At 73.0% G+C, this 56,108-nt stretch carries 50 protein-coding genes and 1 pseudogene (1 of these 51 running past the window's edge); 33 read left to right on the plus strand and 18 right to left on the minus strand.

Annotated features, from left to right (window positions below; genetic code table 11):
* Together ACFY0D_RS31715 and ACFY0D_RS31720 are read right to left on the minus strand one after the other, a co-directional pair.
* The coding region (locus ACFY0D_RS31715; protein WP_390801408.1) for a carboxyl transferase domain-containing protein at nucleotides 1–199 on the minus strand (199 nt) is incomplete at its 3' end.
* Between the two features lie 61 nt (nucleotides 200–260).
* Complete coding sequence (locus tag ACFY0D_RS31720) at nucleotides 261–1,253, minus strand: aldo/keto reductase (RefSeq protein WP_390801508.1); 993 nt, start codon at nucleotides 1,251–1,253, stop codon at nucleotides 261–263.
* Nucleotides 1,254–1,624: 371 nt separating this feature from the next.
* Here ACFY0D_RS31720 and ACFY0D_RS31725 point away from each other — a divergent pair, with 371 nt between their 5' ends.
* The 11 genes from ACFY0D_RS31725 (at nucleotide 1,625) to ACFY0D_RS31775 (ending at nucleotide 14,796) form a co-directional block, all read left to right on the plus strand.
* Complete coding sequence (locus tag ACFY0D_RS31725) at nucleotides 1,625–2,608, plus strand: ScbA/BarX family gamma-butyrolactone biosynthesis protein (protein WP_390801409.1); 984 nt, start codon at nucleotides 1,625–1,627, stop codon at nucleotides 2,606–2,608.
* Nucleotides 2,609–2,747: 139 nt separating this feature from the next.
* Nucleotides 2,748–3,779: a 3-oxoacyl-ACP synthase gene (locus ACFY0D_RS31730; RefSeq protein WP_390801410.1), complete on the plus strand. Its 1,032-nt coding sequence runs from the start codon at nucleotides 2,748–2,750 to the stop codon at nucleotides 3,777–3,779.
* 115 nt (nucleotides 3,780–3,894) lie between these two features.
* Entirely contained in the window at nucleotides 3,895–5,577 is a 1,683-nt protein-coding gene (locus ACFY0D_RS31735; protein WP_390801411.1) for an FAD-dependent monooxygenase, read from the plus strand.
* Complete coding sequence (locus ACFY0D_RS31740; RefSeq protein WP_390801412.1) at nucleotides 5,574–6,587, plus strand: beta-ketoacyl-ACP synthase III; 1,014 nt, start codon at nucleotides 5,574–5,576, stop codon at nucleotides 6,585–6,587. The genes ACFY0D_RS31735 and ACFY0D_RS31740 overlap by 4 nt, the downstream gene beginning before the upstream one ends.
* A 61-nt stretch (nucleotides 6,588–6,648) precedes the next feature.
* Nucleotides 6,649–6,921 carry an acyl carrier protein gene (locus ACFY0D_RS31745; protein WP_390801413.1) on the plus strand — a complete coding sequence of 91 codons (273 nt, stop codon included), beginning with the start codon at nucleotides 6,649–6,651 and terminating at the stop codon, nucleotides 6,919–6,921.
* 2 nt (nucleotides 6,922–6,923) lie between these two features.
* Nucleotides 6,924–8,156 carry a beta-ketoacyl-[acyl-carrier-protein] synthase family protein gene (locus ACFY0D_RS31750; RefSeq protein WP_390801414.1) on the plus strand — a complete coding sequence of 411 codons (1,233 nt, stop codon included), beginning with the start codon at nucleotides 6,924–6,926 and terminating at the stop codon, nucleotides 8,154–8,156.
* Between the two features lie 126 nt (nucleotides 8,157–8,282).
* On the plus strand, nucleotides 8,283–9,245 hold the full coding sequence (locus tag ACFY0D_RS31755) for an aldo/keto reductase (protein ID WP_390801415.1): 963 nt from the start codon (nucleotides 8,283–8,285) through the stop codon (nucleotides 9,243–9,245).
* Between the two features lie 174 nt (nucleotides 9,246–9,419).
* Entirely contained in the window at nucleotides 9,420–11,018 is a 1,599-nt protein-coding gene (locus ACFY0D_RS31760; protein WP_390801416.1) for an MFS transporter, read from the plus strand.
* Nucleotides 11,019–11,128: 110 nt separating this feature from the next.
* Complete coding sequence (locus ACFY0D_RS31765; RefSeq protein WP_390801417.1) at nucleotides 11,129–13,066, plus strand: HAD-IB family hydrolase; 1,938 nt, start codon at nucleotides 11,129–11,131, stop codon at nucleotides 13,064–13,066.
* A gap of 95 nt (nucleotides 13,067–13,161) precedes the next feature.
* A complete protein-coding gene (locus ACFY0D_RS31770; RefSeq protein ID WP_390801418.1) occupies nucleotides 13,162–14,148 on the plus strand; it encodes a zinc-binding alcohol dehydrogenase family protein in 987 nt (328 codons plus the stop codon).
* A 6-nt stretch (nucleotides 14,149–14,154) separates the two neighbouring features.
* A complete protein-coding gene (locus tag ACFY0D_RS31775) occupies nucleotides 14,155–14,796 on the plus strand; it encodes an MBL fold metallo-hydrolase (RefSeq protein ID WP_390801419.1) in 642 nt (213 codons plus the stop codon).
* 204 nt (nucleotides 14,797–15,000) lie between these two features.
* Here the strand turns inward: ACFY0D_RS31775 and ACFY0D_RS31780 are convergent, their stop codons facing one another.
* On the minus strand, nucleotides 15,001–15,468 hold the full coding sequence (locus tag ACFY0D_RS31780) for a MarR family winged helix-turn-helix transcriptional regulator (RefSeq protein WP_301370282.1): 468 nt from the start codon (nucleotides 15,466–15,468) through the stop codon (nucleotides 15,001–15,003).
* Between the two features lie 448 nt (nucleotides 15,469–15,916).
* Between ACFY0D_RS31780 and ACFY0D_RS31785 the strand changes: the two genes are divergently transcribed.
* From ACFY0D_RS31785 to ACFY0D_RS31795, 3 genes are all read left to right on the plus strand, one after another.
* Nucleotides 15,917–16,804, plus strand: coding sequence for a hypothetical protein (locus ACFY0D_RS31785; protein ID WP_390801420.1), 888 nt, complete (start codon nucleotides 15,917–15,919; stop codon nucleotides 16,802–16,804).
* Nucleotides 16,805–16,924: 120 nt separating this feature from the next.
* On the plus strand, nucleotides 16,925–17,653 hold the full coding sequence (locus ACFY0D_RS31790; RefSeq protein ID WP_390801421.1) for a 4'-phosphopantetheinyl transferase family protein: 729 nt from the start codon (nucleotides 16,925–16,927) through the stop codon (nucleotides 17,651–17,653).
* 121 nt (nucleotides 17,654–17,774) lie between these two features.
* On the plus strand, nucleotides 17,775–21,236 hold the full coding sequence (locus tag ACFY0D_RS31795; protein WP_390801422.1) for a HelD family protein: 3,462 nt from the start codon (nucleotides 17,775–17,777) through the stop codon (nucleotides 21,234–21,236).
* Nucleotides 21,237–21,334: 98 nt separating this feature from the next.
* Here ACFY0D_RS31795 and ACFY0D_RS31800 read toward each other — a convergent pair whose 3' ends face one another.
* From ACFY0D_RS31800 to cseB, 4 genes are all read right to left on the minus strand, one after another.
* Entirely contained in the window at nucleotides 21,335–23,938 is a 2,604-nt protein-coding gene (locus ACFY0D_RS31800) for an ABC transporter permease (RefSeq protein ID WP_390801423.1), read from the minus strand.
* 58 nt (nucleotides 23,939–23,996) lie between these two features.
* Nucleotides 23,997–24,770, minus strand: a complete 774-nt coding sequence (locus ACFY0D_RS31805; RefSeq protein WP_390801424.1) for an ABC transporter ATP-binding protein — start codon at nucleotides 24,768–24,770, stop codon at nucleotides 23,997–23,999.
* 132 nt (nucleotides 24,771–24,902) lie between these two features.
* A complete protein-coding gene (locus ACFY0D_RS31810; protein WP_390801425.1) occupies nucleotides 24,903–26,147 on the minus strand; it encodes a sensor histidine kinase in 1,245 nt (414 codons plus the stop codon).
* A gap of 41 nt (nucleotides 26,148–26,188) precedes the next feature.
* Entirely contained in the window at nucleotides 26,189–26,845 is a 657-nt protein-coding gene (gene cseB / locus ACFY0D_RS31815) for a two-component system response regulator CseB (protein WP_390801509.1), read from the minus strand.
* Nucleotides 26,846–27,280: 435 nt separating this feature from the next.
* Between cseB and ACFY0D_RS31820 the strand changes: the two genes are divergently transcribed.
* Nucleotides 27,281–28,219: a beta-ketoacyl-ACP synthase III gene (locus tag ACFY0D_RS31820; RefSeq protein WP_390801426.1), complete on the plus strand. Its 939-nt coding sequence runs from the start codon at nucleotides 27,281–27,283 to the stop codon at nucleotides 28,217–28,219.
* 23 nt (nucleotides 28,220–28,242) lie between these two features.
* Entirely contained in the window at nucleotides 28,243–28,992 is a 750-nt protein-coding gene (locus ACFY0D_RS31825; RefSeq protein ID WP_390801427.1) for a thioesterase II family protein, read from the plus strand.
* Between the two features lie 91 nt (nucleotides 28,993–29,083).
* Here the strand turns inward: ACFY0D_RS31825 and ACFY0D_RS31830 are convergent, their stop codons facing one another.
* Entirely contained in the window at nucleotides 29,084–30,361 is a 1,278-nt protein-coding gene (locus ACFY0D_RS31830) for a M6 family metalloprotease domain-containing protein (RefSeq protein ID WP_390801428.1), read from the minus strand.
* A gap of 269 nt (nucleotides 30,362–30,630) precedes the next feature.
* Here ACFY0D_RS31830 and ACFY0D_RS31835 point away from each other — a divergent pair, with 269 nt between their 5' ends.
* The 3 genes from ACFY0D_RS31835 (at nucleotide 30,631) to ACFY0D_RS31845 (ending at nucleotide 33,840) form a co-directional block, all read left to right on the plus strand.
* Nucleotides 30,631–31,365 carry a TetR/AcrR family transcriptional regulator gene (locus ACFY0D_RS31835; protein ID WP_390801429.1) on the plus strand — a complete coding sequence of 245 codons (735 nt, stop codon included), beginning with the start codon at nucleotides 30,631–30,633 and terminating at the stop codon, nucleotides 31,363–31,365.
* Between the two features lie 62 nt (nucleotides 31,366–31,427).
* Nucleotides 31,428–32,960 carry an MFS transporter gene (locus ACFY0D_RS31840; protein ID WP_390801430.1) on the plus strand — a complete coding sequence of 511 codons (1,533 nt, stop codon included), beginning with the start codon at nucleotides 31,428–31,430 and terminating at the stop codon, nucleotides 32,958–32,960.
* 118 nt (nucleotides 32,961–33,078) lie between these two features.
* Nucleotides 33,079–33,840: a dioxygenase gene (locus tag ACFY0D_RS31845; protein WP_390801510.1), complete on the plus strand. Its 762-nt coding sequence runs from the start codon at nucleotides 33,079–33,081 to the stop codon at nucleotides 33,838–33,840.
* Here the strand turns inward: ACFY0D_RS31845 and ACFY0D_RS31850 are convergent.
* Nucleotides 33,837–34,052: a hypothetical protein gene (locus ACFY0D_RS31850; RefSeq protein ID WP_390801431.1), complete on the minus strand. Its 216-nt coding sequence runs from the start codon at nucleotides 34,050–34,052 to the stop codon at nucleotides 33,837–33,839. The two genes, ACFY0D_RS31845 and ACFY0D_RS31850, sit on opposite strands and share 4 nt — an antisense overlap.
* A gap of 22 nt (nucleotides 34,053–34,074) precedes the next feature.
* Nucleotides 34,075–34,605, minus strand: a complete 531-nt coding sequence (locus tag ACFY0D_RS31855; protein ID WP_390801432.1) for a GNAT family N-acetyltransferase — start codon at nucleotides 34,603–34,605, stop codon at nucleotides 34,075–34,077.
* A gap of 205 nt (nucleotides 34,606–34,810) precedes the next feature.
* Between ACFY0D_RS31855 and ACFY0D_RS31860 the strand changes: the two genes are divergently transcribed.
* Nucleotides 34,811–35,788, plus strand: a complete 978-nt coding sequence (locus ACFY0D_RS31860; protein ID WP_373042045.1) for an RNA polymerase sigma factor RpoD/SigA — start codon at nucleotides 34,811–34,813, stop codon at nucleotides 35,786–35,788.
* A 132-nt stretch (nucleotides 35,789–35,920) separates the two neighbouring features.
* Here the strand turns inward: ACFY0D_RS31860 and ACFY0D_RS31865 are convergent, their stop codons facing one another.
* Nucleotides 35,921–36,877 carry a helix-turn-helix transcriptional regulator gene (locus ACFY0D_RS31865; protein WP_390801433.1) on the minus strand — a complete coding sequence of 319 codons (957 nt, stop codon included), beginning with the start codon at nucleotides 36,875–36,877 and terminating at the stop codon, nucleotides 35,921–35,923.
* Nucleotides 36,878–36,939: 62 nt separating this feature from the next.
* Between ACFY0D_RS31865 and ACFY0D_RS31870 the strand changes: the two genes are divergently transcribed.
* Together ACFY0D_RS31870 and ACFY0D_RS31875 are read left to right on the plus strand one after the other, a co-directional pair.
* Nucleotides 36,940–38,502 carry an MFS transporter gene (locus ACFY0D_RS31870; RefSeq protein WP_390801434.1) on the plus strand — a complete coding sequence of 521 codons (1,563 nt, stop codon included), beginning with the start codon at nucleotides 36,940–36,942 and terminating at the stop codon, nucleotides 38,500–38,502.
* 94 nt (nucleotides 38,503–38,596) lie between these two features.
* Nucleotides 38,597–38,704: pseudogene (locus ACFY0D_RS31875) on the plus strand (1-phosphofructokinase); the annotation flags it as partial.
* A gap of 62 nt (nucleotides 38,705–38,766) precedes the next feature.
* Here the strand turns inward: ACFY0D_RS31875 and ACFY0D_RS31880 are convergent.
* Nucleotides 38,767–39,537, minus strand: coding sequence for a DUF6227 family protein (locus ACFY0D_RS31880; RefSeq protein ID WP_390801435.1), 771 nt, complete (start codon nucleotides 39,535–39,537; stop codon nucleotides 38,767–38,769).
* Nucleotides 39,538–39,729: 192 nt separating this feature from the next.
* On the opposite strand from ACFY0D_RS31880, the gene ACFY0D_RS31885 reads away from it, so the two are divergent.
* The gene (locus ACFY0D_RS31885; RefSeq protein ID WP_390801436.1) at nucleotides 39,730–40,371 is read left to right on the plus strand and encodes a vitamin K epoxide reductase family protein; all 642 of its coding nucleotides are present in this window, start codon (nucleotides 39,730–39,732) and stop codon (nucleotides 40,369–40,371) included.
* 115 nt (nucleotides 40,372–40,486) lie between these two features.
* Here the strand turns inward: ACFY0D_RS31885 and ACFY0D_RS31890 are convergent, their stop codons facing one another.
* Nucleotides 40,487–40,897, minus strand: a complete 411-nt coding sequence (locus ACFY0D_RS31890; RefSeq protein WP_301370314.1) for a rodlin — start codon at nucleotides 40,895–40,897, stop codon at nucleotides 40,487–40,489.
* Nucleotides 40,898–41,168: 271 nt separating this feature from the next.
* Between ACFY0D_RS31890 and ACFY0D_RS31895 the strand changes: the two genes are divergently transcribed.
* Together ACFY0D_RS31895 and ACFY0D_RS31900 are read left to right on the plus strand one after the other, a co-directional pair.
* Nucleotides 41,169–41,672: a hypothetical protein gene (locus ACFY0D_RS31895; protein ID WP_390801437.1), complete on the plus strand. Its 504-nt coding sequence runs from the start codon at nucleotides 41,169–41,171 to the stop codon at nucleotides 41,670–41,672.
* Nucleotides 41,673–41,826: 154 nt separating this feature from the next.
* A complete protein-coding gene (locus ACFY0D_RS31900; RefSeq protein WP_351150174.1) occupies nucleotides 41,827–42,066 on the plus strand; it encodes a chaplin in 240 nt (79 codons plus the stop codon).
* 81 nt (nucleotides 42,067–42,147) lie between these two features.
* Here the strand turns inward: ACFY0D_RS31900 and ACFY0D_RS31905 are convergent, their stop codons facing one another.
* The 5 genes from ACFY0D_RS31905 to ACFY0D_RS31925 all read right to left on the minus strand — a co-directional run bounded on the left by ACFY0D_RS31905 (nucleotide 42,148) and on the right by ACFY0D_RS31925 (nucleotide 45,249).
* Nucleotides 42,148–42,495, minus strand: a complete 348-nt coding sequence (locus tag ACFY0D_RS31905; RefSeq protein ID WP_373042054.1) for a hypothetical protein — start codon at nucleotides 42,493–42,495, stop codon at nucleotides 42,148–42,150.
* Between the two features lie 193 nt (nucleotides 42,496–42,688).
* Entirely contained in the window at nucleotides 42,689–43,858 is a 1,170-nt protein-coding gene (locus tag ACFY0D_RS31910; protein ID WP_390801438.1) for a chaplin, read from the minus strand.
* A 121-nt stretch (nucleotides 43,859–43,979) separates the two neighbouring features.
* Entirely contained in the window at nucleotides 43,980–44,213 is a 234-nt protein-coding gene (locus ACFY0D_RS31915) for a chaplin (RefSeq protein WP_314250595.1), read from the minus strand.
* 252 nt (nucleotides 44,214–44,465) lie between these two features.
* Entirely contained in the window at nucleotides 44,466–44,876 is a 411-nt protein-coding gene (locus ACFY0D_RS31920) for a rodlin (RefSeq protein WP_030761735.1), read from the minus strand.
* A gap of 118 nt (nucleotides 44,877–44,994) precedes the next feature.
* Entirely contained in the window at nucleotides 44,995–45,249 is a 255-nt protein-coding gene (locus ACFY0D_RS31925; protein ID WP_351150182.1) for a chaplin, read from the minus strand.
* A gap of 174 nt (nucleotides 45,250–45,423) precedes the next feature.
* Between ACFY0D_RS31925 and ACFY0D_RS31930 the strand changes: the two genes are divergently transcribed.
* The 8 genes from ACFY0D_RS31930 to ACFY0D_RS31965 all read left to right on the plus strand — a co-directional run.
* Nucleotides 45,424–46,515 (plus strand): DUF3344 domain-containing protein, encoded by a 1,092-nt coding sequence (locus ACFY0D_RS31930; RefSeq protein WP_390801439.1) that lies wholly within the window; start codon nucleotides 45,424–45,426, stop codon nucleotides 46,513–46,515.
* A 19-nt stretch (nucleotides 46,516–46,534) separates the two neighbouring features.
* The gene (locus tag ACFY0D_RS31935; RefSeq protein WP_390801440.1) at nucleotides 46,535–47,731 is read left to right on the plus strand and encodes a glycosyltransferase; all 1,197 of its coding nucleotides are present in this window, start codon (nucleotides 46,535–46,537) and stop codon (nucleotides 47,729–47,731) included.
* On the plus strand, nucleotides 47,728–49,257 hold the full coding sequence (locus ACFY0D_RS31940; protein ID WP_390801441.1) for an exopolysaccharide biosynthesis polyprenyl glycosylphosphotransferase: 1,530 nt from the start codon (nucleotides 47,728–47,730) through the stop codon (nucleotides 49,255–49,257). The genes ACFY0D_RS31935 and ACFY0D_RS31940 overlap by 4 nt, the downstream gene beginning before the upstream one ends.
* Nucleotides 49,257–50,687: an O-antigen ligase family protein gene (locus ACFY0D_RS31945; protein WP_390801442.1), complete on the plus strand. Its 1,431-nt coding sequence runs from the start codon at nucleotides 49,257–49,259 to the stop codon at nucleotides 50,685–50,687. Before ACFY0D_RS31940 ends, ACFY0D_RS31945 begins: the two co-directional genes overlap by 1 nt.
* Before the next feature lie 863 nt (nucleotides 50,688–51,550).
* A complete protein-coding gene (gene murJ, locus ACFY0D_RS31950; protein ID WP_390801443.1) occupies nucleotides 51,551–53,401 on the plus strand; it encodes a murein biosynthesis integral membrane protein MurJ in 1,851 nt (616 codons plus the stop codon).
* On the plus strand, nucleotides 53,391–54,167 hold the full coding sequence (locus ACFY0D_RS31955; protein ID WP_301370335.1) for a polysaccharide deacetylase family protein: 777 nt from the start codon (nucleotides 53,391–53,393) through the stop codon (nucleotides 54,165–54,167). The genes murJ and ACFY0D_RS31955 overlap by 11 nt, the downstream gene beginning before the upstream one ends.
* Nucleotides 54,164–55,411 carry a glycosyltransferase gene (locus ACFY0D_RS31960; RefSeq protein ID WP_390801444.1) on the plus strand — a complete coding sequence of 416 codons (1,248 nt, stop codon included), beginning with the start codon at nucleotides 54,164–54,166 and terminating at the stop codon, nucleotides 55,409–55,411. Before ACFY0D_RS31955 ends, ACFY0D_RS31960 begins: the two co-directional genes overlap by 4 nt.
* 71 nt (nucleotides 55,412–55,482) lie before the next feature.
* A protein-coding gene (locus tag ACFY0D_RS31965) for a lipopolysaccharide biosynthesis protein (protein WP_390801445.1) crosses the window boundary here: on the plus strand, nucleotides 55,483–56,108 show its 5' portion. The gene runs 217 nt beyond the window's last position; only the first 626 of its 843 coding nucleotides appear in the window; it begins with the start codon at nucleotides 55,483–55,485; its stop codon lies beyond the right edge, outside the window.

Raw genomic sequence — 56,108 nt, forward strand, 5'->3', positions numbered from 1 at the left:
TCGCCCGGTGCCGGCGCAGCTGCTCGACCTCCCGGAAGGAACCCTCGTCCAGCAGCAGCGCGATGCGCTCACGCGCGGTCAGCTTGCCCTTCGCGCGCTGCGCTTCGGTCGCGCGCTCGCTGGGGCCGCTCCGCGCCTGCTCCTTGATCTGCCGCAGCTCCGCCAGCCGGTTGAATGCTGCATGCTCGCTCGTGGTCACGTCGGTTCCTTGGTGGGGTGTCGGTGGGGGAGGAGGCCGGTCAGCGGACGGCGGCGCCCGGTCAGCGGCTGCCGACAGCCGCGGGCAGGTCGGCCAGTTCCGCCAGGACCTCGGCCGCGAGGGTGACCGCGCCGGCCGTGACGTTCTCCTCCAGGTACTTCGGGGTCTTGGTGCCGGGCAGTGCCATCACCCCGGGGCCCTGGGCCAGCACCCAGGCGATGGCCAGCTGGGGCACGGTGATCCCCAGGCGGGCCGCGATCCTGCCGGTGGTCTCGGTGATCGCCTGGTTGGCGGCGATGGCGTCCGGCTGGAACCGGGGGATCCCGCGGCGGGCGTCGACGCGCGGCAGGTCCTCGACCGTGGTGATCCGGCCGGAGAGGAAGCCGCGGCCCAGCGGGGCGAAGGCGATGAAGGTGATGCCCTGCTCCGCGCAGTACGGGACGACGTCCCTGGTGGCGTCCGGGCTCCACAGGGAGAGTTCGGACTGGACCGACGCGACGGGGTGGATCGCGTGGGCGCGGGAGATCTCGTCGACGGAGGCCTCGGAGAGGCCGATGGCCTTGGTCAGGCCGGCCTCGACGAGTTCGGCCATGGCGCCCCAGCTCTCCTCCACGGGGACGGCCGGGTCGACGCGGTGGAGCTGGTACAGGTCCACGTGGTCGGTCCCGAGCCGCAGCAGGCTCGCCTCGCACGCGGCGCGCAGGTGCTCCGGGCGGCCGTTGCGGTGGGTGCGGCGGGCTCCGTCGACGATCAGACCGCCCTTGGTGGCGAGCACGACCTCGTCGCGGCGGTCGCGCAGCGCCTTCCCGACGAGCCGCTCGTTCGTGAACGGGCCGTACTGGTCGGCGGTGTCGAAGAAGCGGACTCCCATGTCGATGGCCTGGTGGATGACCCGCACCGACGTCGCGTCGTCCCATCCCTCCTGGTCATAGCCCCAGGACATGCCCATGCAGCCCAGTCCGACCCGACCTGTGGAAGGGCCTTCGGTTCCCAAGTTGAGGATGTTCACAGGGGCCTCCAAGGGGCTTTTAGTCAGTGGTAGATGCCGATTCACATCGGATCGAAGGTTATCGCAGATGTCTGACACTACTGTGAGTCCTACCATGCGTCGCATCCGATGTGACCTGTGATGATGCCCTCAGCCGGTTAACAGGGCGTGTCGTTCAAATGATTGATCAAATCCCTTGACGGTGGGGTTGTTGGCGCATAGCGTCCTGCCTCGTGCCAGGGCCCTGACACTCGTCCGGGGTCGAATTTGCATCGTCGTATTGCCCGTGCAGCGCCGCCGGGCCGCCGAGGATCCGACCGGCCGGCACGGCCGCGAACAGGAACCTGTCTTCTTGGTGAGGGCCGCCGTACGGGCGAGCCGTCGCCCCTAATGCTTCGGGTGGTGTCAGGGTGGGGATCGACCGCTTTGAGTCGAACGTGAGTGTCATTTCCGAGGAGCTTCCGCTCTCCTACGTACGGACCGTCGACCGGACGCTGCTGCACCGCAGCGCGCTGTCCGAGGTGTTCCTGACGGACTACCGCCACCAGGACCCCTCCCGCTTCCTCGCCGCCGCGCAACTGCCCGCCTCGCACGCCTACTACACCGACCACCTCAGCCAGTGCCGGGTCCTGGACCCGCTGCTGCTCCTGGAGTGCTGCCGACAGGCCGAGACGTACGCCGGGCACGCCCACTTCGACATCCCGCAGGACCAGAACTTCATCCTGAAGTCCTGGTCCATGACCTACGAGCCCACCCCGGCCCCCGCCCCCGGCACCCCGCCGGCGGAGCTGCGCATCGAGGTGCAGACCGCCAACGAGAAGCGTCTGCGCGGGCAGTTGCGCGGTGTGACGTACGTGATGGCGATGCTGCTGGGCGCCGAGCGCATCGGCGAGGTGCGCATGGACGTCGGCTACCTCCCCTCCGAGGTGTACCGCTCACTGCGGCACGGCCGACGCCCCGACGCCCCCGCGCTGTCGGACCTGTTGCCGCCGCGCCCCGTCGACGCCCCGGCGGACGCGGCCGCGGTGGACCGCGCGGACCGGCGCAACGTCGTACTCGGCACGGTCGACCGGACCGGCCCGCTGACCGGGAGCGCCCTGCTGCTGGCCCCGTTCGACAACCCCAGCATGTTCGACCACCGCCAGGACCACCTGCCCGGCATGGTGATGATGGAAGCCGCCCGCCAGCTCGGCCTGTACGTCATGGCCGCCGGCGCGCCGGCCCCCGCGGCGGTCATGACCGGCTTCACCGCGGACTTCTTCCAGTACGCCGAGCTGGACCGCCCCACGCTGGTGACCGCCCGGCCGGCGCGTGACACGGCCGGGGCCGACACCGTCCTGGAGATCTCCTTCGAGCAGGAGTCGACGGTCGTGGCCTGCGGCCAGATCACCCTGCGGGGCGCCGACGGCCTGCCCGGCTGACCGCCCGGCCCGCCGCGAACCCGGCCCACCACGAACCCGGCCCACCACGAACCCGGCCCACCACGAACCCGGCCCACCACGAACACGACCCACCACGAACACGGCGTACACGAACACGGCTTACACGAAAGGACTCGTCATGGACCTGAGGGACGGGCTGGGGATCAAGGCCGTACGCGTCTGGCTGCCCGAGCGGGCCGACACCGCGCACGAGGCCGTCGCAGACGGCCGGATCGACCCCGAGGAGCAGGCCACCGCGGGCATCCGGCAGCTGCCGGTGTCCGACCTGGCCGCGCCCGAGATGGCCGTACGGGCCGCCCGCGCCGCACTGGCCGCCGCGGGCCCGGACGCACCCGCGCCGGATCTGCTGATCCATGCCTGGATCCACCACCAGGGCCACGACTTCTGGTCCCCGGCGCACTACGTCGCCCGCGAACTCGGCGCGCACCACACGCTCCCGGTCGGCATCCAGCAGATGTGCAACGGCGGCGCCGTCGGCCTGGAGCTCGCCGCCGCGCGGCTCCTCGCCGACCCCGGCTGCCGCAGCGCGCTGGTGACCACCGCGGACCGCTTCGCCGACGAGGGCTTCGACCGCTGGCGCGGCGACTACGGGGTCTGGTACGGGGACGCCGCCACCGCGGTCGTCCTGCACCGCCCCGACGGCAGCCCCGACGAACTGCTCCTGCGCTCCCTGGCCACGGCCACCATCCCCGAGGTGGAGGCGCTGCACCGGGGCCGGGACGCCTTCTCGCCCGCGCCGCGCTGGCACAGCGACCGGGTCGACGTCCGCCGCACGAAGAAGGCGTTCATCGAGGACACCGGACTCGATGTCTTCTACCGGCGCGTCCACTCCGTACTGCCCGACATCGTCCTCGGGGCACTGGCCGACGCCGGGCTGGAGCCCGACGACCCGCGCGTGACGCTGATCGCCTTCCCCCGTGTCGGCGACAAGGTGCTGAACGAGACCTACTACCCGGGCGTCGCCGGCCTCACCAAGGCGCGGAACATCCGGCTCGGCGGCGACACCGGACACCTCGGCGCCGGTGACATGGCGGCCAACTTCGAGGAGATCCGGCGGCGCGGGCTGCTGGATGCCGGCGAGATCGCCCTGGTGATCAGCGCGGGCGGCGGATTCACCTTCTCCTGCGCCGCGGTGGAGATGCAGCAGTGACCGACCGCAAGACAGGCACGACCCGCACGACGCAGCCGACCCGCACGACGCAGCCGACCCGCACGACCCGCACGGCCGCCTCACCGAACCGACGACCCCGACCCGGAGCGCAACGATGACCCCTGAACAACGACGCGAGTCCGCACCCGCACCCGACGTGCTGGTCGTGGGCGCGGGCCCGGTCGGCCTGGTGGTCGCCTGCGAACTGGTACAGCAGGGCATCCCCGTCCGGCTGGTCGACGCATCCGTCACCTCGCCCGAGCACTCCCGGGCCGCCATCGTCTGGCCGCGCATCCTGGAACAGCTGCGCCGCATCGGCGCGGCCGCCCCGCTGATCGACGCGGGCCACCAGGTGGACGGCGTGAGCTTCTACTCCGAGGGCGGCCGCCTGGGCTCGGTGTCCATGAACCACCTGCCCGGCACCCCGTACCGCTTCGCCCTGACCATCCCGCAGAACGTCACCGAGTCGGTGCTGGAGAAGCGCCTCCTCGAACTCGGCGGCAGCATCGAGCGCGGGGTCACCCTGGAGCGGCTCACCCAGGGCCCGCAGCGGACCCGGGTGAGCCTGCGCACCGCCGAAGGAGCGGTGGAGGAGGCCGAGTACGGCTGGGTGGTCGGCGCGGACGGCGCGCACAGCACCGTACGCAAGCAGCTCGGCATCGCCTTCGAGGGCGAGGCGCCGGACCTGACCTTCGCGATCGCCGACGCCCCGGTCGACGGCGGGCTCTCGCACCGCATGCTGCACTACCTGTACTCCGCCAGGGGCGCGTTCGGGCTCGCACCGCTGGACGGGGTGAACTTCCGGCTGGCGGTCAGCGTGCCGCACCAGGAGGAGGGCGCCCCCGCACCGTCCCGCGAGCTGTTCCAGGAGCGCCTGGAGCAGGTCGCGCCCGGCGCGGGCACCATCGGCGCACTGCACTGGAGCACCACGTTCCGGCTGCGCTGCCGTACGGCCGCGACCTTCCGGCAGGGGTGCTGCTTCCTGGCCGGCGACGCCGCGCACATCATGAGCCCGGCCGGCGGCCAGGGCATGAACACCGGCCTCGTCGACGCGGTGAGCCTGGGCTGGCGGCTCGCCGGAGTCATCCGCGGCCGGCTGGCCGACTCCGTGCTCGACGAGTACGCCGCCGAACGCCGGGCCGCCGCCCACCGGATCACCCGTACCACCGGCCTGCAGACCCGCTGGGGCCTGGTGAGCGGCCGGGCCCGTACCGCCGCCCGCGACGGCATCGCCCGCATCGCCGACACCACCGGACTGCTCCAGCGCGTCGCAGCCCCGGTGATGAGCCAGCTCGACATCGGCTACGCCCCGCCGCAGGACCGGTGGTCGGCCGTCAAGGGCGCCGCCACCCGGCTGGCGGGCATCTCGGGGGTGCGGCCGGGCACCCGGCTGCCCGTCTTCGTCGCCGAGCCCGGCGACGCGGACCGGCGGACCGGCCGGCCGCCGATCGCCGGGGACCGGCTGAGCGTGCTGCTGTGGCCCGGCGTCCACCGGGGTCCGGGCTGGGCCGAGCGCACCGCGGCCGCCCGCGCGGCGATACCCGCCGGGACACCCGTGGTGGACCTGGCCGAGGTCGTCTCGCCGGACCTGGAGCGGAGCTTCCCGCGCGACCCGGCCGCGGCGGTCGTCCGCCCCGACGGTCACCTCGCGGCCTTCGTACCGCTGACCCGGCCGTGGGAGATCGCGCCGGCGCTGCGGCACGCCGGACTGCTGCCCACCGCCGACGTCGCGACCGCCGATGTCGCGACCGCCGATGTCGTGACCGTCCCCGTGTCCCCCCGCGAGGTGACGGCATGACGCGCGTCGCCGTGGTCCGCGGCATCGGTGCCTGGCTGCCCCCGACGGTGGTCACCAACGACATGCTCGCCGCCCGCCTGGACACCTCGGACGAGTGGATCCGCAGCCGGACCGGCATCGGGCAGCGCCATGTGGTCGACCCCGGCATGGCCACCGGCGACCTCGCGGTCGAGGCCGGGCGGCGGGCCCTGGACTCGGCCGGCGTCGACTCGGTCGACATGGTCGTGCTGGCCACGACCACCCCGGACCGGCCCTGCCCGGCGACCGCTCCGGACGTGGCGCACCGGCTGGGGCTGGCCGGCGTACCGGCCTTCGACGTCTCCGCCGTGTGCAGCGGCTTCCTGTACGCGCTGTCCACCGGGGCCGCCATGATCGGCGCGGGCCGGGCCGACCGCGTGCTCGTCATCGCCGCCGAGGCCTTCACCACCCTGCTCGACCCGCAGGACCGCTCCACCGTGGCGATCTTCGGCGACGGTGCGGGGGCCATGGTGCTCGGCGCCGGCCAGGAGGGTGATCCCGGCGCGGTGCTGGGGATCGACCTCGGCAGCGACGGAGCCCTGGCAGACCTGATCACCGTACGGGCCGGCGGCTCGCGGCAGCCGCTCGCGGCCGACCCGACGGCCGACGCGACGGCCGACCCCGCGGACGCGTGGTTCACCATGCGCGGCCGCGAGGTGTTCATGAACGCGGTCGTCCGCATGGACGCCTCCGCCCGCAAGGTGCTCGGCGAGGTCGGCTGGAGCGCCGACGACGTGGACCTCTTCGTCGGACACCAGGCCAACGCCCGCATCCTCAAGGCCCTGGGGGACCGGCTCGGCGTCCCCGGGGACAAGGTCTTCTCCCACATCGAGCACGTCGGCAACACCGCAGGCGCCTCGATCCCCGTCGCCCTCGCGGACGCCGTGGCCACCGGCCGCCTGCGCGGTGGCGACAAGGTGCTGCTCAGCGCCTTCGGCGGCGGCGCCACCTGGGGGAGCGCCGCCCTGAACTGGCCGGACCTCGTGCTGTGACCGGCTGACACCACACACTTCCTTCCCACCTCACGACACCACACACAGGAGCGCAACGACCATGACCGCCGACACCACCGCCACCACCGTCACCACCGACACCTTCACCCGCATCGCCGCCGTCCTCGGCCGCCACTTCGGCGTCGAGAGCACCGAGGTGCAGCCCGGCACCACCTTCGAGGAGCTGGAGTTCGACTCCCTCGTCCTGGTGGAGTTCGCCCTGACCCTGCAGCAGGAGTTCGGCGTCGACGTCTTCGACTACGAGCTGCTGGAGTGCCCCACGGTCGCGGACGTCGAAAAGCTGATGCTGACCAAGGCCGAGGCGGCGGTCTGACGATGGGCACAGCGCAGAAGGACGGCATCGCGGTCACCGGCCTGGGCCTGGTGACCCCGGCCGGCATCGGAGTAGACGAGAACTGGCGACGTGTCCTCTCGGGCCGCAGCGCCGCCGCCTGCGACCCGGAACTGGAGGGCGGCAAGCCGGACTTCTCCTGCCGGGTGCCCGGATTCGACGCGGCCGCACTGCTCGGCCGTACCAAGGCGTGGCGCTACGACCGCTTCGTCCAGCTGGCGATCGCGGCCGCACGGGAGGCGGTCGCGGACTCCGGACTGGATCCGAAGGAATGGGACGGCGCCCGGGTGGCGGTCGTCGTCGGCAACTCCCTCGGGGGATCGACCACGTTCGAGCGGCAGTGCCAGACGATGGGCGAACAGGGCCCGGGCATGGTCTCGCCGATGCTGGTCCCGATGTCCATGGTCAACATGGTCGCCGGGTACGTGGCCATCGACATCGGGGCCAAGGGGCCGAGCCTGGTCACCGCCACGGCCTGCGCCTCCGGCACCACGGCCGTCGGCTACGCGCAGGACCTGCTGCGCAGCGGTGCCTGCGACGTGGCGATCGCCGGGGGTTCGGAGTCGGCGATCAGCCCCACCGTCATGGCGGGCCTGAACCAGATGGGCGCGCTGTCCAAGCGGATGGACTATCCGGAACTGGCCTCGCGGCCCTTCGACACGCACCGGGACGGCTTCGTCGCCGCCGAGGGCGCCGGCATCCTGGTGCTGGAACGCGCCGCCGACGCCCACGCCCGAGGTGCCTCCGTGCACGCGTACGTGAGCGGCTACGGGGCTTCCTCGGACGCCCACCACGCCACCGCGCCGGACCCGCAGGGCCACGGCGTCGAACGGGCGGTGCGCGCGGCCCTGGCCGACGCGGGACTCGCGCCCGAGGACATCGGCCACGTCAACGCGCACGGCACGTCCACGCCGATGAACGACGTGACGGAGGCGCGCGGCCTGTACCGCGTGTTCGGCGAGGGCGCGGCCGTCTGCTCCACCAAGGGCGTCACCGGCCACCCGCTGGCGGCGGCCGGAGCGATCGAAGCCGCGTACACGGTGCTGGCCGTCAAGCACGGCCGGATCCCGCCGACGGCCAACCTGACCGACCGGGACCCGGACATCGCCCTGGACCTCGTCGCCGGCGCGCCGCGGCAGACGCGACTGCTCGCCGCGGTCAGCAACTCGGCAGGCTTCGGCGGTCACAACGCGGCGCTCGTCGTCACCGCCGCCTAGGGCGGACACCACCCAAGGCTCCGGTCCGCCGGAACCCCTCGAACGGGTGCCGGCCGGCGCGCTGTGCCGACGCGCCGGCCGGCACCGACCACCCTTCCCCTGAACGACACAACGTGAGGTTTCACCGTGAAGACGCGCCAACTGGGTTCCGCAGGACCGGACGTGAGCTCCATCGGGCTCGGCTGTATGGGAATGAGCTGGGGGTACGCGGAGTCCCAGCGCACCGACAGCACCTCCGTGGAGGTCATCCGGACCGCCCTCGACCTGGGTGTGACCTTCCTGGACACCGCGGACATCTACGGGGACGGGCACAACGAGTCCCTCGTCGGCGAGGCCCTGCAGGGCCGTCGCGACGAGGTGGTCCTGGCGACCAAGATGGGTCTGGTCGTGGACGACCTGGCCACCAAGCGGATGCACCGGGACGGTTCCCCGGCCCAGGTGCGCCGGGCCGTCGAGGCGAGCCTGAAGCGGCTGCGCACCGATGTCATCGACCTCTACTACCTGCACCGGGTCGACCCCGCCGTGCCGTTGGAGGAGACCTGGGGCGCCCTCGCCGAACTGGTCGCCGAGGGCAAGGTGCGCCACCTGGGGCTGTCCGAGGTGACGGCGGGCGAGGCCGCCCGGGCGCATGCCGTGCACCCGGTGACGGCGATCCAGTCGGAGCTGTCCCTGTGGACGCGCGACGCGCTCGAAGGCGACGACGTCGTCGGCTGGTGCGCGGCGAACGGGGCCGCCTTCGTCCCCTTCGCACCTCTGGGCCGGGGCTATCTCACCGGCAGCATCGACACGTCGACGCAGTTCGAGGACGACGACTTCCGGGCCACCAACCCGCGGTTCTCCGACGCCGCGCGGGCCGCCAACCAGCGGATCGTGGACACCGTGAAGGACGTGGCCCAGGCGCACGGCGCCACGCCGGCGCAGGTGGCGCTGGCCTGGGTGCTGGCGCGCGGCGAGCACGTCGTACCCATCCCGGGCACCAAGCGGGTCGGGTACCTGCGCGAGAACGTGGCGGCCGTCGACGTGCGGCTCAGCCCCATTGACCTGGACCGGCTCACCGGCCTGCCGTCCGCCGTCGGCACCCGCTACTGATCCGAATCCAGCCAAGTCGCAGAATCCTGATACACCTCAACCGGTGTTCTGAGTAAGAACCCTGATACTGTTTCGACTGGTCCTGGCCGCCGCGGCCCCCGCCGCGTGCGGCCCCTGGGACCCCCCCTTCCGCATGCCTTCACCCCCTGCCGACATCCCGAGGAGGTACTCCCGGTGAGTACAACCGCACAGCCAATAGACCGAGCACCGTCCCGAGCGGGCATCACGCTGCTGGCCGCATGCCTGATCGCGGCGCTCCTGCCCACCTCGATCACCGGAACCTCCGTCACCCTCCCCGCCATGGGTGCCGACCTCGGGAGCGACCTCGCCGACCTGCAGTGGGTCGTCAACGCCTACGACCTGACGTTCGCCAGCTTCCTGCTCGCCTGCGGCTCGCTGTCCGACATCATCGGCCGCCGCCGGATGTTCCTCGGCGGCATGACGGTCTTCGCGCTCTGCTCGCTCATCGCAGGCGCGGCCACCGACATCACCCTGGTCGACATCGTCCGCGGCATCGCCGGCATCGGCGCCGCCGCCGTCATCACCAGCGCCAGCTCCGCCCTCGCCAACGCCTTCGACGGCGCCGCCCGCGCCCGCGCCTTCGGCTTCTACGGCACCTGCTTCGGCATCGGCCTCGCCTTCGGCCCGCTGGCCGCCGGCGCGCTGACCAGTGCGCTCGACTGGCGCTGGTTCTTCTACGCCCAGGCCATCATCGCCGTGGTCGTCATCATCGCCGCCCTGCGCATCCCCGAAGGCCGCAACCCCGAGGCCCCCAAGGTCGACTGGGCCGGCACCTTCACCTTCACCTCCAGTCTCTTCCTGCTGATCCTCGCGCTGGTCGAAGGCCCCCAGATCGGCTGGGCACACCCGGTCGTCCTGCTCTTCCTCGCCGGCTCCGTGCTGCTGCTCGCCGGCTTCGTCCTCGTCGAATCGCGTTCCGCGCACCCCATGTTCGACCTGGGCCTCTTCCGCCAGCCGCAGTACGTCGCCCTGTGCGTGACCCCGGTCGCCCTCGCCTTCGGCTTCGTCGCCCTCCTGGTCTTCCTGCCCTCGTACTTCATGGCCGTGGACGGCATCTCCGCCGCCGACGCCGGTCTGCTCCTGCTGCTGCTCACCGCCCCCACCCTGGTCATGCCGGCCGTCGCCGGCTACGCCTCCAAGTGGCTCTCGCCCCGCGCCCTGCTGGTCACCTGCATGACGCTGGTCGCCGCCGGCACCGCCTGGCTGACCGTCATCGAGGCCAACATCGGCGTCCTGTCGCTGGCCGGTCCGCTGCTCGTCATCGGCATCGGCTTCGGCATCTCCAACGGCGTGCTGGACGGCGCCGCCGTCAGCTCCGTGGAGCCGCACCGCGCCGGCATGGCCGCGGGCATGTTCAACACGATGCGCATCACCGGCGAGGTCATCGCCATCGCGGCCATGGGCTCGCTGATGGTCAGCGTCACCCGCTCGCAGCTCTCCGACGGCATCGGCGACTACGCCGCCGCGGGCTCGGCCGGCGACGTCGCCAACCAGCTCGCCCAGGGTGACCTGGTGACCTCCGCGACGAAGGTGGAGGAGTCCCTCCGCGGCGCCTACACCGAGTTCGCCTCCAGCGCGTACAGCGGCGCCATGCACGAGATCCTCTGGGTGCTCTCCGCCATCTGCCTGGTCACCGTGCCGTTCCTGTGGGTCCTGTGCCGTCCGCGCAAGGAGGAGGCCGCCCCGGAGGCGACCACCCCGGGCACGCAGACCGAGTCCCCGGAACCCGCCCTCAGCGGCTCGGCCTCCTAGGCCCCCGCCGTCAAAGCCCCGTCGCCCGGGGGCGGGCGATCCCCCGCACCGCCCCCGGGCGGCGGCCCGGCAGCCGCCGTCACCACCGAACTCAGCCCTCGGAGTACCGCATGAACGACCAGGCCCGGCGCACGGCCTTCTTCGACGTCGACGAGACCCTCATCACCGTCAAGAGCATGTTCCGCTTCCTGCGTTTCCACCTGCGGGCCCAGGGCGCGCCCGACTCCGCGTACGAGGAGGCCGCAGCGCACCTGCGCCGGCGTGCCGCCGAGGGCGTGCCGCGCGAGGTGACCAACCGCGAGTACTACGGCCTCTACGCGGGCTGCTCGGCCGAGGAGGTCGCCGCCGAGGGACGCGCCTGGTTCGCGCAGGAACTGGCGGCCGGCGGACTGTTCCACCCGCCCGCGCTCGACGCCCTGCGCGAGCACCGGAGCGCGGGCGACCGTACGGTGCTCGTCTCCGGGTCCTTCCCCGCCTGCCTCGACCCGGTCGCCGCCCACGTCGGCGCGGACGCGGTGCTGTGCTCCCGGCCCGAGATCAAGGACGGGCGCTACACCGGCGAGCTGACGGTCGCGGTCATCGGCGACGCCAAGGCCGTTGCGGCCGAGGCCGACATGCGCGACACCGGCGCCGACCCCGCGGACTGCCACGCGTACGGCGACCACGCCTCCGACCTCCCGCTGCTGACCGCCGTCGGCCACGCGCACGTCATCGGCGACGACCCCGTCCTGGCGGAGCGCGCCGCGGACAGCGGCTGGCACCGGCTGAAGGGCATCGCCGGGCACACCCCGGCGACCGCCGCCACTTCCACATCCGTCGCCGTCGCCGTCGCCGCTGCCGCTGCCGCTGCCCCGGCCGGCGACCCGCTCGGGGAACTCGCCCGGCTCAGCGGCCTGCCCGGCACCCCGGAGCAGCCCGCGTGGCGCACCGGGGCCGAGCTGCTGCTGCGCCACCTGGGCCGCGCGGCCGCCATGGCCGCCGACGGCTACGCCGCCCCCGAGGACATCGACACCGCCATGCGGCTCGGCTGCGGGATGCGCCGCGGCCCGCTGGAACTGCTCGCCTCGATCGGCCCGCACACCGCGCAGGCCGCCGCCGAAGCCCTGGGCCTGCCCGCCGGGGCGTTCGCGCGCCTGGGCCGGGCACCCGTGGCCGCGGCCCCGGTCCCGGCGCCGCTCGCCGCGGGGGCGGAGCCCCGTACCGTACGCGACGTCGGCGTGGTCGGCTCCGGCACCATGGCGACCGGCATCGCGGCCGTGTTCCTGGCCTCCGGCCACCCGGTACGCCTCCTCGCACGCTCCGAGCAGCGCGCCGAGGCGGCCCGCGTGGCCGTCCACCGGGCCCTGCTGTCCACCCGGATGCCCCGCGACGAGGCCGACCGGGTCCTGGAGGGGTGCGTCACCGTCCTGTCGGCCGAGGCGCTCGCCGGCTGCGACCTCGTCGTCGAGGCGATCGCCGAGGACCTCGACGCGAAGCTCGACGTCCTGACACGGCTCGACCGGGCCTGCGGGCCGGGCACGGTGCTGGCCACGACCACCTCCAGCCTGCCGGTGGCCCGGCTCGCCGCGGCCGTGAGCCGCCCGGCCGACGTCATCGGCCTCCACTTCTTCAACCCGGCCCCCGCGATGACCCTCGTCGAGGTCGTCCGGACCGACACCACCGCGGCCGAGGTCATCGCCACCGCCGACGCCCTGTGCCGCGGCCTCGGCCGGACCCCGGTGCACTGCACCGACCGGGCCGGCTTCATCGTCAACGCCCTGCTGTTCCCGCTCCTCAACGACGCCGCCCGGATCGTCGGCGAGGGCCGCGGCACCGTGGAGGAGGTCGACGCGGCCGTCACGGGCGGCTGCGGCCTCCCCCACGGCCCGTTCCGCCTGCTCGACGTGGTCGGCACCGACGTCGCACTCGCCGTGCAGCAGGGGCTGCGGCGCGGCCTGGGCGGCTCGGACCTCGACGTGGCGCCGCTCCTGGAGGAACTCGTCCGCGACGGGGTCCTCGGGATGAAGGCGCGCCGCAGCGTCCGGCAGCACCTGCGGCCCGCCGCCTGAGCCGCGACACCCCGCTCCTGACGTCACCAGCCCGTCCTCTCAGCCCTCCCCTCCCTCACGTCCCTCACACCATCGTTCTCCCACCGGAGGTGGCCATGCGCGCCGCACGTTTCGCCGAATTCGGCGACCACAATGTCCTGACCGTCGTCCACGACGCTCCCGAGCCCGAGGCGGCCCCCGGCCGCGTGGTCATCCAGGTCAGCCACGCGGGTGTGAACTTCGCCGAAGTGATGTTCCGCCGCGGCCAGTTCCCCGTCGGCCTGCCGCACGTGCCCGGCCTGGAAGCCGTCGGCACCGTCCGCTCCGTGGGCGAGGGCGTGAGCGGCCTGCGTCCCGGCCAGCGGGTCGCCGCGCTCACCCTCGACGGCGGCGGCAACGCCGAGTTCGTCTCGGCCCGCGCCGACCTGACCGTACCGCTGGAGGACGAGCTCGCCGAGCTGCCGTCCGCCCTGGCGGCGGCCGCCCTGTGCAACGGCGCGACCGCCTGGGGCGTCGTGCACGCCGCGGGCCGCGTCGAGCCGGGCGACACCGTACTCGTCCTGGCCGCGGCCGGCGGCGTGGGCACCGCGGCGGCCCAGCTCGCCCGGGCCGCCGGCGCCGCCCGCGTCATCGGCGCCACCAGCTCGCCGGAGAAGGCCGCGCAGGCCCTGGAGTTCGGCTACGACGCGGTCGTCACGTACGACCGGCTGGAGGAGGAGGTCCGGCGGCTGACCGACGGCGCCGGGGTCGACGTCGTCCTCGACTCCATCGGCGGCGACACCCGCGGCACGGCCAACGGGCTGCTCGCGACGCTCGGCCGGCACGTCATCTTCGGCGATGCGGCCGCCCAGGACACCTCCTACCAGGCCAACCACGTCTGGTTCACCGGCACCGCCCTGGTGGGCTACAACCTCGGCGGCCTGGCCAACAGCCGCCCCGCGGTCCTCGGCGACCACCTGCGCAGCGCCCTGCGCGCGGTGGCCGACGGCTCGGTCCGCATCGAGGTCACCGAGCTGCCGCTGGCGGACGTGGCCAAGGCCCACGAGCTGCTGGAGTCGCGCGCCTCCGTCGGCAAGTACGTCGTAGCCGTCGACGGCCGGTGACGTGACGTGCTCGTCCTCGGATTTCCGGCCGGCTCCTTCGGCACGAACTGCTACGTGCTGGCGGCGGGCCCCGACGGCCCGTGCGTCGTCGTGGACCCGGGGCAGGACGCGACCGCCTCGGTACGCGCCGCCCTGGGACAGCGCGGCCTCCAGCTGGAGGCCGTCCTGCTGACCCACGGGCACATGGACCACACCTGGTCCGTGGCGCCGCTGTGCGAGGAGCTCGGCGTGCCCGCGTACATCCACCCCCTGGACCGGGAGATGCTGGTCCGCCCCGAGGCGGGGCTGCCCGCGGACTTCCCGGCGGCCGTGCTGCGGGGCTTCCCGCGCTCGGAGCCCGAGCTGGTGCGCCCGCTGCCCGACGAGGGCCTGCTCAGCCTCGCGGGCCTGGAGATCGAGGTGCACCACGCCCCGGGCCACACTCCGGGGTCGGTGGCGTACTCGCTGCAGGCCGGCGAGGACGCGCTGCTGCTGACCGGGGACAGTCTGCTCGCGGACGGCCTCGGCCGGGCGTTCCCGCCGGTGGGGGACCCGGACGTACTGGCCGGCTCGATGTCCAGGGTCTGCGGCCCGCGACGGGACCGGACCACGGTGCTGCCGGGTCACGGGGGCACCACCACGGTGGGCGCGGTACGCAGGTTCCTCTAGAGCCGGATCAGACAGCCTCCGGCCTCACGTCCGGCCTCACGTCCGGCCTGTCGACGACCGGGACTCCGGTCCTTCCGGGCGACTCCCAAGTCGCCTTGGAGGGCCGGAGTTTCGGCATGGGGGGCTCCGTACGGGGGTCCGGAAATCAGTCTGGCCCCGACCCTTGCCGGGCCGGGGCCAGACCCCTGGATCTCCGCCGGAAGGTTACGGGGTTTCCTCTTCCGTCAGAGCGGTGATGCACCGTTCCAGAAGATCCCGCAACTGCTTTTGCTCATCGGCCGACAAGGCATTGGAAAGTTTCGCTTCCACCTTGCGGGCGACGGTGTCGGCTTTCTTGACAAGAGCGCGTCCGGCCGGCGTCAACTTGGTGACGAGCACCTTTTGATGAAGGTCGGAAGTCTGTCGCTCGATCAAGCGCTTCGACTCGAGATTGGCCAGCACCGTGGCCATGCTCTGAGGCGTCACGAGGCAGACGCGCGCCAGCTGTGCACCTGACATGCCCGGCGAATAGGAGAGCGCCATCAGTGCTGCATACTGCGGAACTGTCAGGCCGAGATCGCGGAGAACTCTGCTCTTCTCGCCGATCAATGCCTGTTCGGCACGCTTGATGACGTGTCCTACTCGAGCAGCCACTTCCTGTTCGAATTCAGCCACTCTGGATGACCGGCTCATGCCGCTCCTTTATTTACAGAGACAGGTAATCCCCCCGCTGAGGCGTATATAAATGTGCCGAGCTAAGCCTCAAGGCAACGCTACCATGCATCTCATAGAAGGCAATACTCTGTTCAGTGACAGGGTTCTGTTAACTTGGCGAGAGGAATCCGCCGGCGATGCGATCTGCCGGCGAGTCCCGGACGTTTGAGGGCGAATGCGAGTGAGAGCTCTCACTCACTCGCCCACCTGTGCGGGGTGACGCCGCCGACCGTGAACACCGTGCTGAAGAACCTCCAGGGGTGCGGGCTCATCCGGCGGACCCCGGACGAGCTGCACGGCAACGTACTGGAGACCCGGCTCACGGACGAGGGCCGCGCCGTGATGGAGGTGGCGGACGCGGACGCGGACGCGGACGTGAGCCCGGGCTCCTCCCCCGCATCGTCAATGGGTAGGGAAGAGGGGACGAATGGCTGTGACGGGGATGAGGGCCGGCGGGGTCGGCGCCGTGCTGGCGCTGCTGCTGATGACGCCCGCGGCGAGTGCCTGGGCGGCGCAGGCTGCAGACCCGCCCGCCCCGCTGTCCGAGGGAGTCGAACTGTTCGACGGGGCCGAACTGTCCGCACGTCCCGGTGATCGCCTCACGCTCAGGTCACCCTCGTACCTGCCCGGGTGGATCGGGGACTGGGTGATCTCCGCGGTCTTCGTCCAGCACGGGACGCTGAGGATGCACGATCCGGCCATCACCGCCGTGGCCACCGTGGCGTGCGACACCCCGCCAGGCGTCTACCCGGTCGAGAGGTCGCGGCCCGGCGGGCCTGCCGACGGGGGCAAGGGCGCTTCGTGGGTGACCGTCGCGGTCGCGGACATCGGCGAAGCCGAACGTGCGGCCTGCCCCGGGAAGGTCGCGGCCCTTCCCCCGGAGGAGGTGGAGGAGCAGTGGCCGGCCGATGCGTCCTGGCCGCAATCGCCCTGGGACGTACGGACGTTCCAGCCCGGTGCCAAGGTGACGCCCACGGCCGTGGCGCGGGGGTACGACGAGCCCCTGACCTCGCCGGGCTTCACCGACCGGCCCGTCATGCGCGGGATCAAGGCGACCTTGACGGCGACGGCGACGATCCGCTGCGATGCCGGGCCAGGGCTGTACGAGGTCCGCTGGGTGGGCGACGACGAGGTCTGGGCCCGCTACCGGGTGGCCCCGATCGATGACGCGGCCCGCGGCTCCTGTCAGGACGGAGCGGCGGAACCGGCCACGGGGCGGGTGCCCTGGCTCGTCGGCGGCGCGGCAGCCGTACTGGGTGCCGCCGGCGCCGGAGCCTGCGTTCTGGCCCGGCGCCGCCGGGGCTCGTCCCGCTGACACCCGGGTCGTCGCGCGTGCGCGTCCGAGGCGCCTTCGGTGTCCGGGGCGCCTTCGGCGTCCGCGCCCCGACCGGCCGCCCATCGGGCCCCTCATGCGGCCCTTCGATAGGATTGCCGGATGACCACACCCGCCGGCCTCAGCTCCGCCGTGCTGCCGCTCGACCGGCCGGTCGGGGCGCAGCGGCTGCCCGCTCGCGGCGAGGCGCTGGTGCGGTTCGTCGACGCCGAGACGCAAGCCCCTTTCGCGGAACGCCTCGCCCCCGACGTCCTCGACGCGGCCGAGCGCCGGCGGGCCGACCGGTTCGCGCGCCCCCAGGACCGCGGATCCTATCTGGTCGCGCACGTCGCCCTGAGGCTGCTGCTGGGCGCCCTGCTCGACACCGCGCCGCGCGATCTGGTGATGACCCGCGACGCCTGCCCCGAGTGCGGCGGCCCGGACGGGCGGCCGGTCCTCGTGGGCGGCCGCGCCCATTTCTCCCTGTCGCACAGCCGCGATGCGGTTTTCGTGGCCTGCGCGTCCACGCCGGTCGGGGTGGACGTGGAGGCCCTGCCGACGCCGCGGGTGGTGGCGCAGAGCGAGGACTTCTTCCACCCCGACGAGAGCGCCGAACTCGCCGCGCTCCCCGAGGCCGGCCGCCCTGCGGCGTTCGCCCGCCTGTGGACGCGCAAGGAGGCCCATCTCAAGGGCACCGGAGCCGGACTGGGGCACGGCGGCCACCGGACCTACCTGGGGACGGGCCCGGCCGCCGATTCCGTCCGCCCGCACTGGTCCCTCACCGACCTGCCGGCCCCCGAGGGCTACGCCGCCGCGCTCGCGCTGCGCGCCCCCTCGGCGCGTTGGCGCTGAGGCTCGGAACCAGAACTCATGTACTGAGTGTCCGTCACCACCCGCTCTCTGATAGTTGTTTCAGCGGGGTACGGGCGCAGGCCCGTAGCGGCGCCTCTGCGGCGCCGCAGGGAGGACGCACATGAGCACCACCACTCGGGGCGAGGGCCTCGCCGTCGAGCAGCGGGCCGTCGACCACGCGTACGACTGCTACACCGCACGCCTGGCCGAGATGAGCGGAACGTCGGCGGCCACGGCCTCGGCGAGCGGCAAGGACGGGATCGCCAACCGGATCGAGGCGGAGGCGCGCGCGGCCTCGTACGGCGGACTCGGCGACGAGGCCCTGGTGTTCGCCCGGGTCGACGCACCGGAGCGGCCCGGCACGGCATCCCGCCCCTGGTACGTCGGACGGCGGGTCGTGTGGGACGCCTCGAACGAGCCGGTGGTCCTGCAGTGGACCAGCCCCCTGGCCAGGAAGTGGCTGGACGCCCGGCCCGAGAGCCCCGGTGAGGTGACGCTGCGGCGCCAACTGCGCTGCGTCCAGCGGATCGTGGAGGGCTATTTCGACGACATCGCCCCGCCGGCCGCCGCCGCTCGGGCACCGGAACCCGCGACCGCTCCCGTACCCGTACCCGTACCCACGACCGTGCCGGAGCCCCGGCCGTCGTCCCCGGCCACCCCGGGCGACATCGTCCGCCGGCAGCGCCGCAAGACGCTCCAGCCGGACGACTTCCTGCTGCGCGAGCTCCAGCGGTCGCGCAGCGGCCGCATGCGCGACATCGTCGAGACCATCCGCCGCGACCAGATGGAGCTGGTCACCGGTTCTCCGTCCGACATCCTCGTCGTGCAGGGCGGCCCGGGCACCGGCAAGTCCGCGGTCGGTCTCCACCGCGTGACCTGGCTCGTCAACAACAACCACTTCAAGGCCCAGGACATCCTGGTGATCGGCCCCCACCAGCGGTTCCTGGAGTACGTCGGCCAGGTCCTGCCCACGCTCGGCACCCGGGACGTCAACGCCGTCCAGCTGAACCGCCTGTGGGACGGCGAGATACTCGCCGCCGACTCCCCGCAGACGCGACGCGTGAAGTCCGACGAGCGCATGGCGGCCGTCCTGCGCCGCCGCGTGGAGAACGACTACCGCCCCGAAGCCCTCGACGACCTCGTCGTCGCGCCCTCCTTCGAAGGCGACGAGCCCGCGATCGTCGTCCCCGCCGGCAGTACGACCCTGCGCGTACCGCGGTCCGAGATCCTCGCCCTCCTCGACCAGGCACACGAGGGCGACAGCCCCTACCGGGAGCGCCGCGACCGCTTCCGCGGCCTGCTCGTCGACCGTCTCCTGCAAGAGCTCTCCGACATCGCACCACGGCGCGGGCAGGCCGGTACGATCCGCCGCGACCTGGAGCGCAACCGCCGGGTCGAGCGCCTCATCGAACGCGTCTGGCCGTCCCCGGGCGCCAGGGAGGCCCTGCGCACGCTCTACGACTCGCCCGACGTCCTGCACGCCTGCGCCGACGGGATTCTCGACGAGGGGGAGCAGGCGGCCCTGCTCAGGCCCCGGGCCGCCAGCGCCGACGCCGATCCCTGGACCCTCGACGACCACGTCTGCCTCGAAGAGCTCCGGGTCCTCATCAGCGGGGAGACCCCGAGCCGCTACGGGCACATCGTCGCCGACGAGGCACAGGACCTCACGCCCATGCAGGCCCGTGCCCTGCGGCGGCGCTGCGCCGTGGGTGGCTCCATGACCGTCCTGGGCGACCTCGCGCAGGCGACGGGGCCGCACGTCCCGGCGAGCTGGGACCTGCTCGGCACGGTCCTCTCCGACCACGGCGACTGGCGGGTGGCCGAGCTCAACACCAGCTATCGCGTGCCCGCCGAGATCATGGAGTTCGTCGCCCCCCTCGCCCGGGAGATCGCACCGGCCCTGCCCTACCCGCAGGCCGTGCGCGAGGCGGGCGAGGACGCCGTACGGACGGTGGAGACCGAGCCGTGGAAGCTCCTCGACGACACCGTCGCGCACGTGACGCGCCTCGTGGGCACCAGCGACGGGAACACCCTCCGTTCCGTGGCCGTCATCGTCCCCGACGACTCGGACTGGCTCGACGCGATCAGCCGCCGGATCGACGGGGGCGGGGACATCGGCGACCGGCACCGCGCCGCCGTGTCCGTCCTGGCCGCCGCCCAGGCCAAGGGCATGGAGTACGACCACGTCCTGGTCATCGAGCCCGCCACCATCGCCGACCGCGGTCCCGCGGGCCTGCGACAGCTGTACGTGGCCCTGACCCGCAGCACCCAGAGCCTGACGGTCCTGCACACCTCCCCGCTGCCGGACGTGCTCACGAGCCCCGGGACCGGCTCCGGAGCGCCGGCCCCCGAGGCCACGGTCGTGGCGGAAGCGGAGGGACAGATGGAGACGGAGACGGAGACGGAGACTGAGGCGGCGGCCACGGCCCGGCTTCCCCGGATCGGGGCCGACGTACGGGTCGAGGTCGTGGACCAGGCCCCCGGAGGCCGCTACAAGGTCAAGGCCCTCACCACCGGCTTCGACCGTCCCCTGGTTCTCACCGTCCGGCACGGATCCGTTCCCCCGCGACGTGGCGACAAGCTGGACTGCTGGGTGTTCGCCAACGAGACGAACCAGACGGTCCTCACCTCCGACCAGCGGGGCCGGTCGGACGTCTCGCCGAGGATGGCGGGCCGCTACCTCGCGGCACTGGACGTGCTCCGTGAGCTGACCGAGAACGACGGGGACGTTCCCGACGCCCGCGGCAGGCTCTCCGAGCTGCAGGGGATGGCCAACCGCGTCCTTCGCAGGGACCAGGCCGACTGGGTCGAGGTGCTGCACCTGTTCGGCTCTCCCGGCAGGGACCGGCTGGGCGTTCTGCGCGACCTCGCCGCGAACGCCAACCGCGCGCTCAAGGAAGGCACCCTGGACACCGGCCGGCTCCGGGAAACCCTGACGGCCTCGGGCTGGACGGACACCCTGGCCGAGGCGCGCCGGGCGCTCCAGGACCGCTTCACCGCCGACCCGGGCCCGGACCTGGCGCCGGACCCGGCCCCCGACGACGAGACCACCGAAGCCGCCGCCTCACCCGCCCCCGCCCCCGCCCCACCGCAGCCCGAGCAGAAGGACGTAGAGCAGATGATCCTCGCGGAAGACACGGCCGCGCCGGCGCCGGCCACCAAGGAAGGCTTCCTGCGCGCGCTGGAGGCGTCGGCCGGAGCCGACCGGACGTGCAAGAAGCACGAGGCGGTCCGCCACGCCCTGAAATCGGACCTCCTCTGGGCCGACCTCCAGCCGACCGATTCGCCCGTCGTCGACGTCAGCTGCGTCACCGGGCAAGGGCTCTTCCTCTACGAGGCGTTGGGCGCCGGCCGCTCGGCGTACGCGGACCTCCGCTCGGGCGCCACCCGCCTCCTGGAGATCAACCACACCCTGCCCACGCGGGCCGACGGCCTCTGTCTGGTCCTCTCCGAACCCCCGGCCGAGGACTGGTCCGCGGACACCGTCCGCGACGTCTTCGGAGTCCACGTCATCTGGCGAAGCCCCGAAGGATGGGGCGGCAAGGACACGGACACCGCGCTGGGACAGCACCCGCAGAGCTGACGAGGCGGCGAACGCACCGTGCCCACCGGCTGCGAACTGCTCACCGTCGACGCCCTCGCCCCCGAGACCCTGGCCGCCGCACCGGCCCGGTGCTTCGGCTACAGCTCGGCGACGGCCTCCAGGGGGCTCAGCGACGACGCGTGGCGGGCCGGGAGGGCGGCCGCCACCGCGCCCGTGGCGAGGGAGATCAGACAGATGAGCAGCAGCGTGCCCCAGGGAAGGGTCAGGGAGTAGTCCTTCAGCGCGCCGTTGGTCAGGGCGCCGACCGTCCAGGCACCGAACAGGCCGGACGCCAGGCCCAGCAGGGTGCCGAAGGCGGCCACGGCCAGGGATTCGAGGCGGATCATCCTGCGGATGCCGGCGCGGTCCATGCCGATGGCGCGCAGGACGCCGATCTCCCGGGTGCGGTCCGACACCGACATGGCCAGGGTGTTCATGATGCCGAGGGCGGCGATCACACCGCCGATGGCGAGCAGGCCGTAGGTCAGGGTCAGCAGGGTGCTCAGGGAACCGGAGGCCTCCTGGACGAGCTCCTGCCGGTCCTGGACCTGGAGCAGCGGGTTGTTGCCCGTGGCGGTACGCAGCCGGTCCTTCGTGGCGCCGCCGTCCGCGACGCCGTCCGCGCGGACGAGGACGCGCTGGACGGAGCCGGCACTGAGGCTGTTCTGCTGGACCTCGGTGCGGGCGCCCAGGGCGTCCTGGGCGGTGGGGTTGTCCTCGTAGACGCCGACGACCGTGTACGGGGTGAGGTCCTGGCCGGGGCCGCCGATCCGGGCGTCGATCCGGTCGCCGGTACGCACCCCGTTCGCGCGGGCCAGGGTGCTGGAGAGGGCGATGCGGCCCGGTCCGAGGTCCTTCAGGGAGCCGTTGACGAAGTCCAGCTTCATGACGGACAGGGCGGCGGCAGGGTCGACCCCGGAGATCCGGCGGACGCCACCGCCGACGAAGAGGGTGGAGTCGGTGACAGCGGTCGCCGTCCGTACACCGGGGGTGGCGCTCACCCGCTGTACGGCGGCCGGGTCGATGCCGGCCGACGAGGTGTGCGTGCTGATCACGTAGTCGGCGGCGAGACCGGCCGCGGCCTGGCGGTCGAGGGCCTGCCCGGTGGAGTGGCCGATGACGGCGAGCCCGGCGACCAGGGCCGTGCTGACCATCAGGGCGGAGGCGGTGGCGGCGGTACGCCGCGGGTCGCGCAGCGCGTTGCGGTGGGCGAGGTGGCCGGTGATTCCGAGGCGGCCGGTCAGCCGTCCGCTCAGCCGGAGCACGGGGACGGCGAGCAGCGGCGCCAGCACGATCACGGCGATGACGAGGAGGGCGCAGCCGGACATGGCGCTCCGCAGATTCTCCTCGGAGGCGTCCTTCGCCCCGGCGAGCGACAGCAGCAGTGCGGCGCCGAGGGCGAGCAGGAGGGCACCGGCCGCGCCGCGGACCCGGGACGCGGTGGCGGTGGGCGGCTGTTCGGCCGCGCGCATGGCCTCGACCGGTGCGATCCGCGCGGCCTTGCGGGACGGCAGCCATGCCGCGAGCACGGTGACGCCCACCCCGACGGCGAGCGCGGCCGCCACGGGGAGCGGGCCGATCACCAGGGGGCCGCGGGGCAGCGACTCCCCGGTGGTACTCAGGATCTCCGGCAGTACGGAGGCGATCCCGAGACCCAGCAGGAAACCGAGGGCGGAGGCGGCGAGGCCGAGGAGGACGGCCTCCCAGAGGAGGGAGCGCACGACCTGGCGGCGCGTGGCACCGATCGCGCGCAGCAGGGCGATCTCACGGGTGCGCCGGGCGACGAGCATGGTGAAGGTGTTGACGATCAGGAACGACCCGATGAAGAGGGCGACTCCGGCGAAGACCAGTGACAGCTTCTCGTTGCCGCGGGTGAGCGTGTCGACGAGGACGGTCTGCTGGGCGGCCTGGGCGGCGCCGGTGGTGGCCTCGGCCCGGTCGGCGGGGAGCAGGGCGGTGACCCGGCGGGCGAGTTCGGCCGCGTCGGTGCCCCCTGCGGCGGACAGGTCGATCGAGGTGTAGCGGCCCGGGGAGGCGAACAGCTGCTGTGCGGTGGCCTTGTCGAACAGGACCAGGGTGCCGCCGGCCGTCACCCGGGTGTCCCGGGTGGTGACGATGCCGACGAGGCGCTTCGTCATGGCCGGGCCGTCCGTGGCCAGGGTGACCTCCTCGCCGATACGGAACCGGCCGGCGGCCGCGGTGCCGCTGTCCACGGCGATCTCCTCGCCGCCGCGGGGGGCACGGCCCCCGGTCAGCGGGTGGCGGCTGTCCTTGCCGTCGGCGCCGGGGACGTAGGCGGCCGCCCGGTGCGCCCAGATCCTGCCGGTGCGCAGGGGGGTGCCGTTCGAGGAGTTCAGGGTGGCCAGGCCGTCCGCGGACGGCCGTACGGCGGCGACGCCGGGCAGCCCGGCCAGCTTGCGGGCGAGGGCGTCGTCGAGCACGGTGGCGTGCTCGTCCCCGGCGTCCCCGGCGTCCCCGGCGGACTCGGCCGCGCCAGGTGCGCCCGGCGGGGGGTCCTTCGGGGTCACGGTGACCGCGATGTCGGCGTAGTCCTTCGACACGGCGGCCCGGTGGGCCGCCGTGGAGGAGTCCGCGAAGACGAGGGTGCCGGAGACGAAGGCGACGCCGAGGGTGACGGCGAGCACCGTCATCAGCAGCCGGGCCTTGTGCGCCAGGACGTTGCGCAGGGCTGTTTTCAGCATGGGTGAGTGGCTTCCGGGGCGGGGACGGGGGAGGGGCGCGGTCGCGGGTGAGGGAGGGTCAGCTCGTGCGTGCGCGGGTGTCGAACTGCTTCATCCGGTCCAGCACCCGGTCCGGGGTGGGGCGCACCATCTCGTCGACCAGCCGGCCGTCGGAGAGGAAGACGACGCGGTCGGCGAAGCCGGCGGCGACCGGGTCGTGGGTCACCATCACCACGGTCTGGCCCAGTTCGCGCACGGAGTCGCGCAGGAAGCCGAGAACCTCGGCCCCGGCGCGGGAGTCGAGGTTTCCGGTGGGCTCGTCGCCGAAGACGATCGCGGGCCGGGTGACCAGGGCCCGGGCCACCGCGACGCGCTGCTGCTGCCCGCCGGAGAGCTGCCCGGGCCGGTGGTCCAGCCGCTGGGCGAGACCGACCATGGACACCACGCGGTCCAGCCACTGCCGGTCGGGGCGGCGGCCGGCGATGGACAGCGGCAGGGTGATGTTCTCCAGCGCGGTCAGGGTGGGCAGCAGGTTGAACGCCTGGAAGACGAAGCCGATCCGCTCCCGGCGCAGCTCGGTGAGCTGCCGGTCGCCCAGTGTGCCCAGCTCGGTGGTGCCGATGCGGACGGAGCCGGAGCTGACGGAGTCGAGGCCCGCGGCGCAGTGCATGAGGGTGGATTTGCCGCAGCCGGAGGGGCCCATGATCGCGGTGAACTCGGCCTCCCGGAAGGAGACGCTGACGCGGTCCAGGGCCACCACGCGGGTGTCTCCGCCGCCGTAGACCTTCGACAGGCCGGTGGTGGACGCCGCGACACCGGGCGTCGGGCGGGGGGTGAACGGGTCGGCGGTCACGGGGACTCCACTTCGGGTGCGGTGCGAAAGGGCTGCACGCCGAAGGGTGTCGGGGGGACGTATCAGGGCCGGGGCCGCCGTGTATCGGCTTCCGCGCCGTTGCGCGGCAGTTGTGCGGGGGCGGCCGGTCGGTCAGCGCGGGAGGCGGAGGGTGGCGACCGCGCCGCCGTCCGGCGCGTTGTCCAGGCGCAGTTCGGCGCCGAGCACCCGAGCCTGGCCCAGGGCGATGGTCAGGCCGAGGCCGTGCCCCGCGCCCCGCTCCGTGGCGCCCGTACGGAACCGGCGCGGGCCGTCGAGCAGCAGGTCGGCGGGGAAGCCGGGGCCGTGGTCGCGGACGACGACGGTCCGGCCCTCGACGGTGACCCGTACCGGGGTCCGTCCGTGCCGGTGCGCGTTGACGACGAGGTTGCCGACGATCCGCTCCAGGCGGCGCGGATCGGTCTTGACCGTGGGTGCGTCGGGCGCCTCGGCGACGCCGACCTCCGTGTCGAGACCGGTACGGGCCACCGCCTCGGCGACCACCGCGGCCAGCGGGACCCGGGCGCGTACCGGCGCCTCCGCGCCCGCGTCCAGCCGGGAGATCTCCAGCAGGTCCTCGACCAGGCCGCGCAGGTCCCGTACGCGGGCCCGGAGCAGGTCCTCCGTCTCGCCGGGCGGCAGCAGGTCGGTGGCGGCCAGCAGTCCGCCGACGGGGGTGCGCAGCTCGTGGGCCACGTCCGCCGTGAACTGCCGCTCGATGCGCAGCCGCCGGCCGAGGCTGTCGGCCATGAGGTCGACGGTGGCGGCGATGTCGGTCACCTCGTCGCGGCCCCGGGCGCGGCCCCGGGCGTGGCCCAGGGCGGGGCCGGTGCGGGCGTCGAGGTCCCCGGCGGAGATCCGGGCCGCGGTCTCGGCGACCCGGCGCAGCCGGCGGGCGACCAGCCCGGCCCCGTAGACCGCCAGGGGCAGCGCCGCGGCGAGCGAGAGCAGCGAAGCCACCGCCATGCTCGCGTCGAGGCGGCGCAGGTCGTGGAGTTGCGGGCTCATGTTGATCCGCACGGCCAGTACCGGGCTGTCCGCGCCGCCGACCCGCTGGGCGCCCCAGACGCTCGGCCCGAGGTTCCCCTCGACGCGTCCGTCGTAGGCCACCCGCCGGTCGCCGTCGGCCGGGTGGCGCAGGGCGGTGGGCAGTTCGGCCGGATCGAGCTCGGCGCCGCCCGCCAGCGTTCCGGTGCGCCGGTAGACGTCCATGGCGGAGTACACCGTGTTGGTGGCTTCCATCTCGGCCCGGCTGCGGATGTCCATCGCGGTCCACACGTGGACGAGGACGCCCACCGCCAGGGCGACCAGGCAGGCCGTGGCCGCCGCCAGCGCGGCGATCTTCCAGCGCAGGGGCACGCGGGCCGGCCACCACGGCCGGCGCGGGGGCTTCACCGGCCTCAGCGCCTGAGCTTGTAGCCGAAGCCGCGGACCGTCTCGATCCGCTCCCGGCCCAGCTTCTTGCGCAGCCGCTGCACGGCCAGGTCCACGACGCGGCTGTCGCCGTCCCAGCCGTACTCCCAGACGTTGCGCAGCAGGGTGTGCCGTTCCAGCACGATGCCCGGGTGGGCGGCGAACTCCAGCAGCAGCTTCAGCTCGGTGGGGGTGAGCGCCACGGGCCTTCCGGAGAGGCACACCTCCATCCCGCCGGTGTCGATGGTCAGGTCCCCGAAGGTCAGTACGCCGTCCTCCCGGCCGGCGGCGGGCTCGCCGCCCGGGGCGGGCGCGTAGGCCGCCCTCCGCAGCAGCGAGCGGATGCGTGCCACGAGGACGTACGTGTCCACGGGCTTGACCACGTAGTCGTCGGCCCCGGCCTCCAGACCGGCGACGACATCGAGGCCGTCGCCGCGGGCGGACATCATCAGCACCGGCACCAGGCTGGTCTCGCGGACCCGGCGGCACAGCCCGATCCCGTCGAGGCCCGGCAGCATCACGTCCAGGATCAGCAGGTCGAAGCCGTCGTCGTCGCGGAAGGACTCCAGCCCGGTCAGTCCGTCGGCCGCGGCCGTGACCCGGTAGCCGTAGCGTTCGAGGGCGGTGGTGAAGGACCGGCGCATCAGCTCGTCGTCCTCGACCAGCAGCACGCGGACCGGAGGCAGAGATTCCGGTGCCGGGGCGGGTGAGGGCACGGGCGGGACTCCTGTTCGTACGGGCCGGGCGAAGCGCCGCTCCGGCGTGACACCACACGCCGCCGGCGACCCGGAAGGAACGATACGGGAGGCACCGGGCGCGGCAGCCGCCGTCGGGGCCGGGTGCGCGATCCGATCGGCGGCCGAGCGCCCACCGATACACGGCAGACACAAAGGGCCGGGGCCAAAAGGCCGGGGCGGACACCAGGCGGGAACGGCGCGGTTGCGGAGTCTGTCCGAACCGCGGTCGCCACTGGCGGAAAACGGCCTGTTCGAAGGGATGGCCCCGGCCGGGCGCTGCATAGTCTGATCATCGGTCGACAAGGATCCGCATCCGGGTCCACGGAGCGAGGAGAAACACTGATGGTCGGGTCGCGTGTCCTTTCCTTCGGGCACTATCAGCCGCCGAAAGTCTTGACCAACGCCGATCTTGAGCAGATGGTCGACACCGACGACGAGTGGATCCAGAGCCGGGTCGGGATCAGGACGCGCCGGGTGGCGGCCGAGGACGAGTCCGTTTCGGACATGGCCACGAAGGCCGCCGAGCACGCACTGGCCAACGCCGGACTCACCGGTGCGGACATCGACTTCGTCATCGTGGCCACCTGCACGGCGCTCGACCGCTCGCCCAACATGGCGGCCCGGGTGGCCGCCGCGGTCGGGGCACAGGCTCCCGCCGCCATCGACGTGAACACGGCCTGCTCCGGATTCCCGCACGCCATGGCGCTGGCCGACCAGAGCATACGGACGGGTTCCGCCACGAAGGCCCTGGTCATAGGCGTGGAGAAGCTCACCGACTTCGTCGACTGGACGGACCGCACCACCTGCGTGCTCGTCGGCGACGGTGCGGGCGCGGCCGTCGTCGTGGCCTCCGAGCAGCCGGAGATCGGCCCGGTCGTGTGGGGTTCGGTACCCGAGATGGGCCAGGCCGTACGCATCGAGGCGCCGTCCAACACCTTCGCCCAGGAAGGGCAGTCGGTGTACCGCTGGGCCACCACGAAGCTCCCCGAGGTCGCCCTCCAGGTCTGCGAGCGGGCCGGCGTGAAGCCCGAGGAGCTGGGCGGGGTCGTCCTGCACCAGGCCAACCTGCGGATCATCGAGCCCCTTGCGCGCAAGATCGGTGCGGTCAACGCCGTCATAGCCAAGGACGTCGTCGAGTCGGGCAACACCTCGGCCGCGAGCATCCCGCTGGCGCTGTCCAAGCTCATCGAGCGGGGTGAGATCGAGAAGGGATCGCCCGTGCTGCTCTTCGCGTTCGGCGGGGGCCTGTCCTACGCCGGCCAGATCGTCAACTGCCCGTGACCGGCGCCGGCGGATCGACCGCGATGACATCCCCGCGCGTGCCGTGGTGGCCGCTGCTGCGGCTGCGGGAGGCGGTGACCGCGCCCCGGGCGCGGCTGCTGGTGTTCCCGCATTCCGGGTCCGGCCCCAACACCCTGTTCCCCTTGATCGAGCCGCTGCCCGACCATGTGGAAGTGCTCGGGCTCTCGCTGCCCGGACGGGAGCGCCGGTTCGGCGAGCCGCCCGGCTGCCGGCTCGACCAGGTCCTGGACTCCGTCTCCGACGAGGTGCTCTGCCGTGACCCGCTGCCCACGGTGGTCTTCGGGCACAGCCTCGGCGCGCTCCTGGCCACCCGCGCCGCGCGGCTGCTCGGCCCGCACTGCCGGGCGGCCGTCGTCAGCGGGCAGGCCCCCGGCCGGACCCCGCGCCGGGCCCACGCCACCAGCACCGAGGAGGACGCCGTCCGGCTGCTGCGGGACGGCGGCGGCACCCCGGAGTGGGTGCTGAACGATCCGGACATGCTGGCGCACGTGACGCGCGTACTGCGGGCGGACATCGAACTCGGCCGGGAGGCCGCGGCGGGGTTCGAGGACGTACGGATCGACGTGCCCCTGCACGCGCTGGGCGGCACGGCCGACCCGCTGGTCCCGCACGAGCCGCTGGACGGCTGGGCCGCTCACACGACCGGAGCGTGCGAGGTGCTCCGGTTCGAGGGTGACCACTTCTTCCTGCTGGCCGACGCGCACCGCCCCACGGTCGTGGACGTGCTGCGCCGGGCGCTCACGGAGGGCTGAACCGGACGCGCCGAAGGCCGGGGTCACGTGGCGCGTGACTCCGGCCCGGGGTCCGTCCCCGGCCCGGGGTCCGTCCCCGGCCCGCGGGACGTCACGGCCGGATGATGCGGACCTGGTAGCTGCCGTTGCGCAGTTCACCCACCACGGAGACGCTGATGCCCGCCTTCTCGTCGGTGAAGGTCTCGCCCGGCCGGAACGGCGCGTCCGAGAGCTCCGCGTGCACATTGGGCCGCCGGGTGCAGCCGCCGCTCGTGCTCGCGCTGTCCGACACGGTGATCGGGCCGTGCCCGGTGTCCACGTCGGAGTCCACCTTGTAGATGAGGACGCCGGGTTTGCAGACGGCCTCGTCGTTGCCGGCCCGGGTCCGCACCTCCACCGCGTACCCGGCGCTCTCCGACAGCGGGACGAAGGCCAGCTTGGTGCCGCCCCGTATCCCCAGCGGGGACAGGGTGTGGTCGCTGGTGCCCGACTTGGCCGCGCAGCTGATCTGCGTACTGTCCAGCCAGCCCAGCTTCCACTTGTGCCAGCCCATCAGGTCGTTGTTGGCGCCCCAGTCCTCGCTCATGATGTCCCAGTGCCCGACCGTGTTCCCGCCGTCCGAGGTGTAGAGGTCGGGCAGCCCGAAGACGTGCCCGTTCTCGTGCGGCAGCACCCGGTAGCCGGTCTCCTGGTAGGTGCCGGAGCCGTCGTCCTGGCGGCTGTAGACGAAGGACGTGTTGGCCAGCGGCACCCCGTCGGCGACCGGAGCCTCGCCGTTGCCCGAGAAGGTCACCGACAGGACGGTGTCCAGGGCGGACGGCCCGGCGTTCGGCGTGACCAGGATGTTGATCAGGTCGTACCGGGTGAAGTCCACCTCGGGGTCGGCGACTTTCGCTATGTGCTCGACGAGCTGCCGGTAGCCCGGCTCGTACGCGGACCCGCGCTCGATCCCGTACGCCGCGAAGGGCATCGGCATCCGCAGCCAGTCCTTTATCGGGGCCTCGGCCCGGTAGACCAGCCGGCCGTAGGAACTGGTGCGGAACCATTCGGCCGTCTGGGGGAAGAACTCCGCCATCCGGTCCGCCGCCGTGCCCTCGCCCTTGGCGTCAGGGAAGTCGATCATCAGGTTCAGGGCCCGGATCTCGCCGGTCGAGCGTGAGTACCCGGGCGGGGTCGGCATGCCCTCGGACATCTGCACACCCATGGTGCCCGCGATCCGGCAGGGCGCGAGAGCCGATTCGACGGTCGTGGCCACCGCTCCGGCCGCCGAGTTGCCGCGGCTGGATATGCCCGTGCTGGCGGTCGTCGTGACGCCGAGGGCCAGCGCGGTCAGGCCGATGTACGCGCTGGTGCGGCGTGGTCTGCGTATCCGGTGGCGGGTCTGCGACATGGAGATCGCCTTCGGGTCCGCGGCAGCCGGCCCTGCCCGGTCTGCGCTCTGTTCGATCACCCTCCGCCGGGCGCGGCGCGCCCGCGCGTCGGGAGAGGCCGAACGTGGACACGCCCGTGACTCAGGTCACACGGGGGAGTGAAATAACCGGGGACCCGATCCCCGTTTGTACGGGAGTCCCGCTAAGCGGGGAGCGGCTCCCCGCTTAGGTGGGGCGGTCGCGCAGTCCGCACCGCGAGTCCGTGAATCCGCGCCAGGGAGGCCCCGGAATGAAGAGCTCCACCAGCATCGCCCCGGCGGCCCGGCCCACCCCGGATCCGGACCGGGCGCAGGCGCGGGTGCAGGCGCGGGTGCAGGTGCAGCCGCAGGTGTCCGCGACCGGCGTCCCGCGTCCGCGCGCCGACGCCGTCCGCAACCGCGAGCGGATCCTGGCGGCTGCCCGCGAGGCCTTCGTCGAATCCGGCTCCGCGACTCCCTTCGACGAGGTCGCCCGCCGGGCCGGCATCGGCAATGCCACGCTCTACCGGCACTTCCCCGACCGTCCCACCCTCGTCCACCACGTCGTTCTCTTCACGATGGGCCGGGTGACGGCCTCGGCCGAGGCCTCCCTCGCCGAGGAGCCCGACGCCTTCGCCGCCCTGTGCCGGTTCACGCACGCCGCCGCGGACGAGCGGATCGGCGCCCTGTGCCCGATGCTCGGCGAGGGCTTCGACGGCGAACACCCCGAACTCCTCGCGGCACGCACCGCGCTGGAGGAGGCGGTCGTCACCCTGCTGGCCGCGGGCCAGGACGCCGGACTGGTCCGCACGGACATCGGCGTCGGCGACCTGATGGTCGCCCTGTCCCAGCTCAGCCGCCCCCTGCCCGGCACCGCGTGCCTCGACACCGACCGCTTCGCCCACCGCCATCTCCAGCTCTTCCTCGACGGGTTGCGCGCCCCGGCCCGCTCCGAACTCCCGGGTTCGGCAGCGACCTTGGACGACCTGCGGCAGAAAACCATGTGACGCGCACAAAGCCAAAGAAATAGCCTTTTTCAGTCATTCCGCACAGTGAAGTGGGTACCCCCATGTCAAAAACGGCCGCGAGCCTCGCGCCGGCTGCCGATCCCAGCCGCTGGAAGGCACTCGTCTTCATAGCCCTGGCCCAGCTGATGGTCGTCCTCGACGCGACCATCGTGAACATCGCCCTCCCCTCCGCCCAGACCGACCTCGGCATCTCGGACGGCAACCGCCAGTGGGTCATCACCGCGTACGCGCTGGCCTTCGGCGGACTGCTCCTCTTCGGCGGCCGCATCGCCGACAAGTGGGGCCGTAAGAACGCCTTCGTCGTCGGCCTCATCGGCTTCGCCCTGGCCTCCGCGCTCGGCGGCGCCGCGAACGGCGAGGCCATGATGCTCGGCGCCCGCGCCCTCCAGGGTGCCTTCGGCGCGCTGCTCGCACCGGCGGCCCTGTCGCTGCTCGCCGTCATGTTCACCGACGCCAAGGAGCGCGCCAAGGCCTTCGGCATCTACGGAGCCATCGCGGGCGGCGGCGGCGCCGTCGGCCTGATCCTCGGCGGCTTCCTGACCGAGTACCTCAACTGGCGCTGGACCTTCTTCGTCAACATCCCCTTCGCGATCGTCGCGGCCGTGGGCGCCTGGCTGGTCATCCGTGAGTCCGCGGGCTCCCGCAACCGCGCGCCGCTCGACATCCCGGGCGTGGTCCTGTCCACCACCGGTCTCGTCGCCCTCGTGTACGGCTTCACCCGCGCCGAGTCCGCCGGCTGGTCGGATGCCCTGACGGTCGCCATGTTCGCCGCCTCGGCGGTGCTGCTGGCCGCCTTCGTCCTCGTCGAGTCCAAGGTGAAGTCCCCGCTGCTGCCGCTGCGCGTCCTGCTGGAGCGCAACCGCGGCGGTGTCTACCTCTCGCTCGGCCTCGCCGTCATCTCGATGTTCGGCCTGTTCCTCTTCCTCACCTACTACCTGCAGGTCGTGAAGGGCTTCTCGCCCGTCAAGACCGGCTTCGCCTTCCTGCCGATGATCGCGGGCATGATCGCGGGCTCCACCCAGATCGGCGCCCGCCTGATGACGCGGGTCCCGCCGCGCCTGCTGATGGGCCCCGGCTTCCTGGTCGCCGGCCTCGGCATGCTGCTGCTGACCCAGCTGGAGGTCGGGTCCTCGTACCCGGCGCTGATCCTGCCGGCGCAGGTCCTGCTCGGCCTCGGCATGGGTACGGCGTTCATGCCGGCGATGTCCCTGGCCACGCACGGGGTGGACCCGGCCGACGCCGGTGTCGCCTCCGCCATGGTCAACACCTCGCAGCAGGTCGGCGGCGCCATCGGCACCGCGCTGCTGAACACCATCGCCGCCTCGGCGACCACCGCCTACCTGACCGACCACGCGGCCGAGGCCGCTGCGGGCGGCCCGGCCGGGCAGCTGATCCAGGCGCAGGCCATGGTCGAGGGCTACGCGTCCGCCATCTGGTGGGCGGTCGGCATCCTGGTCGCCAGCTCGGTCATCGCGCTGACGCTGATCAACACCGGCCGTCCGGGCGCCGGCGGCCCGGTGGCCTCCGGTTCCGGCGACGACGCCGAGCTCAAAGTGCCGGTGCTCGCCCACTGATCAGGGCCGCGGGTCCTGCGGAATGACTGATGACCCCGTCTCGTTCAAATTTGAACGAGACGGGGTTAGTCTGTTTCCGTACGCGTTTCAACCAATAAGGAGCGCCCCCGTGACCCGCATGCCGGCCCTGTACCTGAGCCACGGCGCACCCCCGCTGGCCGACGACCCCGTCTGGCCGGGCGAGCTGGCCGCCTGGTCCGCCGGCCTGCCGCGCCCCCGGGCGATCCTGATGGTCTCCGCCCACTGGGAGGAGGCCCCGCTCGCCCTCGGAGCCACCGAGCGCGCCCCTCTCGTGTACGACTTCTGGGGCTTCCCGGAGCACTACTACCAGGTGCGCTACGACGCCCCCGGCGCCCCGGAGCTGGCCGCCTCGGTCCGCAAGCTGCTGCGCGCCCCCGGCACCCCGGTCCAGGACATCCCCGACCGCGGCCTGGACCACGGGGCGTACGTCCCCCTGGTGGAGATGTACCCGGAGGCCGACATCCCGGTCCTCCAGATCTCCCTGCCCACGCTGGACCCGGCCGGGCTGATGGACATCGGCCGCAAACTGGCCCCGCTGCGCGACGAGGGCGTGCTGATCGTGGGCAGCGGCTTCTTCACGCACAACCTGGCGGCGCTGCGCCATACGGGCCCGGGGGTCCCCGCCTGGTCGGCGGAGTTCGACGCGTGGGGCCGCGAGGCCCTGGCCGCGTCCGACGTGGACGCCCTGCTGGACTTCGAGCACAAGTCCCCGGCGGGCCGCCTGGCCCACCCGCGCACGGAGCACTTCGCCCCGCTCTTCGTCACCCTCGGCGCGGCCGAATCCGACCTGACCGCCGCCCGCACCCCGGTGGACGGCTTCTGGATGGGCCTCTCGAAGCGCTCCCTGCAGTTCGGCTAGGACCCGCGCAATGCGCCGGTGACCGCTTCGGTGTCCGCTTCGGTGATCACGAAGTCGTAGTCGTCGATGATCAGGTACACGGGGATCCCGGCCCTGGCGTACGCACGCCGTTTGCGGTCGCGGTCCCGGTCGAGGCTGACCTCCTCAGAGTGTGGGCGTCGCCGGCCGGGCCGCCCAAGCCACTCCCCGGCGGTAGGGAGGGGCGGGCTCATGCCGCGGGAATGTGCCCGCCCCTCACCCGGACGGGTGGTGGCCCAGGCGTTTCTCGTACCAGCGGACGTCCCAGTACCGGCCGAACTTCCAGCCCGCCTCCGTGAACTCTCCGATGCGGCGGAAGCCGAAGCGCTCGTGGAGGCGCACCGAGGCCTCGTTCGGCAGGGCGATCCCGGCGAACACGCGGTGCACGGGCTCCTCGGCCAGGGCCGCGAAGAGCGCCTCGTAGAGGAGTGTGCCGACGCCCCGGCCGACCGCGTGCGGGGCGAGGTAGACGCTCGCCTCCACCGATGAGGCGTAGGCCGGTTTGGGGCGGAATGCGCTGCTCGTGGCGTATCCGGCCATTCGATCGCCTGTCCAGGCAACCAGAAGCCGGTGCGGCCCGTCTTCAGGGTGGGAGTGCAGCCAGGGGCGGCGCTGTTCCGGAGTGAAAACGGCCGTGTCGAATGTGACGGCGGTCTCACGGACGTAGTGGTTGTAGAGGTCCGTGAGGGGCGCCAGATCAGCCTCCGTTCCGGGCCTGACCTGCACCTCTTCGAGATCTTGTGACATTCGCTCCCCCTCCGGTGGCGGGGCAGGATACTGCAAGATCTCGAAAAACAGGGAGCGGCGTGGGAATTCTGTCCCGATTCCAGTCGTTGTTTCCTTCGGAAGCGGGCACTCGGGAGAGTGTCCGTGACGCACCGGACCGGTTGGCAGCCGTCCCGGCGGCGTCCACCAGCCGCACCGCGACCGAACACTTCGCAAGGGAGCACGCATGGCAACCCGCGCCGTCGCCCGTCGTCAGTCCACGAGCAGCGCTCGCGCTGTGGGCGGGGAGATCGCAGACCGTGACCTGGTCGGCATGTACCTGGACGAGATCGCGCGCACCCCGCTGCTCGACGCCGCCAAGGAAGTGGAGCTCTCCCAGATCATCGAGGCGGGCGTCTACGCCCAGCAGATCCTCGACGGCGCGATAGAACGCGACGGGGACACCCCGGCCCGCGAGGAGCTTGAGGCGCTGGCCGCCGAGGGCGAGCGGGCCAAGGAAGTCTTCATCCGGTCGAACCTGCGCCTCGTCGTGGCCGTGGCCCGGCGCTATCCCCGCAGTGGTCTGCCCCTCCTCGACCTGATCCAGGAGGGCAACGCGGGCCTGGTCCGCGCGGTCGAGAAGTTCGACTACGCCAAGGGCTTCAAGTTCTCCACGTACGCCACGTGGTGGATCCGGCAGGCGATCACCCGGTCCATCGCGGACCAGTCCCGCACCATCCGCCTCCCCGTCCACCTGGTCGAGGAGCTCGGCCGGATCCGCCGCATCCAGCGTGAATTCAACCGCGAGAACGGCCGCGACCCGGAGCACGCCGAGATCGCCGCCGAGCTGGACTCGACGGAGAAGCGCGTGGGTGACGTACTGGACTGGGCGCGCGACCCGGTCAGCCTCAACATGGCGGTCGACGACGACGGCGACACCCAGTTCGGTGACCTCCTGGAGGACACCTCGGCGATCTCGCCCGAGCAGTCCGTGCTCTCCCTGCTGCGCAGCGAGGAGCTGGAGGACCTGCTGGGCAAGCTCGACCAGCGCACGGCGTCGATCATCAAGATGCGGTACGGCATCGACGACGGCCGCGAGCGGACCCTGACGGAGGTCGGCAAGCAGCACGGCCTGACCCGTGAGCGGATCCGCCAGATCGAGAAGCACGCCCTGCTGGAGCTGAAGCGGATGGCGCGCGACACCGGCTTCGACGCCGTGGCCTAGAGCGGCCCGCCGCCAAGCCCCCCATACGAGCCCCGGTGCCTATCCCCCCCAGGCGCCGGGGCTCTCTCCTGCCCCGCTTGGCCCAGACCCTCCGGCGTTCGAGGAGCGGGGGGCCGGGGGGTGGAGCCCCCGCTAGGGCGCCGTGGCCGCCTCGGACAGCCGCGCGGCCATCGCCCCGGCCGCCGCCCGCAGCTCCGCCGGCTCCCGCACGGTGAACGCCAGGCCCGTCAGGGCGAGCCGCGCCGCCGTCCACTCCGGCGCGTCCGCGCTCTCGAAGCGCACCGCGGTCCCCGCCCCGTCACCCGGCAGGGCCGCGGCCCGCAGCCAGGCCGGCAGCTCCGCCGGGCCGGCCGCGAAGTCGACCTCCACCTGGTACGGCTGCTTCTCCCCGCCCCGCAGCCCCCGCCGGACGAACTCCTCCGCCTCCATCGGCAGGTCCCGCCGCGCGAACCGGGCCCCCGTCGCGAAGGCCTCCTCCACCCGGTCCACCCGGAAGGTCCGCCAGTCCTCCCGCTCCAGGTCGTAGGCGACCAGATACCACCGGCTCCCGGTGCTCACCAGCCGGTACGGCTCCACCAGCCGCCGCGTCTCGGCCCCGTTCCCCGCCCGGTACGCGAACCGCAGCCGCTCCGGCCCCGCCACCGCCGCCGCCATCGTGGTCAGCGTCCGCGGGTCCACGCTCGCCCCGTCCCCCCGGGACAGCGCGATCGTGGCCGACTGGAGCGCGCTCACCCGGTGCCGCAGCCGTGAGGGCAGGACCTGCTCCAGCTTCGCCAGGGCCCGTACGGAGGCCTCCTCGACCCCCTCGATCGCATGCCCGGCCCCGGCTCGCAGCCCCACCGCGATCGCCACGGCCTCCTCGTCGTCCAGGAGCAGCGGGGGCATCGCCGCCCCCGCCACCAGCCGGTATCCGCCCTCGGCGCCCAGGGTGGCCTCCACCGGGTAGCCGAGGTCCCGCAGCCGCTCGATGTCGCGCCGGATGGTCCGCGGGCTCACCCGCAGCCGCTGGGCCAGCTCGCTCCCGGGCCATTCCCGCGGGGTCTGGAGGAGGGACAGCAGGGAGAGCAGCCGTGCGGGTGTGTCGGTCATGAATCAAGGCTGCCAGCGAAATAGGACACGAACTGACCTAGACGCCGTCTAAGTTTCTCCTCATGAGCACCGAGACGTCCAAGACATCGCCCGAAAGAGAGAACGGGCCCATACAAGAAGAGCGGAACGACGTAGCCCACGACGCACCCAGCTCGCCCGCCGACCGCCGCCGCTGGCTGGCGCTCGCCATCGTGATGACCGCGGCCTTCATGGACCTGGTCGACGTCACGATCGTCAACATAGCCATCCGCACCATGCGTGAGGACTTCGGCGCCTCCACCAGCGCGATCCAGTGGATCACCGCGGGCTATGCCCTCGCCTTCGCCGCAGGCCTGATCACCGGCGGCCGTCTCGGTGACATCTACGGCCGCAAGCGCGTCTTCCTCATCGGCATCGCCGGGTTCACCGCGGCCTCGCTGCTCTGCGGCATCGCCGCCAACCCGGACGTGCTCGTCGTGGCCCGCCTGCTGCAGGGCGGCATGGCCGCCCTGATGGTGCCGCAGGTCCTGGCGATCATCCACGTCACCTTCCCGCCGCAGGAGCGCGGCAAGGTCTTCGGCATGTTCGGCGCGATCGTGGGCCTCGCCGCCGTCTCGGGTCCGCTGCTCGGCGCGCTGCTCATCGAGTGGGACCTCTTCGGTCTCGGATGGCGCCCGATCTTCCTGATCAACCTGCCCGTCGGCATCATGGGCGTGATCCTGGGCCGCAAGTTCATCGCCGAGTCCAAGGCCCCCAAGGCGCTGCGCCTGGACCTGGTCGGCGTCGTCCTCGCCACGCTCGCCCTGGTCCTGCTGATCTTCCCGCTGACCCACAGCCACGAGAACGACTGGCCGCTGTGGGGCTTCGTCTGCATGGGCGCGGCGCCCTTCGTCTTCGCCGCCTTCATCGCGTACGAGAAGTACAAGATCAAGAAGGATGGCTCCCCGCTCGTCGAGCTCTCCCTCTTCAAGGTCAAGAGCTTCGCCGGCGGTATCGCCGTCCAGCTGACGTTCGGCATCGCCACCGGCATCTTCTTCCTGGTCTGGACGATGTACATGCAGATGGGCCTCGGCTGGAGCGTGCTGCGCGCGGGTCTCACCGGCATCCCGTTCTCCATCGCGGTCTCGGTCGCCGCCGGCCTCTCGGTCGAGAAGCTCGTCCCCCGCTTCGGCCGCAAGGTGCTCCAGGCCGGCGCGCTGGTCATGGCCGCCGGTGTGCTCCTCTACATCTGGGAGTCGCAGCACTACGGCATGGAGATCGCCTCCTGGCAGATGGCCGCCCCGCTGATCGTCATGGGCGTCGGCATGGGCCTGATCGTGGCCCCGCTGAACGACACCGTGCTCTCCCAGGTCCCGCGCGAGCACGCCGGATCCGCCTCGGGCCTGATCAACACCACCGGCCAGATGGGCAACGCGCTGGGTCTCGCCCTGACCTCCGTCGTCTTCTTCGGCCTGATCGACGACGACATGATCTTCGGTCCGTCGTACGTGGAGGCCTTCCGCGGCGCGCTCTGGTGGGTCGTGGCCGTACTCGTCGTGATCTTCGCGGTGATGTTCGTACTGCCGCGCCGGGCGCTCCCGATGGAGGAGCGCGAGGGCGCCGCCGAGCACGCCGGCCGCACCGTGGAGCAGGTCCCGGCCGGCTGATCCGGGCCCGAGGCGCCACAGCACGGACATGTCCGCCCCTCGCGGGCGGGCATGTCCGTTCTTTTTTGTTTCCCTCCGCAGGTACGAGGTCCCCTCACTGGCCCACGGCGCGGCCGCCGTCCAGCTGCCGGGCAGTGCCATGCCGACCCCGGCGGACCCGCGCCCCGACCGGGTCCGTGTCACCGAGGACCCGCCCCCGGACCTCCGCCGACCCCGGCATGCCTTGAGGGGTCTCCTGCCCGGTGTCCTGCCGATCGGGCCGGATCACCGTACGCGGGCGCGCAGTTCCATCGCTCCGCGCGCGGCCGCCTCGCTCTCGTACACCTCGCACATGTGCCGCCCGTCGGGCGTCGCCGTGTGTTCGACCTCCCACAGGCTGACCTCGCTCCCGTCCAGCAGGACGAAGGCGTGCTCGTACAGACTGAAACCCGCGCCCCGCCCGTCCGAGAGGCAGTGCCGCGCGCCAAACGCCTGCGTGATCTGGTGCGCGTACGCCGACCGCAGCAGCGTCGCCACCCGCTCGCCCGGCCGGTCGGCGTTCTCCGCGCGGCGCAGCACCCGCCGGGCGTGGTCGGCGGAGTCCTCCACCGCGTACTCCCGGTGGCGCCGCACCGGGGCCGGGGCCGCGTACAGCGCGCTCAGCAGCGCCACGCCGCCCTCCGGATCGTCCTCACCCGGCACCAGCACGTGATCCGCGGACGCCCCGGCCGGCGCCTCGCCGAACAGCCGGGTCACGGCCAGGCAGGTCTCCGCCTTGCTCGCGAAGACCTCGTGCCGGACGGCCCGGTCGCCCTCCAGCCGGTAGGCCAGCTCCCACAGCGAGACCGAACCACCGTCGGTCAGCAGGTAGGTGTGCCGGTGGGTCTCCCGCCAGATGCCCGCCTCCGGGCTGTGGTGGGTGGTGTAGAGCGAAGAGCTGTGGGCGAGCGCCGTGCCGAGGCGCTCGACCAGCCTGTCCGGCAGGTCGAAGGAGTTGAGGGCGCGGCCGAGGAGTCGTTCGAGGTGCGCCTCGGTTGTCTCGTACGGATCGCTCAAGGTGGGTCTCCAGGCCGTCGCAGCTTGTCACTTCGCGGAAGCTCAACGTAACCCCTGGTTCTGACATCACGTCCGGGGTTCGGTAAAACGTCCGGGAAGCATCGGAGGTTCCCGCCACACCTTCAGGTCAACTTGCGTACGGATGAGCATGGTTGGGCCCGATCTGAGAGGAAGCGCGGGACTATGGGCCACATGGCAACGAATACAGTGGGCCTCCCGCGTCAGCAGGTACGGCCCCGCAGTGGACACGAGGGCGAACGCGACGCCGCGCCGAGGGGGTTGGCCTGGCTGCTGGCCGTCACCGGGGCGGCCGGGCTGCTGGCCTCGTGGGTGATCACCCTCGACAAGTTCCTCCTGCTGGAGGACCCGGACTTCAAGCCCGCGTGCAGTCTCAACCCGGTCGTCTCCTGCGGCAGTGTGATGGCGAGCGAACAGGCGGCGGCCTTCGGCTTCCCCAACCCGATGCTGGGGCTCGTCTCGTACGCCGTCGTGGTCTGCGTCGGCGTGGGCCTGCTGGCCGGCGCCCGCTACCGCGGCTGGTTCTGGCTCGGACTGAACGCCGGCACGCTTTTCGGCGTCGGCTTCTGCAGCTGGCTGATGGTCCAGTCGCTCTACGAGATCAACGCGCTCTGCCTGTGGTGCTGCCTGGCCTGGGTCGCGACCCTGCTGATGTTCTGGGCGGTCACCGCGCACAACGTCCGTACGCGCGCGCTGCCCGCGCCCCGCGCACTGCGGGGCTTCTTCGCCGAATTCGGCTGGGCCCCGCCCGCCCTGCACGTCGGAGTGATCGGCATGCTGGTCCTCACCCGCTGGTGGGACTTCTGGACCGGCTGACCGCCGGGGGCGGAAAGCGAAGAGGGCCCCGGCGGCTGGACGCCGCCGGGGCCCTCGTCATTCACTCCACAGGCTCAGCGGCCCGCGATCACCCGAAGGGCGGAGGAGCCGGAGATCAGCTGCCGTTCGAGAGGTTGCCCGACAGGACCGGGATGTTGTCCAGGATGTGCGAGAGCGGCTCGTCGCCCTTGGCCTGGGTGGAGTTCTCGGTGCACTGCTGGTTCTGCGGGTTGGACAGGACGTTGATGTCCTGGACGCCGATGTTGAGCGCGGCGAGGATCGACTGGGCGTTGACCTTCGCCGGCAGGCCGATGCAGGGCTTGTTGAGGGTGCCCTGGACCAGGCTGAGCTGCGGGCTCATGTCGCCGTGGGTCTTCTGGTTGCCGTAGATCTGCTGGGCACCGTTGCCGTTGACGGTGTTGACCCCGTTGTCGTTGCCGATGGCCATGGCCGGGGCCGCGGCGGCAGCGCCCGCGCCGATCGCAACGGCGGAGACCGCGGCGGCGGTCATGAACTTCTTGAACATCTTGTTCCTTCTGTCGCACGAGTGCCCGCTGATGGAGCGCCCTGGTCAACTGTCCGATCAGGGAGTTGGTTCCGGTGCTTCACTCAAACGGCCTGCGCGTGTCGAGGTTTTCCCCGGCCCGGGTGAGTGGCCTCCGGACGCCTGCGCGAAGCCCGTACGCAGCCAGCACCCGCCGAAGCTCCGGTTGCGCTCCGTGCGGGGTGTTCGCACGGTGGGTGATGAAGCGGACCGTTCGGGTCCACTTTCGTGTCCCCACCGCGAAGGAACATCCATGCACCGCACGAAGCCGTCCCGCGCCCGCCTCCTCGTCCCGTCGGCCCTCGCCGTCGTCATACTGTCCGGCGCGGCTGCCCCCGCGGGCGCCGCGGAGGGTGACGGCTCCGCGGCCCTCACCGAACGTGTGGCCTCCGTAAAGCAGCAGGTCGAGAAGATCGAGCGGCGCGCGGCGGCCGCCGGTCCCATCGACGACCTTCTGGCGAGCCTCACCAAGACCCTGGAGGGGCTTCTCGCGACGGTCGGAGGTCTGCTGCCCGACGGGGTGAAGCTGCCGCCGATCGAGCTGCCGAAGCTGCCGGACATCAAGCTCCCCGAGCTTCCCGACCTGTCCGGCCTCATCCCCGCGCTGCCGCCGGTGGAGCTCCCGCCGATCGACGGGCTGGTTCCCCCGGTGGACGCCCTGCCCGCGGTGCCGGCCGCCCCGGCGCTCCCGGCCGCCCCGGCCCTCCCGGACATCCCGGCGATTCCCGCTCTCCCGGCGATGCCGGCCCTCCCGTAGGGGCCGTATCGACCGCTAACCCGTCGGATGGTTACGACAATTGAGCCGAACAGGTCTCATCGTGCGCGTGACCGTGTCGTCTGGGAAGCTGGACCGTTTCGCTCGGTGTGAGCCCCGGTTCGGGGCAGAACATCGAACAGAAGGTGCACTTCCCATGAACTCTGCCAAGAAGGCCGCCCTGGTCCTGGCCACCGCTGGTCTCGCTGCGGCCGGTGCCGCCGGCTCCGCCGCCGCCGACTCGTCGGCCGAGGGCGCGGCCGTGGGTTCCCCCGGCGTCCTGTCCGGCAACCTGGCCCAGGTGCCGGTGCACATCCCGGTCAACGTCTGCGGCAACACCGTGAACATCGTCGGCCTGCTGAACCCCTCGTTCGGCAACGTCTGCATCAACCACTGACGTCTGCCGAACAACCGACTGTGGGCGCCCCGGCCTTGCCGGTGGCGCCCACGGTCGTGTCGGCGGGGGGTCAGGGACGGTTCAGCCCTGGCCGCCGTTGAGCTTCACGCCACCGAGCATGGGGGACGCCTGCGTGGCGCCGTTCGCGAGGCCGAGCACCGTGCCGGGCACGTCGTTGCGGACCTTGTTGACCTTCTGCGCGGTACCCACGACCTTGTTGACGGTGTCGCCCTGCTCGGCCAGTCCGTTGCCCACGGTCTGCGGAAGGGACTCGGAGACGGGCCCGACGGCGTTCAGCGTCTCGGTCACCCCGCCGGTCAGGCTCATGGGGGGCATCGCGGCCGCGGGCTCGGCGGCGAAGGCGGTGGCGGAGGCGCCGAGGGCGGCGACGGAGCCGACGACGACAGCGGCGACCTTCGTGAGCTTCATTATCGAAATCCTCTTCTTTCGTGGACAGAGGCGTCAGCGGCGACCGTCGCGCCGCTTTCGCCCTGGGTAACGATTCCCCGTCGCTGCGGAAACGCGAACGCGCACGCGGTTAAGGGACGGGGGCATGGCAGTGGCCGGAGAATCCGACGAGGATTCTCCGGCCGCTATTTATTCCGATTACCGGTATTGCCCGTCAGGAGACGCGCGACCGCCGGTACAGAATGGCGCCGCCCAGGATCAGGGCGCTGGCGAGGGCCGCCGCGGCCGCGGGCTGACCCGCGCCGGTCTCGGCCAGCATGGGCCCGGTCACGTGCGCCGGAGCCGGCGCCGGAGCGGGGGCCGGCGGCTGTACGGGCGCGGGGGCCGGGGCCGTCACCGGGGGGAGGGTGACCGGGGTGTCACCGCCGGGGGCGGCCGGCGGCTGGTCCGCGGGCGGTACGGCCTCGGGCGCCGGGGCCGGGGCCGGAGCCGGGTGCTCCACGGGCAGGCTGCCGTGCGGCGGCCCGGGGGCGGGCCCCTCCTCCACCACGGGAGCAGGTCCCGGCGCGGGGGCCGGCAGCGTGTGCGGAGCCTCCTCGGCCGGTGCCGGGACGGGCTCCGGGGCGGGGAGCGTGTGCGGGGCCTCCTCGGCCGGGGGCTGCGGCGCGGGGGGTGACGGCGGGGCCTCCGGCATCGGCGCGGGCGCCTCCTGGACCGGTTCCGGGGTGGGCAGCGGGGCCGGGTGCTCCTCCACCGGTTCCGGCTTGGGGTGCGGCCGCTCGGGCGCGGGGGGAGCGTGGTGCGCCGGCGGGGGCGGCGGTGACGACTGGGGGTGGTCGTCGCACTCCTCCTTGCCCTGCTGCTCGCCCGGGCCGCCGTAGCCGCCCTCGTGGCGCGGCTCCTCCTGGCGCGGCTTCGCGTGCCGGGGTCCGTCCTGCCGGGGCTGGTCGTGCCGGGCCTGCTCCTGGTGGGGCTGCTCGTACCCGCCCGCGTGGCGCGGCGACCCGTGGCGCTGCTCCGGCACCGCGTGCCGGCCCTCGCGCTCGTCGAGGTAGCGCTCGAAGGCCTCGGCGTGCTCGGGGCTGAGGTAGCGCCCGTAGTCGTAGCCGTCGTCCGTGTGCGAGCCGGTGTCGGTGACGCACGTGTTCCCCATCGCAGGGTTGAGCGCCGCACCGCCGTCCACGCTGTTGCCGCACACGTTCGGTGCGAAGGTGATCGGTACCGAGACGCTGTTGCCGGCCAGCACGCCCGGCGAATGCGAGGCCTCGGCGCTCGCTCCGGGGTGCGCGTAGGCCGCGCCGGTCGCGATCGACAGCAGACTCGACGCGGCTGCCGCCGTGAGCATCCCCTTGCCCAGTACCTGTCGGCTCAGTACCTGTCGCATGGGTCCTTCCCTGTCTACCGGCGCCACGGCCGGTCTGGAATCGGAGGCGGCCTCGGAGTGCACCGCCGTGCACTCCGAGGCCACCCCGAGGAGGCTTGCCCTTGCGGGCACAAGCGCTTCGTCAGGCGTTGACGCAGGTGTTGCCGAACGCCGGGTTCAGCAGCGCGATGATGTTCACGGTGTTGCCGCAGACGTTGACCGGGACGTGCACCGGCACCTGGGCCAGGTTGCCGGACAGGACGCCGGGGGAACCCACGGCCTTGCCGTCGGCGGCCGCGTCGGCCATGGCGGGGGAGGCGGCACCGGCGAGCATGAGAGCGCCGGCGGCCAGCACCACTGCCTTCTTGTACGTCATTTTGATTTCTTTCCTTCCCGCAGAGGCGTGTCCACTGCAGAAATAACAACGAGCGGTCCGGGAAAAAGAAACCGCACCTTTTCGGCGGCCCGCCGGTAATTCACCCCGATGCCCGGTCCGATGTCCGGACCGAATTCCTGGTGCCGACGGATTTGTATCGACAATTCCGGGGCCGGGGAGCGTCCCGGCCCTACACGCGGCGAGGCCGCCGCGACCCGGTGGGTGCGACGGCCTCGCTGGCGCGGGCCTCGGTCAGCTGCCGTTCGAGACGTTGCCGGAGAGGACCGGGATGTTGTCCAGGATGTGCGAGAGGGCCTCGTCGCCCTTGGCCTGGGTGGAGTTCTCGGTGCACTGCTGGTTCTGCGGGCTGGAGAGGACCGGGATGTCCTGGACGCCGACGTTGACCAGGGCCAGCACGGACTGCACGTTGGCCTTCGCGGGCAGGGCGATGCAGGGCTTGTTGAAGGAGCCCTGGATCAGCGCCATCTGCGGGCTCATGTTGCCGTAGGTGGCCTGGTTGCCGTAGATCTGCGCGGCGCCGTTGCCCTGGACGGTGTTGACGCCGTTGTCGTTCCCGATGGCCATCGCCTGCGGCGCCATGGCGGCACCGATGCCCACGACCGAGGCGGCAACCGCGGCCGAGGCCATCATCTTCTTGATCATTGTCGTCCCTTTTTTGCAGGATTGCCCGGTAGTGGAGCACCCGGATCAACGCCGCCGCCCCGGTTCGGGTTGCGTGGCTTCACTCGGATGCGGGCGTTTCGGGCAGCACGGTTGACGATCAGGCGCTGACGCAGGTGTTGCCGAACGAGGGATTCAGCAGGGCGATCACGTTCACCGTGAGGCCGCAGGCGTTCACCGGGACGTCGAGGGGCGCCTGGAGCAGGTTGCCGCTCAGGACGCCGGGGGACCCGCCGGTGACGCCGTGGGCCGTCGCACCGTCCCCGCCGTGCGCGGAGGCGAGGCCCGCGCCGCCCAGCAGCGCGGCGGCGCCCGCGACGGCGATGGTGGTGCCGCGCACCAGCCTCTTCTTCATCTCCGTATTTCCTTTCGGTTCGAACAATGGTGCAACCCATAACGACCCGCCCGTTGCGAGGGTGCGTGCTATCGCCCAAAAGGCCGTACGAGCGAGTCCGGCGTGATTTCCGGCCTGATTTCTGACAAAGTTCACTCCTGTTTTGTCCCCTTGATCGAAAATGGAGACAGGGTCATGGGTTCCTCCCGCAGAATCCTCGGCACGCTCGGTCTGCTGTCCTGCCTCACCCTTTCCGCGAACGCCCAGACGGCGGGGGCCGCGGCTCCCGCTCCCAAGGAGCTGCCCAGGATCCCGTTCACCCAGCGTTACCAGGCCGTGCAGCACGGCGGGCTGGTGCGCGCCTCCAACTCCGGCATCAGCTGCCGCAAGGAGCAGTCCCCGCAGGCCGAGCCGTGCGCCGAGGTCAAGAAGGGCGCGGCCGGGGTCAACAGCGACTTCGAGATGTTCTACAGCGAGGTCGACAAGGACCCGGACACCTACAACTCCACCCGGGCCGAGCTCAAGGTCCCGCAGGGCGCGAAGGTCTCGTACGCCCGTCTCTACTGGGGCGGGAACCTTCGGGTGGGCGAGCAGAAGCCGCCGGAGGACAACGGCCGGGTGCTGGTCGCCGAGCCCGGCGGCGCGTACAAGGAGGTCCTCGCCGACACGGTGATGGGCCACCGCACGGACGCGGGCAGCGATGCCTACCAGGCCTCCGCCGACGTGACCCCGCTGGTCCGCAAGGGCGGCGCCGGCCTGTGGACGGTGGCCCAGCTCAACATCGCGATGGGCCACTCCGACGTGGGGGCCTGGGGCGGCTGGACGCTTGTCGTCGCCTACGAGCACCCGCAGGAGCCGGTGCGCCGGATCTCGCTGTGGGACGGCTTCGAGTCGATCGCCGCCCGCGGCGGTGACGGAACCGTCGAGATCGAGGGCCTGGACGCGCCGGCCGGCTCCGCGGGCCGGGTCGGGATGGTCGGGTACGACGGGGACCGGGGCACCCTCGGGGATTCACTCACCGTGACGGCCGACAGCGGTCGCCGGGTGAGTCTCAGCGATGGAGAAAATCCTTTTAATGATGTTATGAATTCCACGATCACGGAATTCGATGATCAGCCGTTCGTGCGACAGCCCGAACATATGAATAATCTCGGATATGACGCGGACGTGTTCGACCTGAGTCCCGCCCTGTCCGGTGGTGCCCGCAGTCTGAGCTTCAGGTTCACGGGTGAAAGTCAGGGTCATTTCCTCGGTGTGCTCTTCGTTCAGACAGACGCGCGCCGCTGAACGTAGGAGACCACTCCACGTGCCCAGTCAGCCTCGGGCGGCACAGCCCACGACCGTCCTCCATCTCGTACAACCCGTCGACGGCGGCGTGGCCAGGGTCGTCACCGACCTCGTCCGCGCGCAGACCGCCGAAGGGCTGCGCGCCGTCGTCGGGTGTCCGCCCGGCGGCACGCTCGGCGACGCCGCCCGGGCCGCCGGAGCCGAGGTGCTCACCTGGAACGCCGGGCGGGCCCCCGGACCCGGACTGCCCGCCGAGATCATCGGCGCCCGGCAGGTGCTCCACCAGGTCCGGCCCGACCTCCTGCACGCCCACAGCGCCAAGGCCGGCCTGGCCGGCCGGCTCGCCGCGCGCGGGAGCCTGCCCACCGTCTTCCAGCCCCACGCCTGGTCCTTCGACGCGGTCGGCGGGGCCACCGGCGCGCTCGCGCTGCGCTGGGAGCGGTACGGGGCCCGCTGGGCCGACCGGGTGCTCTGCGTCAGCGACGCCGAACGCCGCGCGGGCGAGACCGAGGGGATCACCGCCCGCTGGTCGGTGATCCGCAACGGCGTGGACCTCGACCACTTCCGCCCCGGCGGACCGGACCCCGACCGGGACAGGGCCCGCGCCCGCGCCGAACTGCCGCTGCCCGCAGGCTTTCCGGGCGACGGGCCGCTCGCCGTCTGCGTGGGCCGCATCTGCCTCCAGAAGGGGCAGGACATCCTGCTGCGGGCCTGGCCGGAGCTCCTCGCCACCGTCCCCGGAGCCCGCCTCGCCCTCGTCGGGGACGGCCCCGACACCGAACGGCTGCGCCGCATCGCCGCGCTGTCCGGCACCAGCGTGCACTTCGCGGGCGCCGCCGCCGACATCCGACCGTGGCTTCGGGCCGCCGATCTCGTTGTACTGCCGTCGCGGTGGGAAGGCATGGCGCTCGCCCCGCTCGAAGCCATGGCCTGTGGCCGCCCCGTCCTGGTCTCCGACGTCAGCGGTGCCAGGGAGAGCCTGCCGCCGGGCCAGGGGCGCCTGTGCCTGGTGCCGCCGGAGGACCCGACGGCCCTGGCCGAGGCCCTGGGACGGCTGCTCGCCGAGCCGCGGCTCCTCGCCGAACTCGGCGAGCAGGCCCGGCAGCACGCCCGGACCGACTTCGACGTGCGGCGGACCACGGCCGCGGTCTCCGGCCTGTACCACGAACTGCTGGGCAGGCCCCGGCCCTTGAACCAGGAGCGCATCAGCCGATGACGATGGACAGCGCACCCGCCCGGCACACCGGGCAGGGCGGCACGGGGCCCACCGGCGGAGGCGCCTTCGCGCCCGCGCACCCCGCGGCGGCCCGACGTTCAGCGACCGCCATCCACCCCCCGCGCGGGCCCAGGGCCGACCCGACCCGCTCCGCCGTACGCCCCCGGCGCATCCGCCGCCGCGGCCGAGTGCTTCCGCTGCTCACCGCGGACGCGCTGGCCGCCGTACTCACCGCGACGACCCTGCCCGCGACGGCGCTGCCCGTCCTGTCCGCGGCCCCCGTCCTGCTCGCCGCGCTCCACGCGCAGGCCGGGCTCTACCGGCCGCGGCTCGCCCCCTCCGCACTCCTCGAACTGCCCGTGCTGGCCGGGCGGTCCGCCGTCCTGTGGTGCTCCGTCGCCGCCGTCACGGCCGCCGCCGACCCGGGCCGGGCCATCGGCTGGAGCGCGCTGCTCACCGCCGTCTGCCTGCAGGTCGTCCTGGCGTGCGCGGGCCGCGGCCTCGTCAACCAGCTCCAGCGCCGCTCGGCCGTACGCCGACCCGCCTCCGCCCTCGTCGTCGGACCCGGCGCCGGGGCGAGCGCGGTGGCCGCCGCCCTGCACGGCCGACCCGAATTCGGGCTGCGCCCGGTCGGACTCGCAGATCCCGTCGTGGGCTACGTGCCCGCCGAGGGCGACGGCGGCGCCCTGCCGCTGCTCGCCACCCACGAGGACATCCGGCGCGCAGTCATCCAGAACTCCGTCGGGCACGCGGTGTTCACCCGCCCCCCGGAGGCCGACGAGCGCACCGCCTCCCTGGTCCGGCTCTTCCACGACCACGGCTGCCGGCTGTGGCTCGCCGACCCGGCCGGCACCGCCAAGGTCACCGGCATGCGGGTGGCGCAGCCCGCGGACCAGCTCTGGGGGTACGCGGTGCAGCCGCTGCTGCCGCGCCCCGCCCGGCCGCTGGAGCGCTGGGCCAAGCGGGGCATCGACACCGTCCTCGCCCTGATCGCCCTGCTCGCCGCCGCGCCCGTGATGGGGGCGTGCGCGCTGGCCGTAAGGGTCTGGGACGGGCCGGGGGTGATCTTCCGGCAGGAGCGGGTCGGCCTGTACGGGCGCCCCTTCACCCTGCTGAAGTTCCGTACCCTGCGCGCCGACGCGCACGAGGCCGCCACCCGCTGGACGGTGGCGGGCGACCGCGGCATGAGCCCGGTCGGGTCCTTCCTGCGCAAGTCCTCGCTGGACGAGCTGCCACAGCTGTGGAACGTCGTACGCGGTGACATGGCCCTGGTCGGGCCCCGCCCCGAACGGCCCTTCTTCGTCGCCAAGTTCTCCACCGTGCACCCCGGCTACGAGGCCCGGCACCGGATGCCCGTCGGCATCACCGGCCTCGCCCAGATCAACGGCCTGCGCGGGGACACCTCCATCGAGGACCGGGCCCGCTTCGACAACCACTACATCGACACCTGGTCGCTGTGGCAGGACCTGTGGATCCTCGCCCGCACCGCGGCCTCCTTCTTCCGCTTCCGGCTGGGGGGCAGCTGATGAGTCTCGCCGTACCGGGCCGGTGGATCCGGCCGGACGGGCCGGATCTGCTGCGCCGGCACTGGCCGCTGCTGCCGCTGGCCGCCACCGTGCTGTTCCTGCTCGCCCCGCTCCCGGCGGGGGACGCCACCGCTTCCGGGAAGGTCGGCCCGGCCGACGCCGCCTCGCTGCTGCTGGTCTTCGTCTGCGCGGTGCAGGCGCTGCGCGGCCGGGTGCGGGCGCTGACCCCGCTGGGGGTCCTCGTGCTCGGGGCGCCTGCCGTGGGCCTCGCGGTCGCCACGATGACCGCGGGGGACCCGTACGCCGCCCTGCCCGGCTTCGTGCGCTACCTGCAGGTCTTCGTCCTGGTACCGGCGGCCGTGGTGCTGCTGGTGCGCGACGCCGCGGAGTTCCGGCTGGCCGCCGGGTGCTTCGTGGTCCTGGCGCTGGTGCAGGGCGCGGTGGGGGTGGTGCAGTACGCCACCCACACCGGGGCCTCGTACCAGGGCGAGGACGTCCGGGCCGTCGGCACCTTCGGCCCCGGTGACGTCATGGGCATGGCCACCGTCGTGGCGTACGGGCTGATCGTGGCGACCGCCGCCGGTCTCGCTCCGGGGCTGCCGCGGCGCATCCGGCGGATCGCCGGGGGCTGCGCCTTGGCGCTGGTGCTCCCGCTGGTGCTGTCCTTCAGCCGGGGCGCGTGGATCGCCACCTTCGGCGCGGCGGTGCTGGTGATGGCGCTGGCCGGGATCCGGCGGGCCCTGAAGGTGGTCGCCGCGCTCGGCGCCGCCGGGGTGGTCCTGGTCGGCGGGTTGGGGGTCGGCTCGGAGATGGTCGCCGAACGGCTGACCTCCATCACCCAGGTCTCCAGCGCCCCCGACCAGTCGGTGACCGACCGCTACACGATGTGGGCCGCCGCCGAGTCGATGTGGCGCGAGCGGCCGGCGGTGGGGGTGGGGCTCAAGGGCTTCCCGGCCAACCGGGACGGGCACGCCTCGCTGGGCCTGTCCTCCGGCAGCGACACCGCCGGCGCCGGCCAGGCGTACCTGCGCCAGCCGCTGCTCTCCCCGCACAACATGTACCTGCTGATCCTGAGCGAGCAGGGCCTGATCGGGCTGGTCGCGCTCGTGGGCGGCTGGGCGGCGCTGCTGGTGGCGGGCATGCGGCGGCTCGCCTCCGGCGGGGGAGCCAGGGACTGCGGGCTGATCGCGATCGGGCTGTTCGTGTGGCAGCTGACCGACTTCCTCTACGCGGACATCGGCGGGCCGTCCACGGTGCTGACCGGAGTGATCATCGGCCTGGCGGCCTGGTGGGGGCTCCCCTCCCGGGGGGCTGCCGGTCCACTGCGTGGGGCGGCTGCGGGTCCACTGCGTGGGGCGGCTGCGGGTCCTGGGGTCGATTCCGGTGCGGGTTCACGGGGTAGGGCCCCCGGGGTTGCGGCTCGCCCGTGACGGACACCACGCCTTGGCGGCCCGCCTCCGGCTCCCCGGCCGGGGCGGGCCACGCCCGTGTCCCGGGCGCCCCGGACTCCGGCCCGTCACGTGCCCCGACGGACCCCGGCTTCGCCGCCCGCTCGCGGAACGCGCCTGTGGCCGGGCGTCCGGCCGGCGGGGTCGATCCGGCCGGCCGTCCCGGCGCGGTCGGGTACCCGCGGAACGCGCCCGTGACCGGGCGGCCCGCCGGCCTGACGGACCCCGGCTTCGCCGGCCGCTCAGGGAACACGTCCCTGCCTGGGCGACCCGCCAGCGGGGTCGATCCGGTCGGCCGTCCCGGCGTGGCCGGGTATCCGCAGCGTGTGCCCGGGCGGTCCGCCGGAGGGCTGGCTGCACCGGCCGCCGGGGATCCGGGATTCGTCGCCGCGGCGGTGCCGGTCCCTGCGGACCCCGGCTTCGCCGGCCGCTCAGGGAACACGCCCCTGCCTGGGCGACCCGCCAGCGGGGTCGATCCGGTCGGCCGTCCCGGCGTGGCCGGGTATCCGCAGCGTGTGCCCGGGCGGTCCGCCGGAGGGCTGGCTGCACCGGCCGCCGGGGATCCGGGACTCGTCGCCGCGACCGTGCCGGTCCCGGCGGACCCCGGCTTCGCCGGCCGCTCAGGGAACACGTCCCTGCCTGGGCGACCCGCCAGCGGGGTCGATCCGGTCGGCCGTCCCGGCGTGGCCGGGTATCCGCAGCGTGTGCCCGGGCGGTCCGCCGGAGGGCTGGCTGCACCGGCCGCCGGGGATCCGGGATTCGTCGCCGCGGCGGTGCCGGTCCCGGCGGATCCCGGGTTCGTCGCCGGGGGGGTCCCGGGCGGTAAGCCGGGTACGCGCAGGCCCGTGTTCGGCTCCGCCGGATATCCGGGCGGAGCCTCGGGCCGGCACAGCGTGCGGGTGGCGGCCCGGGTCGCGAGCGGCTCCGCCGACGCCCCCGAGGCCCGGGAGCCGTCCGAGCCGTCCGAGCCTGCCGTCCTCGGAGGGAGGGCCCGGCTCCGCCCTGTCCGCCGCGCGGGCGAGCTCTCCGCCACCCCCAGTGGGAACGCCCCCGGTGGGGGCCAAGGGTCCGAGTCCGTCACCCCCGGCGGGAGCCAGCCGCTCGGGCGGTTCCTGGCCAAGGCCGCCGCCGTCACCGCCGGACTGACCGCCGCCGGTGCGGTGTTCGGGCTCGTGCGCGACCAGACCATCGCCCACCTCTTCGGGGCCGGGCACGACAGCGACGCCTTCCTGATCGCCTGGACCGTGCCCGAGATGGCCTCGACGCTGCTGATCGAGGACGCCATGGCGCTGCTGATGGTGCCCGCCTTCAGCCACGCCCTGGCCCGGCGGGCCGCCAGCCGGGCCGGGCTCACCCGCAGGGAGGCCCGCACGCAGGACCCCGTACGGCTCCTGGTGGGGGCGACCCTGCCGCGCCTCGTCGTGTTCCTGGCCGCCGTCGCCTCCCTGCTCGTCGTGGCCGCGCCCGCCGTCGTCGCCGTACTCGCCCCCGGCCTGCCCGACCCCGCACTGGCCGTCGAGTGCACCCGGCTCACCGCGCTGACCGTGCTCTCCTTCGGCATCGCCGGATACTTCAGCGCCGCCCTGCGCGCGCACAGGTCCTTCCTGCCGCCCGCCGCGATCTATGTCTCGTACAACATCGGCATCATCGGCACGATGGTGGCCCTGCACGCCCTGTGGGGCGTCCGGGCCGCCGCCGCGGGCGTCGCGGTCGGCGGGCTCCTGATGGCGCTCGTCCAACTGCCCGCCTTCGTCCGGAACGTGGGCTTCGGCCCGCCCCGCGCGAAGAAAGCCGCCCCGCGCAACCAGCGCGACCGGGACCGCCCCACCCTCATCGCCTTCGGGGTCATCGCCCCCGTGATCTTCTTCGCGGTGTTCCGGCAGTCGCAGGTGCTCGTCGAGAGGTTCCTGGCCGCCTCGCTCCCGTCCGGGGCGATCTCCCACCTCAACTACGCGCAGAAGGTCGCGCAGATGCCGATGGTGCTCTCGCTGATGATCTGCACCGTCACCTTCCCCGTCGTCGCCCAGGCCATGGCCGGGGGAGAGCGGGAGAAGGCCCGGCGGCGGGTGGAGCAGGACCTCGCGCTGGCCTCGCTGGCCGTCCTGATGGGCACCGCACTCGTCATCGGCTACGCGCCCCAGATCATCCAGGTCCTCTTCGAACGCGGCGCCTTCACGCACGCGGACACCCTCGCCACCGCCTCCGTCATGCGGGTCTACGGACTCGGACTCCTCGGCCACTGCCTCGTCGGCGCACTGTCCCGGCCCTTCTTCTCGACCGCCCGGCCCACCTGGTTCCCGGCGTTCGCGATGGGTGCCGGACTGCTCGTCAACGTCGTGGCCGGAGCCTTCGCCGTCGGCTGGTGGGGCATTTACGGCATCGCCGCCGCCAACGCCGCCGGCATCTCCACCACCGCCGTCCTGCTGCTCACCGGCCTCGGCTCCCGGATCATCGCCATCCAGGTCCGCCGGGTCGCCGTCAGCATCGGCCGGCTCGCCGTCGCCGCCGTCGCCGCGGGCGCCACCGGCTGGATCGCCGGCCCGATGATCCCCGACCCGATGGTCAGCGCCGCCCTCGGCTGCCTGTTGGTCCCGGCCATGTTCGGAGCCACCGGCACGGCCATACGCGCCCTCGAAGTCACCGCCCTGCCCGGTCAGATCTCCCAGCTCACGCAGAGGTTCCGCAATGTCCGCTGACACCGACACGGCCCCCGCCGCCGTGGTGGTCCCCACCCGCCGGACCGCTTCGCCGTGGGTCCTGATGTACCACTCGGTCGCCGAGTTCACCGACCCCGCGGAGGACCCGTACGGGATCACCGTCACCCCGCTCGCCCTGGAGGCCCAGCTGCTGTGGCTGCGCTCCCGCGGCCTGCGCGGGGTCTCCGTCGGCGAACTGCTGCGGGCCCGCGCCGCCGGGCGCGGAGCCGGGCTGGTCGGGCTGACCTTCGACGACGGATACACCGACTTCCTGACCCACGCGCTCCCGCTGCTGAGCCGCTACGACTGCACCTCCACCCTCTTCGTGCTGCCCGGGCGGCTCGGCGTGGACAACGTGTGGGACCCGCTGGGCCCGCGCAAGTCCCTGCTCACCGCCGAGGGCATCCGCGAAGTCGCCGACGCCGGACAGGAGATCGGCTCGCACGGACTGCTCCACCAGGACCTCACCGCGACCGCCGACGACGTGCTCCAGCAGGAACTGCGGGGCAGCCGCGACCTGCTGCGCGAGCTGACCGGCACCCTGCCCGAGGGGTTCTGCTACCCGTACGGGCACCTCGACGCCCGGGTCGTCGACGCCACCCGGGCCGCCGGTTACGGCTACGCCTGCGCCATCGACCCCGGACGGCTCGCCGGCCCGCACGCACTGCCGCGTACGCACGTCAGCCAGGCCGACGGAGGCGCCCGGCTGCGCATCAAGCAGCTCCGCCACCAGGTGCGCGAGCTGCGGCGCGGGGTGCAGCGGTGAAGACGCTCCAGTCGGTCAAGGCCCTGCACATCATCACCGGACTCGGCGTCGGCGGCGCCGAACAGCAACTGCGGCTGCTGCTGCGCCACATGCCGATGCAGTGCGACGTGCTGACGCTGACCAACCCCGGGCCGGTGGCCGAGGGGCTGCGCGCCGACGGGGTCCGGGTCGTCCACCTGGGCATGCGGGGCAACCGGGACCTGGGGGCGCTGCCCCGGCTGGTGCGGTTCATCCGGCGCGGCCAGTACGACCTCGTGCACACGCACCTGTACCGGGCCTGTGTCTACGGGCGCCTCGCGGCCCGGCTCGCGGGCACCACGGCGACCGTGGCCACCGAACACTCCCTCGGCGAAGGCGAGATCGAGGGCAGGCCGCTCTCGGGCGGGGTGCGCACGCTGTATCTGGCCAGCGAACGCCTGGGTGCGGCCACCGTGGCCGTCTCCGACACCGTGGCCGCCCGGCTGGAGGGGTGGGGGGTGCCGGCCGCGCGGGTGCACGTCGTACCGAACGGGATCGAGGCCGTCCGCTTCCGCTTCGACGAGGGCGTCCGGCGGGCCACCCGGGCCCGCACCGGGCTGCCCGAGCGGGCCTTCGTGGTCGGCGGGGTCGGCCGGCTGGTCCCCGGCAAGCGGTTCGACGTCCTGGTGCGGGCCGTGGCCGCGCTGCCGGGGGCGCATCTGCTGCTGGCCGGGGACGGGCCGGAGCGGGCGGGGCTGCGCCGGCTGGCCGCCGAGCTCGGTGCGCAGAGCCGCATCCACCTGCTGGGGGAGCGGGATCCGCTGGGCGACAGCGCGGACGGCCGCACCCCGGGCATCCCGGCGCTGCTGGCCGCCATGGACGTGTTCGTCTCCCCCTCGCGGGAGGAGGCCTTCGGGCTCGCCGTCGTGGAGGCCCTGGCCGCAGGTCTGCCGGTCCTGCACGTGACCTGCCCGGCCATCGACGACCTGCCCGCCGCGCAGGCCCCCGGGGCCCGGCGCATCGGCACGGGCACGGAGGAACTGGTCGCGGCGCTGCGGGGCCACATGGAGGCGGGCGCGCGCCGGCTGCCCCCGCCGCCGGTGGTCCGCCGCTACGACATCGCCCGCAGCGCGCGGCAGCTGCTGGACGTGTACGACCTCGCCCTCTCGGCCGCGCCGGGCGCCGCCGGGACGGCCCGGGGCCGCGCCGCCGGCGGCGCAGCCGTCGTCGGAGCCCGGCGAGAGCCGGCCGGGCCCGGACCGGCGGAGCCGACCGGCACCGGCTGATCCCTCCCCTGCCCGAAGGGGTCCCGACGGGACCCGAAGAACGTCCCTCCACCCAGGAAGCGAGCACGTCCATGGCCGACACGTCCGAGAAGAACTCCGAGAAGAACCCCGAGAAGAACCCCGAGAAGAAGGCCGAGAAGAAGGCCGAGAGCAGGTCCGAGGGCAGGTCCGAGCGGAAGCCGGACCACCGCTCCGAGCGGAGGCCGCGCCGCCGGAAGCTGTCGGCGCCCCTGTGGTGGCCGCTGCCCGCCTGCGCCCTGCTGGGTCTCGCCGCGGGCGGGGCGTACGGGGTGCTCAAGGCCCCCGAGTACGCCGCCACCAGCTATGTCGTCGCCGTGCCCGACGACACCACCGAGCCGGCCACCGCCCTCGGTTTCGCGCAGGCCTACGCCCGTATCGCGACCAGCAGTTCCACCCTCGCCTACGCCCAGCCGCGGGCCGGCATCAGCGCCGCGAAGCTGCGTACCCAGGTACGGGCCGAGACCTCCCCCGAGTCCCCGATGATCGCCGTCACGGGTATGTCGAAGAGCCCCGCCGAGGCCGCCGACATCGCGAACGCGGTCGCCGACGCGCTGTCCCTGAGCAGCAATCAGGCCGCCAAGAACACCGGTGTCCAGCTGCTCCTCTTCAACCAGGCGGTCGCCCCGTCCGAGCCCGCCTCCCCGTCCGCCGCCATCAGCGGCGCCGTCGGGATGTG

Source organism: Streptomyces sp. NPDC001502 (assembly GCF_042894785.1).
Lineage (GTDB): Bacteria > Actinomycetota > Actinomycetes > Streptomycetales > Streptomycetaceae > Streptomyces > Streptomyces kutzneri.

What these genes read in the sequence shown, in the direction of transcription:
- ACFY0D_RS31730 (WP_390801410.1), top strand. Translation starts at nt 2,748, where the DNA reads ATGGACCTGAGGGACGGGCTGGGGATCAAGGCCGTACGCGTCTGGCTG.
- ACFY0D_RS31820 (WP_390801426.1), top strand. Translation starts at nt 27,281, where the DNA reads ATGGTCGGGTCGCGTGTCCTTTCCTTCGGGCACTATCAGCCGCCGAAA.
- ACFY0D_RS31790 (WP_390801421.1), top strand. Translation starts at nt 16,925, where the DNA reads ATGACCACACCCGCCGGCCTCAGCTCCGCCGTGCTGCCGCTCGACCGG.
- ACFY0D_RS31945 (WP_390801442.1), top strand. Translation starts at nt 49,257, where the DNA reads ATGAGTCTCGCCGTACCGGGCCGGTGGATCCGGCCGGACGGGCCGGAT.
- ACFY0D_RS31925 (WP_351150182.1), bottom strand. Translation starts at nt 45,249, where the DNA reads ATGAAGAAGAGGCTGGTGCGCGGCACCACCATCGCCGTCGCGGGCGCC.
- cseB (WP_390801509.1), bottom strand. Translation starts at nt 26,845, where the DNA reads ATGCGCCGGTCCTTCACCACCGCCCTCGAACGCTACGGCTACCGGGTC.
- ACFY0D_RS31765 (WP_390801417.1), top strand. Translation starts at nt 11,129, where the DNA reads ATGAACGACCAGGCCCGGCGCACGGCCTTCTTCGACGTCGACGAGACC.
- ACFY0D_RS31800 (WP_390801423.1), bottom strand. Translation starts at nt 23,938, where the DNA reads ATGCTGAAAACAGCCCTGCGCAACGTCCTGGCGCACAAGGCCCGGCTG.
- ACFY0D_RS31885 (WP_390801436.1), top strand. Translation starts at nt 39,730, where the DNA reads ATGGCAACGAATACAGTGGGCCTCCCGCGTCAGCAGGTACGGCCCCGC.
- ACFY0D_RS31780 (WP_301370282.1), bottom strand. Translation starts at nt 15,468, where the DNA reads ATGAGCCGGTCATCCAGAGTGGCTGAATTCGAACAGGAAGTGGCTGCT.
- ACFY0D_RS31845 (WP_390801510.1), top strand. Translation starts at nt 33,079, where the DNA reads ATGCCGGCCCTGTACCTGAGCCACGGCGCACCCCCGCTGGCCGACGAC.
- ACFY0D_RS31895 (WP_390801437.1), top strand. Translation starts at nt 41,169, where the DNA reads ATGCACCGCACGAAGCCGTCCCGCGCCCGCCTCCTCGTCCCGTCGGCC.
- ACFY0D_RS31740 (WP_390801412.1), top strand. Translation starts at nt 5,574, where the DNA reads ATGACGCGCGTCGCCGTGGTCCGCGGCATCGGTGCCTGGCTGCCCCCG.
- ACFY0D_RS31915 (WP_314250595.1), bottom strand. Translation starts at nt 44,213, where the DNA reads ATGACGTACAAGAAGGCAGTGGTGCTGGCCGCCGGCGCTCTCATGCTC.
- ACFY0D_RS31930 (WP_390801439.1), top strand. Translation starts at nt 45,424, where the DNA reads ATGGGTTCCTCCCGCAGAATCCTCGGCACGCTCGGTCTGCTGTCCTGC.
- ACFY0D_RS31955 (WP_301370335.1), top strand. Translation starts at nt 53,391, where the DNA reads ATGTCCGCTGACACCGACACGGCCCCCGCCGCCGTGGTGGTCCCCACC.
- ACFY0D_RS31865 (WP_390801433.1), bottom strand. Translation starts at nt 36,877, where the DNA reads ATGACCGACACACCCGCACGGCTGCTCTCCCTGCTGTCCCTCCTCCAG.
- ACFY0D_RS31860 (WP_373042045.1), top strand. Translation starts at nt 34,811, where the DNA reads ATGGCAACCCGCGCCGTCGCCCGTCGTCAGTCCACGAGCAGCGCTCGC.
- ACFY0D_RS31855 (WP_390801432.1), bottom strand. Translation starts at nt 34,605, where the DNA reads ATGTCACAAGATCTCGAAGAGGTGCAGGTCAGGCCCGGAACGGAGGCT.
- ACFY0D_RS31850 (WP_390801431.1), bottom strand. Translation starts at nt 34,052, where the DNA reads ATGAGCCCGCCCCTCCCTACCGCCGGGGAGTGGCTTGGGCGGCCCGGC.
- ACFY0D_RS31905 (WP_373042054.1), bottom strand. Translation starts at nt 42,495, where the DNA reads ATGAAGCTCACGAAGGTCGCCGCTGTCGTCGTCGGCTCCGTCGCCGCC.
- ACFY0D_RS31835 (WP_390801429.1), top strand. Translation starts at nt 30,631, where the DNA reads ATGAAGAGCTCCACCAGCATCGCCCCGGCGGCCCGGCCCACCCCGGAT.
- ACFY0D_RS31830 (WP_390801428.1), bottom strand. Translation starts at nt 30,361, where the DNA reads ATGTCGCAGACCCGCCACCGGATACGCAGACCACGCCGCACCAGCGCG.
- ACFY0D_RS31750 (WP_390801414.1), top strand. Translation starts at nt 6,924, where the DNA reads ATGGGCACAGCGCAGAAGGACGGCATCGCGGTCACCGGCCTGGGCCTG.
- ACFY0D_RS31825 (WP_390801427.1), top strand. Translation starts at nt 28,243, where the DNA reads ATGACATCCCCGCGCGTGCCGTGGTGGCCGCTGCTGCGGCTGCGGGAG.
- ACFY0D_RS31890 (WP_301370314.1), bottom strand. Translation starts at nt 40,897, where the DNA reads ATGTTCAAGAAGTTCATGACCGCCGCCGCGGTCTCCGCCGTTGCGATC.
- ACFY0D_RS31795 (WP_390801422.1), top strand. Translation starts at nt 17,775, where the DNA reads ATGAGCACCACCACTCGGGGCGAGGGCCTCGCCGTCGAGCAGCGGGCC.
- ACFY0D_RS31910 (WP_390801438.1), bottom strand. Translation starts at nt 43,858, where the DNA reads ATGCGACAGGTACTGAGCCGACAGGTACTGGGCAAGGGGATGCTCACG.
- ACFY0D_RS31940 (WP_390801441.1), top strand. Translation starts at nt 47,728, where the DNA reads ATGACGATGGACAGCGCACCCGCCCGGCACACCGGGCAGGGCGGCACG.
- ACFY0D_RS31870 (WP_390801434.1), top strand. Translation starts at nt 36,940, where the DNA reads ATGAGCACCGAGACGTCCAAGACATCGCCCGAAAGAGAGAACGGGCCC.
- ACFY0D_RS31735 (WP_390801411.1), top strand. Translation starts at nt 3,895, where the DNA reads ATGACCCCTGAACAACGACGCGAGTCCGCACCCGCACCCGACGTGCTG.
- ACFY0D_RS31900 (WP_351150174.1), top strand. Translation starts at nt 41,827, where the DNA reads ATGAACTCTGCCAAGAAGGCCGCCCTGGTCCTGGCCACCGCTGGTCTC.
- ACFY0D_RS31920 (WP_030761735.1), bottom strand. Translation starts at nt 44,876, where the DNA reads ATGATCAAGAAGATGATGGCCTCGGCCGCGGTTGCCGCCTCGGTCGTG.
- ACFY0D_RS31840 (WP_390801430.1), top strand. Translation starts at nt 31,428, where the DNA reads ATGTCAAAAACGGCCGCGAGCCTCGCGCCGGCTGCCGATCCCAGCCGC.
- ACFY0D_RS31770 (WP_390801418.1), top strand. Translation starts at nt 13,162, where the DNA reads ATGCGCGCCGCACGTTTCGCCGAATTCGGCGACCACAATGTCCTGACC.
- ACFY0D_RS31785 (WP_390801420.1), top strand. Translation starts at nt 15,917, where the DNA reads ATGGCTGTGACGGGGATGAGGGCCGGCGGGGTCGGCGCCGTGCTGGCG.
- ACFY0D_RS31745 (WP_390801413.1), top strand. Translation starts at nt 6,649, where the DNA reads ATGACCGCCGACACCACCGCCACCACCGTCACCACCGACACCTTCACC.